The organism is Virgibacillus salexigens, from assembly GCF_014905415.1.
GTDB classification, from domain to species: Bacteria; Bacillota; Bacilli; order Bacillales; family Amphibacillaceae; genus Virgibacillus; species Virgibacillus salexigens.
Genome location: NZ_BNEO01000010.1, coordinates 1 through 57671, shown reverse-complemented (window position 1 = coordinate 57671; position 57671 = coordinate 1). Strand labels below are relative to the sequence as shown.

The window sequence follows — 57671 nt, the reverse complement described above, 5'->3', positions numbered from 1 at the left end:
TGAACCTAAATTATGAAATAGCTGTCCAAGTTCCAATCCGATATAGCCTGTACCAATAATAGTTAACCGTTTAGGCGCCTTTTTTAATTCGAGTAGTGTTGTACTTGTTAGATAATCCACTTCTTCAAGTCCAGAGATCGTTGGGATCGATGGCGAAGCACCTGTTGCAATTAAAAAGCGTCTTGCAGAAAGTTTCTCCCCATTTACTTCAACTGTATTTTCATCAACAAACTTAGTTTCACCCTTTATTAAATCAATGCCATATTCATCAATTAAATCTATATATTTTTGTTTTCGTAGATCGCTTACTAATTCATCCTTTTGATTCACCAAAGAGGCTAAATCGACTTCCCCAGCAGCTGTTTGTAAACCTGTAAACGGATTTGCTTTTGAGAAATGATTGATTTCCCCTGCTCTTAGAAGTGTTTTTGATGGAACACAGCCAATATTTACACAAGTACCTCCTACTGTTCCACGTTCAATTATTCCCACTCTTGCACCATGTTCAATTGATTTAATAGCAGCAGAAAAAGCTGCCCCTCCTGAACCAATTATGAGTAAATCATAATCATCTTTGTTGTCTAACTCGACATTTTTTAAGTCCTGTAGTGAAATTTCTTCTATTTCTTCTGGTTGATAATTCGCTTGCTGAATTTCCTGTCTTATATTTTCAGCATTAACATCGTCTGGTAATTCAAATACCGATTCACCAAATTGGAAACTGGATTCGATATTTTTAGCACCTATGCTAGTTAATGCAGCATCAATATGTTGTTCACATCCTGTACAGGTCATTCCATTGATTTTAACACGATATTTTTTCACTATTTTTCCTCCTTAATCTATATAATTTCTACAGTATCTTCAATCAAATATTAACGATTCAATAATAGGACATTGATTTATTGCTTTTTGATCTGGACATCGACTTTTTAAATCCTTTAACATTGACTCAGTACGCTTTAAGTCTGCAATTTTTTCTTGAATTTCTATTTCTTTTTTTGATACAAATTCAAATATATTTTTGCAACGAACTTCATCATTATCAACAACACCAAGTAATTTATAGATTTCACTCAATGAAAATCCCAGGTCTTGCAGTCTTTTGATAAATTTTACACGCTTAACATCATCATCTGAATATATCCTATAACCTGCATTGGTTCGGAAAGGTTCTTTTAATAATGCTTTTTGTTCGTAATATCTAATCGTCTCTTTATTTACACCACATTTTTCTGCAAATACACTAATTCGGTAACTCAAAGGATTCACCTCTATAATCATAATAAACCGTGTACCTTAGTACGCAGTCAAGTATAATATTAAATTTATCTTCTTCAAGTATTTTGCCCCAATAAATTAAGTGAACCTCTTCATAATCTTTCATTATCATTTCAATTATTTGTATAAATCCAGTTTATACTGAACTGCTTAATTAAGTTTTCGCAACTATTTTATAAACGTCGCAACTTTATTTTAAATCCACATTGCCCCGATTCTAGATTTTTTATTTAACATGAATAATTACTTTATTTGTTAAGATACTACTATTGTAAATTATAAAAGGGTGGTGAGCCGTGATGGGAGTACTTTCTAGTTCCCCAACACATATGGATCAATGTATCGAAGAATGCTTAAAATGTGCTCGTGCTTGTGAAGAGTGTGCTACAGCATGTTTACAGGAACCAGATGTGCAAGCACGTATTATGTGTATCCAACATTTAAATGATTGTTCAGACATGTGTTTTCAAGCTTCAGCATACATGGCAAGAAATAGTCTAAGCGCAGCAGAATTCTGCAAACTCTGTGCTACTCATTGTGAAGCGTGTGCAACAGAATGCGAAAAATTCAAAGATCCCCATTGTCAGGAATGTGCAGCTATTTGTCGTTCTTGTGCGAATGCATGCAGACAGATGGCTTCTTAAGAATCAAGCTCTGGCCAGTGGTCAGAGCTTTTTACAAATAAAGTCATACAAGATAAAATTTTCATGTGAACATACATAATTCGGATCATGCCAAAATATAAATTTAGTTCCACTAACTCGCCAAATCGCTTTTTCTCTTATCTTAAAACAAGTTAGTGCATTTTCAATTGAGTATAGTATTATATCTAAAATTTTGTGCAAATCTTTACAAGGGGGACAGAGAGAAGCACAACGGAAAGTCTATCTGACGGCTGATTGAAGCATATCAACAGGCAAGAGGCTAAAATTTGAATAGTGACTTTATATTATTCCTGAGAACTTTTCTCCATATTTTAATTTGAAAACCCTACATTTCCATTTCTTGTGCCCGTTCTTTAACATCCTTTTTCTCTTTTTTAAAACTCCATTCCTTCATATCAAAATCATTTAGTTCTTTATCCGTTAATTCTCTATTGTAAGCCACTATTCCATGTTTACCTTCATCATCATCAAATTCAACAAACCCTTTCGGCTGACATCCCAATGAAACTGGACGCTGACGCATTTCATACCAATACAAGCCGTCATCATAATTGTTTTGTACCTGCACTGGTTGCTTTCCTTTCATTAACTCATCAATTTCCTTTTTTTCTGTTTGAATAAGACGATCATGGTACGCATCATCTAAAACTTTTTGTTGCTCTTGCGTCATTTCTCCCACTTTCCGAATATGGTGATAAGGATGGACATATGCCCCGTCACCAATATCCAATTTGTCTGGTGTACTCAAGACACTTGGTTTTTTTGAATGTTCATTTGCCGGAAGAACCACATGGTATCTTGTTTTGCGATAGCCTGTTTCCTGCTGATACTTTTCTTCTAATGCTTCCATCTTTTCATTACCTTCTGCAAAATGATACATCATGTTATCCTTTAACTCCGGTGCTTCCGACCACTGTATCAATAACTGCGGTTCATTAATTTCTTTATTGATGACAGCATATTTACCTGAAAATGCTTCATTAAACCGTTTCAAATAATCTTCGTTTGTCAGGTTCTCAGATGCCAGTATTTTTTGAGGCACATCATCATCTATATTGTCTTTTGCAAATGACTTCATCTCATGTATGGAGATTTCCTTTATATCAATAACCTTATTCATACCGTATTGTAATAACATCATGTGCTTTTCTTTATTTTGTTCTTTATCACGTTCTTTAACCAAATCCGGTTCCATCTCATCTATAAATTCAACCGCCGTTTCACGGACATCTTCCAACAGCTTAGTTTTATCCTTCATCTCTTTACCCTGTGTCCAATTAGCCATATAACGAAGGGAGTAATCGCTAGTATCAATATCAAAATAAGATGCTACCGCATAAGCCGTCATTTCTGCCTGAAATTCCTTTTCCTCTGCTGACATAGCTTGATAATCTACGTTCTTCGGATTATGCAGTTTAGCATGTGACAACTCATGCAATAATGTTTTGACATTTTGCAGTTCACCATTCCGGGGATTCAAACCGATATGACCATTATTTTTGTCATGGACGCTATGATAAAATGCCCCTTTTGCTGTTCCCAGTTCATCAAATGGCTCACCAATTGTGACATTCAGCTTGTTACCTATTTTATGCATACTTTCCAGCATCGTTTGATAGTTGGCTATATCGCCTTCCATCCACTTATTCGGGAATATTTCCGGTAAATCACTTGCTTTGGCATCCGTCTGGCTTATATCAAAGACATTGCCAGCAGAAAAATACAATCGGCTTTTGCGTTGTTCCAGTGCCCCTTTACCAATCTGTTCCTTCTCCTGTTCCGTTGCATATTTCATGTTTTTCCACTTGCCCTCAGTCGTTTTAAATTTTGGTGCGGTTTTGTTTGGCACCAATACCCTAAGTGCTTTTTCACCTTTCTGGACTTGAAATCCTTTTTCTTTCCAAAAGTTATAACTGCCGACAACCTGTGCACCTTCAAATTGGTTACGAATCAACGCTGCATTCTTGGGAGAATACTGATAAAACTTAATCATAAACGACATTAATTCATTCATTTGCTCCAGCGACTCAAAATAATGATCAATGGAGTCATTCATTTTCGTTGTTAGTTCTTTGACTTCTTCCTTTTTTTGCTCCAATGTCTTCCGTTTTGCCACACTAAATCACCCTTTGTAAATAGATTTTGAATAAAAAAGGACTCCCTGAACGGAAGTCCTCTTGAAATAGCAACGGCTTATTTGGTTGGTTCACCATCTAAGATGACAGTTTTGGTTTCCAAGTCTAACGGAATCAAAGCGTCCTCATCTGCTTGAATAATGGTTTGAATCGCATCCAATGTTACAGTATCAACGCCCACTTCTGTTTCACCTTCTTTCACAATGAACACGATACTTGAATCTTTAACTTCTTTTACATAACCAATATCAACGGACTGAAACTCGCCATTTACATACAAATCCATACGGTCATCCTTTCTGAAATTGAAATATTAATTTTTGTTCTGTGTCATCATAACGCAAATACGCATCAAAGATATTCCCTTTTTTACTTTTAAATCCTTTTATGAGATTGGTCTTGTCCCCTTGCAGTAATTTTTGAGTGTTTGACTTACTAATTGTCTTTCCCAGGAAATTTTTAGGCAGTGTAAAAGTGCATCCATCCTTATATCTGGTACAGCCATAAAACTTGCCTTTATCCTCAATCCTTCCACCCTTTTCACCGCATACCAAGCATTTCCCAATTTCTATTGCCTCTTTCGCCTCCTGAAATTGTGGCTCAAGGGTTTTCATTTTTTCTGGTGCACGGTCGATTAATGATTCCAGCATTTCCTTTATTTTGACAATAAATTGTTCCTGTGAACCTTTCTGTTGTCCGATCTTGTGCAGGTACGTTTCCCACTTTGCGGTCATTTCTGGACTGGCTAAAATCGTACCTTCAACTGCCTGGCATAAAATTTCTCCTTTCTTGGTAACGGATACCTTATTCTTTCTAATTTCTATATATTGCTGCTTTTTCAATGTATCAATAATACTTGCTCTTGTGGCTTCAGTTCCGATGCCTTCATTTTGTTTTAGCGTCTGCTGCAATGCCTCATCATTGATTTCTTTTCCAGCATGTTTCATGACGTTAATTAATTGTCCTTGCGTATATGCCCTAGATGGTTTTGTTTTTCCCTCAGAAATATCAATGTCAACGTTACAAGATTCCCCTTCTTTCATGGATGGAAGAATCGTATTATCTTGCTCAGCTTCATTCTTTGTATCAGATGCTTTTTCCGCAAATAAAGCTTTCCAACCTTTTGCCTGCTTAACTTTGCCGGTTCTTTCAAAACACAAGCCTTTCACATCAACCTCGACCTTTGTTTCTTCATATTCATAATCTCCAGCGAACATCGCAAGTGTCCTTGCCACAACTTCCTGATAAATGTCCCATTCTTTATCTGTCAGATCCTGCTTATTCGGTACCTGTTTTGTTGGAATGATGGCATAGTGCTCCTGTACTTTGGTACCATCCACATAACTTTTTCGTGCTTCAGGATAGACGATATCCACGGTTACGTTTAAACAGGATTGATAGTTTGATAGATGGCTTTTTAAGTAACCAAACTCACTATCTGTAATATAATGACTATCCGTCCTTGGATAAGATAATAACTTTTTCTCATACAATGATTGTGCAATCTTTAGCACGTCTGACGGACTGTATTTCCAGTTTTTATTGGCTGTTGCTTGTAGTGTTGATAAAGAATGCAGTCTCGGCGCTTTCGTTTTCTTCTGTTCTTTTGTAACCTGTTGTATGGTTCCTTGATTTTCGCCAGATGATAGACTATGAGAATCCAAGATGTTTATGGCATCATCTTTCGTTTGATAACGTGTTTTCACTTTGGCATCAAATGAACCGTTCTTAACGCATACATTACTAATCAATTCGAAAAAAGGTTTGGAGACAAAGTTCTCGATTTCCCGCTGTCGCTTATATAATAGATAAAGTGTGGCGGTTTGAACTCTGCCAACACTAAAAGCCCCTTTCATGCCATTCTGTTGCAGGAGCAATGTATATAGGCGAGACGCATTCATGCCGACCAGCCAATCACTCAATTGTCGTGTTTGAGCTTCTTTATACAATGAAATATAATTGTTTCCATCTTTAAGTTGCTTAAATCCGTTTTGGATCTCATCCACTTCCAATGAGTTTATCCATAACCGCTTGGTTGGTTTATTGACAGCTCCGGCCATTTTTATAATGCTTCTGGCGATGTTTTCCCCTTCACGATCAGAATCAGTTGCGACAATGATTTCATCCGTTTCCTTCAATAATTGCTTCACAACGTTAAACTGTTTCTGCTTATCCTTACTCACTTGAAACTGAAATGTTTCCGGGAATATTGGTAAACTTTCTAAATTCCACTGCTTCCAAGAATCACTATAGGATTCTGGTGAAACCAGCTCCACTAAATGACCAAAGCCCCAGGTGATATATGTTTTCCCTTGAAAGAATCGATTATCGTTCACTTCCATATACCCATCTTTTTTACTGACATATTGAAAAGCTTCTGCATAGTCCTTAGCTTGACTTGGTTTCTCGGCTAATACCGTAACTGTCAATTCAATTCTCCCCTTTTTCGTGCAAATTGTTTTGGTTGTTGCGTTGGATTAATCGTTACAATAAACCTTTCTAATTCATACCGGTTTAATAATTTGACGCCGCATGCTTTGGCTAGTGTTTTAGCCTGCTTAGTGAAAAAGGAATTCGTAATCACCCACGCTTCATCTGCCTTATAAAAAAACATGGCTGCCAATACTTCACGTACGGCATCCATGCTGACATTGTGTTTATAACCATATCGTTTTGCCTGTATCACGATTTTATTTCTACCTTTAAGTACCACATCTGCCCCGTAGTCACCTGATTTTTGCGTAACAATTGGCCGATACCCCAGTTCCTTAAACAATACTTTTAGGTACTCTTTAAACTGATATCCCTGCATGCGGTCAATATCTTTTATGCCTGACTTTTTCATCAGGTTAAACCGTTTTTTCTTTTTGATATATTTAATAAGCTTCGGAAAAACAAACAGAACAATCAACATAAAACTAAATAAGAATAATAGATTATCCACTCACGCCACCACCTTTTTGTTTATTCATATCCATCCATTATACGGTCAAATTCTTGTAGGTTCCGGTCTTTTTGATAGTCTTGAAACGTTCGACGCATGGCTTTACTTAACTTCATCATGGAAGCATTAAACGAATAAGCAGTCTGATTTCGATAAGAAAATGACTGCTGAGGTGTCAATGATTGCCACCTATTCAATTGTTTTGGCTGAAACGGTAAATCGTTTTGCATTTTCGCATAATCACGCATCTCAGACAGAACCGCATTCCCCATTCGCTTTTTCAAATCATCCAGTTTCGTTTGTTTATACTTTTCATAATCACTCCCTTCGCCATACATCTCTTTCATCACGTTTACTTCTTCATCCAATTGCCGGTGCAACTGTTCCATGTTATCTCCATGAAATTGCTGCAAATAAATATTTGTGATTTCATCAATATACGGTTTTGCATCATTAATCGATTGGTAACCATATTTCCATTGTCTTTTATCCGATGGAAGATGTTCCATTCCCTCCAAAAACAATTCTTTTGTTTTACGGTAGGAGTACAACGAAACACCATTCTCTTTTTTATGATGGACCGTACCACGGACAAGCCCATCAATTTTATTACGTTCATGGGTTCTATCCAGTATCATGTTGGCCACTTTGGATTTCATTTTATCCAGTGTCTTTGGTTTACGTTTTGCACGATATTCTTCCTGCCATGTTTGCGTTTCCTTATCGAAAACGTTCATTTTCTCACGTGTTGGATAAGGTTCTGTTGAAGCAATATGGACATGAATGTTGTCGGTATTATAGTGCAAAGATGCTGTCCATACAGCCGATTTTTCCATGCCTTCTGACTTCAACACGGTATCCATTGTTTCACGAACAACCTTGCGCATGCTTGCTTCATCGACAGCATGTGTTGTTGGATGATAAAGACCTTGTTTCGCCAACCATTCATTATCAAAACTAATGACATCCTGCCACATGGGTGATTCATTTTGTTGTGCTTTTTGGAATTGTTCCTTCAATGTTTTCTTGTCATTTGGATTCAACTGATCTTTATCTTTGGTGAATAGTTCACCTTGTTTTGCTTCATCATCCATATAGTCCATGAAGTTATGAAAGACAAAAAAATCATCCGTTTCTTTGGATGACTGGTTCACATGAATATGACGTTTGGCATCTTCACGATCAATATAATTGATATAATCGTTAAATGTATTGGACCCAGGTGTGACAAATTTGCTTCGTAACACAACCGCAGGACTACTCATGCATTAAGCCTCGCTTTCCTGTTGCTTTTGTGCCTTTCGCTTTTCATAATCGAGTTTCTTTTGACGATGTTTATGGATACGTTTTTGAATTAAGTCTTCTGCTTGCTGCATTCCATTTGTCTTATATTTTTCAGTGGTAATCAAATCCTTGAATTCATTGATCAAGTAATAATGGTTCATAAACTCCAGAAGAATTTTTGTATCACGGTCAACCACATTGCCGGTGACTTGAATACGATGTAATTTGTCTTGTATGGCAGCAAGCTTTTCATCCATTAAATCCGAGATTATGTTTTTGAACACAACATATTTTTCATCACGGTGTGCATAATAGTGATCAATAGTTTCTGTTATGACATCAGCTTGTGATAGATGTTTTTCATCTGCAATTGTCTGTATCTTGTCTTTGGTTGCTGGACTTAACAAAAAGTATGAACCTTTCTTTGTTGTCTTTTTATCATTCATCGTCATCATCTCCTTATATATTTATCTTGAACATCTTCTCCAAATAATCATCTATTTCTCCAGGATCAACATCCAAGACAATGGCTAACAATAAATACATTTTCATGGATTGTTTTTCTAACTTGTCGAGCCGATTGTAGGTAATCTCTAATGCATCACCGACACGACTCATCGTTGAACCCAATTCTTTTTCAGCTCGTTTAATGCCATTAAACTGTGCTAAATCTTCAATGTGTCTTTTTAACAATTCATTACGTGACACGTTTTGTTTTCGTGCTTCATCATTTAAAACTTTGACGGCCCCGGTATCTATGTCACGCACTTTTATTTCCATCACTGCATCATTCCTTTCGTTAATTTGCTGCATGTTCACACCACAATATAATGTGAATGCCTTCCCTCTCTGTCAAATCCCTTCAATGCATGCGGCATGCTCATGAGAGCGCAAATAGTGTTGAACAGGATAAGGGGAAAATGTCCCCACATAAGGTGGGGAACTAGGCAGAGCCTAGTTTTCCGATGAACCCATTTTTTTGAGTGAATATATAGCTTTTATATAGGTTTTATATAGGTTTTATATAGGTTTTATCCGCTATTTCTAATCCTTTTTGGAGGCATCATTGTTCTTATCTTGTTTGTTTTTGTCCGCATCTTGTTGATCAGTTTTCGCATTTTCGGCATCCGTTTTCTCGTTCTTTTCTTGCTGATTTTCATCTTTATTTTGCGTCAACGCATTCAGTTCTTCTTCACGGTTTTGATATTTTTCCTTGAATTCCTCTACCTTCTTTTTCAATGTTTCAATTTCATCTTGGGCATTCTTAATAGCTTTTTCCTTTTGCTCAATCTCCCGTTCTGTGTCTGTTTGTTCTTCCTTTGTTTCAAATTCCATATCTTGTTTCAAGTCATCTTTTTCCTGTGTTAAGGTTGTAATTAGGTTTTCTTGGAAAGGTATGTCTTCCTCAATAATGGTTGTAATTTCCTGTTTATAACGCTTCATATCAGCAATAATATTTTCTTTTTTGTATCCTTTATCCGTCTTCGTTACCAATGATTGATTCAAATCAATCTTTCTGTAATCCCCAACCACAATCACTTCTTCCGGTTCAGGTAATGCCGTTTCCTTAATGTCCTGATCAGTAATAGTTACCTCATCACCTTTATTCTGCAACTGCTTTTTGTGCTCTTGTTTTAGGATGTTTTGATCACGATGTTCCGTCACAAATAAACCGATCACTTCAAAGGATTCAGGTACATCTTCAATCTGAACAACCATATTATTGTCTGATTGATAAACCAATTCTGCATTATATTTTTGACTAGCATTCTGTTCTTTCGCATAAAATGTGAAGGTTGGTTCGACAGCATCTGTTCCAGATTGAACACGTTCCAATGTCACTTCCATCAACTCGTTTGTCGGATTATATTCCCAATCTCGAAGTATTAATGTCGTCTGACTTAAGCCTCCAATGGATTCACCAAAAGGGGTTTGAGCAACCGCACTATCATCATACATCCATGTTTTGGACGTAAAAAAAACGCCAAACGCAAGTCCGGCGACAATCAATAAACTGATATATAATTTGTTTTCACGTCCACGATTCAATTTATTTTTCACGATACAATCACGCCTTTCTCGTTCACTGTTCACCCGTTAAAAACGGTTTAACGTATGGCATCGGATCAACTTTTTCCCCATTTATGATCACTTCAAAATGCAGATGTGCACCAGTTGACGCGCCGGTTGAACCCACTTTGCCAATCTCATCACCTGCTTTCACTTTGGATCCGACTGACTTACCTTTCTCCATCATATGCGCATACCTCGTTCGCATACCATTATCATGTTTGATTTCAACATACCAGCCATACCCTGTTCCCATGTTGTCGCTGCTTGAACGAAACGTTGTTCCATTCGATTTACTAATAGTGACTTCACCATCCGCAAAAGCTGTGATGGGTGTTCCTTCAATATCTCCAGAAGCTACATCAATTCCTTGATGAAAAGAAGAGCACCCTCCACAACTTCTATTTCCGAAACCTGATGTAATACTTTTGCTGTGTGAAGATATCCACGCATTATCGCCAATCAATTCCATATCCGGTTGTTCCGATGGTTCACAATTCATGGTTAAACCACCCAACTCTTGGGCAATATCTTGCGTCGTTGGCACCCAATGTTCGTTTAAATTATTCGGATCATTATCTGCGCCAACTGGTGCATAAACACTTCCCAATTGTTCTATAGTTACTAACCCATCGACTTTGATACGGTTATATAATGTTTGCGACATCGACTCTAACCCTTCCTTTAATGTTGAAAACTGAAATAATCCACTTCCGTCAGGATTCATCAACCCCCCGGGATTATTTTTTTGTTGAACGGCATTTGATTCCCCCCATGCGGTTTCATGTAACGCAATGGAAGCAAACAAAACAGGGTCAAGGCCTTTTTCTTCCGACAATTGAATAATGTCATCGCCATGCCCTTTTAGTACTCCCGAACGCTTTTCACTTTGAAAAACATCATCCCATTTTTCCTGATTAATCTCACCTGTTGCCGAACATACATATCCGGCAGATGGATTGTTTTGTTCCAATTGTTGTTCATCGACACTTCCACCTAATGCGCCAATAATGGCAAACATGATGGTCATTAAAATCAATCCAATCAGGATGGGAATGATATTAGCTGTTAGAAGACCCACAATCCATGCCATAACTTTTTTCTTTCCAATTGCTTTCACGACACCCCATATGTGCTTCACGAATCCTTCTCCCCTTCCATGCCTTCATCAGGGGTTACCATGTTATTAACGAGCCATTGATCGTCTTGTTGCACCATCGTCAGGTAAAAAAGTTGCGTTCGTTGATTGGTTACACGCCCGTTTGATGTCACATGCCACGAGGCAAATGCACCAAATACCATATGACCTTCCTTGGACGCATCGGAAGCAAATAATTCAATCGATTCAAGCCGTCGTTCCATGTTTGCTTCCTTCATGGTTGGAACATTCTGCTTGATCTTCTTCAAAAATGAAGCTGTCACAACACCTTGCCATTTATCCCAGTCTGAGATTTGCAATAAATAAAGAGCAAGCCCTTGTTTCGCTTGCTCTTTAGCATTGGTAACTGCCTCATCACCAAATTGATCCAGATATGCGGTTTCATGTTGATCTTCCGTCGTTTGTTGGTTATCGTTATCTTCTGCAGCATTTTGTGTTTCATCTTCCGTATTTAAATCACTTTTATCTTCTAATGCTTCATCAATCTTTTCTTCCTGAAGCGCTGGGGGTTGTTCTGTTTCGTGCTGTGATTCATCGAATAAATCCTCTTGATTTTGTGGTTTTTCTTCATCCGTTGTCCATTTCCATACATACATCACGATGATTAATAATGCAATGATGGTAAGGAATGTAAACTTATAAAGAATCCGTTTTTCCATTACAATCCCCCTTCAAACAAATGCAATTCTTCATCCGATGCTTCAATGGATAACATCAAATTGCCAACGCCACTGATACTTAACAAACATTCCCCTTGTTGTAATTGCGGTACATGTTCCAACTCACTATCTGTCAATTGCCCTTCAAAAATCGTGCGTAATGTATCCAATGAATTGGAATCCTGCTGCATCACAAATTTATATTGAGTGAGTTCAAATAACGTTCGTATTTTGGTAACCGTATCCGTATCGGAATGGTCTGGCACAAAATCACGAATGGATTGGCTGGCAAGGATGAGTCCTCCAAAATACTTCCGTGCTTCACGTGCAAAGTCCGTTAAAAACTTCACCGCCAGCATATTTTCGGAATTAACAAGTCGATGTGCTTCATCAATCATGACGAGAAAACGTGTCGATTCATCGACATCAAATGATTCATCTTCATACATAAGCTTCTTTTGCAACGAGCCTATTTGTATCAAATTATCCCAAATTAAGTTCAATGCGTTAAACATCTGCGCATTGAAAACACTCTTTTCTAACCCCGTCAGATTACGAATCGAAAAGAATATAACTTGTTCATTCGTAATATCAGGTACACTCGTATGCCCGTTAAACAAATAGGCAAAACTATTCACCAGATTATCAATCACCAATTCAATTTTCTCGAGTCGCTTAACTCTGGATGCCGATAATTCAGAACGAATGATGCGCTTGTCACCATCTTCATATAGTTGTTCTCGAAGGAACATTAATAAATCACTGAAAATGGGATATGCCTCATTATCCAGTGATGTAATGCCGGTTGTGTGTATTTTTTCAGAAAAGCCGAGTGAATCATAAAAAAGTCGCAACACCTTTTTGAATTCTTCAATTTCCTCGGAGGAAGGATTTCCTGCAAGGAAAGTGTAAAAAGTTGCGACTTTCGATATATGTTGCATAAAACTGATTTCCTCATTTTTCTCCTGATTGCTATTATCTTCTGTACGAAAGATTTGTAAAGGATTGATGACACCATCACTGCCATCAAGACTGATCGTGTGTCCATTCACTGCTTTAACAAGTGTCTCAAACTCCCCAGTAACATCAAACCCACGAATAAAATTTCCGCGCGATTCATTATCCATCAGTATTTTTTTAAGTGCCGTTGATTTACCGGCACCCATTTTGCCAACAACCACTGCATTATAAAACCGCCTTAATTTGTCGTGATGGAATAAATCAAACAATACATTGCCACCAGTAAACGATGTCCCTAAGTAACTGCCGGTTCGATCATTCAATTCTGAGAAGTGATAAGGCAGACCGGACGCAAGTGTCACGGCTGGCATTCCTTTTCCTTCCCGTTTATTTGGAAAGGCCAATTGTTGTTCATAGGGAAGGAATAAAGACTGCCATTCCCAATAGGTTTCATTCAAAAATAGTTGTCCTTTAAACCCAAATGACTGTAACTTGGATATAGTTCGATCGACTTTCTTTTCTAATTCCCAAACGGTTGGTGACGCAACAAATAAACGAATATGCAATAACTTAATAACCTCGCCCATTTCACTTATTTGTTGATATAACTGTTCCATTTCTTGATAACCCCGTTGGGCATCCATTCGTTCCGATTCATGTTTGGCACTGCGGAAGCGCACGTCCTGTTCCACCATGCTTTTATTAATCGCACTTACAGTCTCATCCTGATGCATGGTTGCCACATCCGTTATAACCGTTACATCATACATGGACATCATTTTATCCATCCACAACACATCAACACTGGATGGATATTCAAATACGTGAATGCACGCCTCATACCCGTCCCCTTTTTTGATATATTTGTCTTTAAAACGAATACCGCCTTGCGGTTGAATCGCTGTTAAAAAATCCCTATCCAGTTGAGGTGGTTTTGGTTTTCCTAGTTGTTTCGTCTGCATTGGCATTGTATTCATCCTTTCTATAATTTGGTATTTTGATTGTTTAATAGAAATAGAATTTGTTCCTTCTTCGTCTGTGTCAGCTCTTTCAATGGAAAAGCTTGTTGCATCCCTTGTATAGCATCATGTTTTCGATCAGCGAGCTCCTGCTTGTCATCGGCAAACACAAAAATAAAAAACTCCCGATTCGAGCGTTCACGCTCCAAAAAATCAAACTCATATAATTTTTGGTCAATATATTCTAAGCGTATAGGGTTTGTTGTCTGTTTTCGTTTTTTAAGCCAGTAAGTACGTTGTGCTTCTGTATTGGCCGGAAAGTTCAAGATCACTTCTTTATACGACCGGAAATAGCTCCGTAAAAAACGGGTTCGGTTCATCAACAAGTAATTTAAGTCGGCCTCATTCAACGCATGAATATTTTTCGTTTGAATTTGAAGTATATCCATAACACCGTTTTTCATGAGAATATAATCATCATGAATTTGAACAAACGGGAGTATTTCCGGTGTTTGTCTCAATATTTTTTCTTTCTTTTTGTCTGGCTTTGCCTTGTCACCATGTTTCGTTTGAAAAAGTCCCTTCAGTGTTGATAGGGGGTGGCTTAGCCACTTCACGTGTTGCTTCTTTCGAACGTTTGAATCCTTCTGAATAGCTTTTTCATCCTGATTCACTTTGATTGACGACCTCCTTCCGCCCGCCTTTCTTGGCGCAATCTGATGTTTTCCTGCTTGTGTCGATCCATAGCATGGTAGACGCTCTTTTTATGGCGAAAAAACAAGATGGACGACTCATAGTGCCTTTTTTGCGGATTGTGACCGGATGGCATGAACAAATAGATCATGAAGCCGATCACCGCCACAAAATACGGAATCATGAAAACACTATGAACCAAGTCACGTAAAATCGTTAAGACTAAAAGAGAGCTAATCAACAAAATGACTAGCTCTCGCATTTCTAAACCTAAGATTTTCGGTTTTGCTTTAATCTCTTTCGGAATCTCGTATTTCATGGTCTCTCAACCCCTTTTGCATATCTTTTGGTTTTTGAATATCCTTTTTATCCACTCGTTGTCCGATACTTCCACGAACCTGATTCATTTTTTGACCGGCATCATAACCTGTGTTATGTGCCCGTGTCATGAAATGATTGGCTCGCTGTACCGTCCGGTTACCACCAAATAACGTATGCTTTGGTTTTGGATGGATATGCCCATCTGAACGGCCTGAATTTGGCTGATTCGTCATCTTTGGTGAAGTTGGTACGTTCATAGGACCAGCTGGCTCTTGTGTCTTTCCTTCATAAACAGGTGATGTCGTACCACCAGAATGATCGGAACGAACGCTAGCCGATTGACCTTGTTGCTGCGTTGGTTTGATAGATGACGATTGAGCTTCGTGTGCCGGTTGTCCTTTCCCAACGGTATTTTCCCCATTGTTTTCATAACGTGGAATCGTATTACCTTTAATGGTGTTGGTTGGGAATTGTCCTTCCTGACGCGGTGATGATTCAGCATTTCGATGGGGGGGCATTGGTTTGACATGGCTATTGTTTTTCATTGCTTTTGTCATGCCGACACCACCAGCAACCGCTCCGCCGCCAATTTTGCCACCTGTTTTAAGTGCTTGACCGCCAGCTTGAGCTGTCATTTTACCACCGGCACCAATCATCCGACCAGCGGCGTAACCGCCCATCATGGCTTGCCAACCAGAACGCAGTCCGGCATCAATGCCCAGCAACCGTTGCACAATATCAGGTGCATCAATTAACGCCCAGGCACCAGCAATGAGTAATAGTATAGTGCCAATAATGCCAATTTGTTGTTCCATGTCATTCGCCCATTGCGCATAGATGATGAACATCCTTAATAGAACCATCATCACAAAAATGACAGCGAATGTACTGGCAATTTCAACAAGCACTTTCTTAAGACGTTGTCCGCCCGTTAAGTCAGTTGCTGCCGTAAACATTGCAAATAATTGGTGAAATGCCAGGTCAAACATGGCACGCCCGATTTTGATGGTTGTGATGACTAATGCAAAAGCTGTCACAGCTAATGTGGCTATTGTAATGCCCCAATTCACGTGATAGCGGTAATAACTTTGTTGCCCCAGGTTGGTAGCTGGTACGGTATTTTCGTTCAAATCAACAATTCTTGTTCCTCCATCCCCTGTTGAAATAAGTCGTTGTGTTAAAAAATCATAACCACGCCCTCCATCGTTGGCTTTTTCTTCTAATTCCTGAACCCATGGTTCTGTTGTCCAGCTAAACCAGCCTTCATCTTTTTGAACATCCAGTTTTTCATTCACTTCGATTGATTCAGGATTTTCAAGTTGATTCCCGTAGGTATAATCCGTTGTCCCGATATCCTTTGTATTGGGATGTGGTGGATGCGGAAGTAAATTTTCATTGCCAGCGATAGTCTCTTCATTACGTCCATTTGCATAATTAAAATCACTATCAACATAATACATCACATCAGCAATATTCCGTTTCAGAACATTATCTGAAAGCGTCCCGGGATCATCTAATGCCGATACACCTTCATTTAACATATCATCCATCATGTCCATCAACGTTGGAAGAATGACAATAACACTAACGGCAATCAAAACATTCATCAAGACTTCATTGCGTTTTTCAATCTTATTCAGCATAAATTGAAATCCGACAACAATAAGTGTCGCCACAAATAACCCAAATACATAAGGTTGTAGTGTTTCCACAAAGCCTTGCATTGCCGGGTTATCATACACGCCGCCAAGCGTGACAACAGTGGTTGCGACCCCTTCTATCCAATCGTTAACCCAAACCAATATTTGAATAATCCCCCATCCAATATTACGGATGAGATCATCATAAAGCCATCCACTGCTCACATCTAAAATGGCGGATAAATCTTCATAAAGCTTTTTCAATTCATCCATTAATGCATTTGTCCCTCCTTTTTGGTACAAAAAAGAACCCACCCCAAACGCAGGTAGGTTCCTTCACAATAATTATGATATTGATTAATATGTTAAATCTATCTCTTGTTCGTTAATATAATCAATATTATATTGAATTTCCTGTTTTACATCATTGTATAAATCGTCATCCAGAAATGTATTGTTTTCTGTATTAGTTTCACCTATTATTGTATTTAAATTCCATGCTGTTCCCTGATACGCATAAGCTGAATTAATCTGTCCGTCATGGACAACAGCCATTCCTCCGTCTTCAAAAGGGTTATGACCTGACGTCCGAGTACTATATTCTTCACTTAAAGTGTCGACCGTTTGCTTATTTTCATTGTCAAGGCCATTGATATTTATATGATATGCTTTCATATCCCCATCTTTCAGGGCTTTATCATAGGCTTCAAGCAATTTAGTATTGTTCACATAATCTTCCTGGGTATCATAAATCAGCACATAAAAAGCTTCTTTATTATCCTTTTTCGTAATCACATCATCTAACGCCGTTTCAGCCAATCCCACTTCCGGTTTATCAGTCGTTTCATCGCTATTATCTTGATCCTCTGCAGCACTATCATTTCCACCACAAGCACTCAAAACAAGCAAAACAGACGTTATAATCAGAGTGAATAACAGTCCTTTTCGCATAAAGTTACCATCATCTCCCATCATCCTTTTAGCAACAGTATAACAGGCCTTTTTGGCACTTGAAAATGATTATTTTTTCCTATCCAATATGCGGTATTTTCGTATCCATAATCTCCTTTAGCTTATTTAATTCTTCAGCTGTAAATGTAAAACCTTTTCCTAACCTTGTTTTATCAGGATTCCACCACCTCACATCATATTTCGGTTCATCTCCATTCCAGCTAATGATGTTTAGTTCTTTCTTCCAACCTGCCTGACTTTCATGCAATACGGCTATTTCTTCAATAACATCCCAATCCACACGATATTTTGAATCTTTCACGATTGCTCACTCCCTTCTTTTTAAGATAGTGCCTGTTCACGTAATTTTTCAGCTTCTTGATCTTCATTGGACTGTTCATCTGATGGATGTTCTTCGGTTGTCTGACTGGCTTTCTCATTTTGATTAACTTGCTCTTCCATTCGTTTAGTCGCTTTCTCTTGCCACGTTTGCATCACATCATCATCTAAATAATCCTGCAATGCTGCCAACACCTTTAAGTGTATGCGTGAAAAATGGGGGTGATGGACAATAAAACTCATATAATGGAGAAATGACCAATTGTCAACTTCCTGAAGCAATGCTTTGATTCTTTCTTCATCCATGTCACCCTGACTTTGTTCGATCTGTAATAGTTGCCGTTTAAATCGTTCAAATTCCTTATCTGTCATGACATCAGCCATTCGTAAAAATAAGTCATCGTTTGACTTGGCGGAATAGACCATGCTGTTTAAGTCCATATCATAATACGTTTCGGACATAATCGGAAGCATCATAATGGAATTGTCTGTATCAAAGTCATCTGCCAAGTATTGATAACGGAATTTATGACTGGTTACGTCTTTATTAAAGATAGGTTTTGGTTCTATCTTCCTCCGTTTTTTATCCTGACGTTTATTCACGCGTATCAGCACGGACTGTCCTTCTTTTAACCGCATCAATTCATCTGACGTTAAAAGCGAACGCTCTTTTGTAGACTCGCTGTGCGACTTATCGAAAGAATGATAATCGCCACTGCGACTGACGTCGGTAATTGTTTTTGCCCCCAGCATACTGGAATAGTGTTCTGCCGTACTCTTATCTTCAGTTAAAATATATAGCTGATTGGAACAGTTTCCAATAATCGTATCCGATTCTTCACCATAAGCCGATTTCACTTGAGAGTAAGCTTGAACAATTAAGTGATATCTAAAGCCACGTCCGGCACCAACTGTTACCATACTTGCCATGCCATCGATTGCTGGCATGTTTCCGAACTCATCAAGGATAAATTGTACATTCCGTTTCATTTTGCCATTCTTGCTTTTGGTTGCCTTTTCCGAGTTGACACGGTACAACTGACTGACAAAGATACTTGCCAGCACATCGTTTGATTTATCCGAATCAGGGGTTGCTAAAAAGACGGCCACGGGTTTGTCGCCAAACCCGATTTCTGTTAAATCCAAACTGTTATGCCCGGTCACTTTAGCATTTGGCTCAAGGGTAAAGATTTGCAGTTTGTCCATCGCAACACTGAAGATACTCCCTCTTGTATTACCGGTTGAAAAGTTACTGGTGGCATACATCAAACGTGCCGGGTTATTCTCATCCCGTGCCTGGAAAAATTCATCCAATGAATTTTTCCCGTCCTCATCTGTTTCACTGCCCTTGCTGGAAAGGAAGTTGGCAACAGAGTACATCGTTACCCGTTCTTCCTTGCCGATTTTCACCATATCTTCGGTTAATGCCAAAATAATGGCCGTCACAAGAGACTTCGCACTGTTTGACCAGAACGGGTCTTTGGCGTTTGGATTGTGATAAAAACTGAATGCCACACTGTTAGCGTATTTTTGAGCATCACTTACCCTACCTTTTTTCCATGAATCAATCACTAACTGCAGAGGATTGAACCCCATGCTCATCGCATGTTGGATTAAATTAAACACATAGACAGCATAGCCACGTGCCTTTAAGGTTTCATAGGAAGCACCGGCAAGCTCCCCTTTTGGGTCATTTATCACCATGGAGGGCTTTTTTTTAGCCCTGCTTTGGACATCGATCATCGGAACAACAAACGTCTCACCTTTCCCGGAACGAGTAATCCCAATAACCATCGTATGAACAGGAGCATCATCAAGCAGAAGCCGATAAGGTTTTCCTGTTTCCTGCAATCCCCCAATAATCGTACCGCCTTTTCCTTCGTACTCTGTTTTGAAAGCCGGAATAATTTGATACTGTTTCTTCATGTTATTGACTGTTTCAAACTCATTGGTACCATGTTGCCCACGATTAATGGATTGGTAATTCATTTTGATATTGTATAATAGTTTCAAGAGACTAATACCAATGACAATATAGAAACCCACATAAAATGCTATCCATTCTTTTTGGAAAATAAAGAAGTAATGCCAATCCACAGAAAATGTTTTTAAATTGACTTGTTCAGGATTGTTGGCAAATCCCTCAATCAAATGCAGCACTTGTTGAAAGAAGTGTAATAGAAAGTTTGCAAGAAAGAATCCTATGATGACAATAAATAATAGGAAAGGCAATACAAACTTCCAGTTGCTTAATCGCTCGGTCAATGGCTTATGGTTCGTATTCAAGGTTCATCCCCCTTTCTTTTCCCTTTGTATGCGCTGAGATCTGATTATAGATTTTTGCGAATTCCTTGCGGTTCTGTCTTAAGTTTTCGTTCGCATCTTTCGTTCCTGAAGCATAATCAAAGGCTACCCAATCTTCACCAATTCTGGCCTCTTCAATTGTGTTCACGATGTCCCTGGTTGCCTTCCATCCAGCCTGATCATCATCCATAGCGACTAAAAGGTGTTTGTCTGCAAATTGCTCCTTATGTTCTGCCATATATTCTTTGACCTGTCTTGTTTTTGTTGCGCCTGTTAGAGCGATGATACCAACGTTCTCATCTACCTCACGAAAAGACAAAGCATCCAAAATAGATTCACTCACCACCACATTTTCGGCGTCCCGTGGAATGTCCATAAAAAAATCCCTCGTTTCCTTGGAGGGATTGAAAATAAGCTGTATTTCTTTGGGATCGAGATTTTCATCGATGCTGGAACGAAGCAAAACTCTATCCAACGTGTTATCTTCTCCGTATAACGGAAAGATTAAATTTCGCTTGTACATCCAGCTATTGTTGGAATAATCCTTGCCTAGCAATGGTTCGGCTTTTTGAAAGACATGCTGAACGATATCCTCATGTTGTAAGTCAGCTACAAAACGACGTGTTACCTGTTTTGACAGTCCACGGTAACCGTTATCTAATGGCTCACTTTTAAAGTAGTTTTTTGCATACGAAAACACACGGTTTGACCAGTCCAAGGACAGCTGTTGTTCTGTCGTCAGGTTGGAATATTGCTTTTCAATATTTTGTTCGTAAGCTGACATGTCTCCTTTTTCATGAAATTCAAGCATCATCCGTGACCCACAGTGATTTTCCCGGTTGCACTGGATAAAATGCTTATTATTCTTATACATGAACGCTTCGTGCCTGCTGCATTCCGGACAATTGCAGATATAATAACGTCCTTTATCTTCAGCATTTAAATCACTTAAAGCATTTTCGATATTTTGAAAAACAAGTTTCTTATAGGGGGTCAGTTTGCTCATGCTCATCACCCTCTTGGGCATCCATTTTATCCTTAAATTGTTCTAATACTGGCTCAAGGACCTGTTCCTCAATATCTTGATCTGATTTCAGGGCTGACCCCTTAGCTAGTAAGTAATCAAAAGTCGTATAGAATGCTTTCATCAATTCGTTATGAAGATGATAAGCCTTACTGAATCCATATTGTTGTATGAAGGGCCCGTTAAATAACTGACATTCCAGACGCTGATACCCTTTATGCTTGAACGTCAATATATCAATCCTCAGTTTTGGGAGAGATTGATAATTCGTGACGACATGTGTCACAAACCGATTGAGCGATTTTTCATGATTCATATAGCTTTGAATAACGTCATTCTTGAATGTTTCACCCTTATTTTGATATGCTTCCGTATCAGGATGATTCGGTTGTTTATGCAGCGCAAATGACTTCTTATAACCACCCAATGTTTGAACTGTGGGGCGCTTGTTTGATTGGTCTTTCCCAGATGATTTCACCGTCTCTTCTGTTACCCATCCAACAACAGCTTGATAGGCATTTCGTATAGCCTCCAGGACATCTTCCATTTCCGCATAAATGCTCGTTTCAATATACGGTGAAACACCATCATAAATTTGTCTTAATTGTTCATCCGTCATATCAAGTTTATCGCCCATAACGGTGTGAAATCTTTTTTTGAATGCCTCAAACGACTTATCCGCCGGCTTAACAGCTTTTACATTTAAAAGCAGTTTATCTTTCATTCTCATTTATTTCACCTCCAAAAAAAGGACTCCCTGAACGGAAGCCCTACATTTCCATCTCTTGTTCATGCACCTTGCTTTGTTTCTTCCCAAGTTTCATCTCCTTTTCCTTTTCCAAATCCTTATCAATCTGGTTTAACTTCTCCTTTTGTACCGGTGTTAAGTCCATTTCGCTTATTTCATCTAACACCTCTCTTTTGAGCTCATATACCTTTTCATAACCGTGTTTTTCTTCAAACGTCTTCATCTCTCGTTCTCTTTTTTGAACTTCTTCAGGGGACTCTTCCTTTTCATCCGGTTGTTTATCTAAGGATGCCAGCACTTGTTGCTTATAAGCATTCTTATAATTGATTTCTTCCTTTGTAGGCTGTAGCTTTTCCAGTACATTTTGTTTATAAGCCTGCTTAAACTGTTCTGATTCATTCACTCGATCATCATGTTCTTTTTGCACCTCATTTTCGATGGTTTGGAGCTTTTCCTTCGGATACTTCGATTTCAGAACCGTGTCTTGATACAGGGTTTCCAACTTTTGTCGTTTCCATTGATAGCCTACATTATCAGGGTTCAGCATTTCCTTTTCTTTCGCTGATAGAAGGTGAGCGTACTTATTTGCCAATTCCTTTTCAAAATCATGTGTAGCCGGCATATTCATCCTCCTCAAAATTCAATTAAAAAGGCTTCCATACGTTGGAAAGCCAATTTGATTAATTGTTCAACTGTATAAAGTTTTGGATGGTGACAGAATCTCCCAGATTAAATTCATCACTAATTGCCTTTTCAATGCCACGAATATCATCAATCGACTGGATGGGTTCCTCCAATGTTATATCGACATTGCCGCCGCCATCTTCATAAAGATAACTAATAAAATATTTGTGTTCTTCAGTCAACAATCATCACCTCCTTAAAATCCAACAACACGACCACCTAACCAGCTAACAAGGCTTGCTGCCAGGTAGACAATGCCAAAGCCGATTGCAACGTTTACCATCCATCCCGTGTACATTTCCTTCTTCTGTGGGTCTTTAGCAAATGTCCACAACAATCCAATCACAACTAGCACCAGCCCAGCTAAGACTGGCGCTATTGGCTTAATCCCGTCTGTGATATTCTGAATGGTTTGAATAGCGTCTTGCACTTATCTCACTCTCCTTTCTTCGCTACGTCCGTAATTTGTTTCTGGTTCGATACGTTAAAGTTCAAGATGATCCCCTGATGTTTCTCATGAAGCCACTCATAATATGAAGCCCCGTCAGCTTCGATAATTTCTTTTGCCAGTGCTTCAAATTCCTTGAACCCATCAGGCTTAATTGGTTTGCGCCTTTTCTTGGACGATGGTTTTTTCTTTTGCGCTGTAAAAGAATCGTTAATGGCTGCCTTATCTTCCTTCTTAACATCTTTGTTCTGATTTTCTCCCATTGCTTTTCCAAATCCATTATTAGACACGGTTTGCACCTCCTTATCTGACCAAAATAAAAACCCTTTTTCATGAAAGAAAAGAGTTAATCGGGAAGTTATAAACTTCCTGATACTAATAATTTAACAGCTTTTTCAGGCGATTTTGTTCGTTGATTGTCCGCCTTTTTGTTCGTTTTTCGTTCGCATTTTATTCGCATCTCTTCGTTACCTATTGACATTTGAAACTCGATGTAGCATTACAATTAAAAATGCCTTGCTAATCCGTATTTTATGATAGATAAAAGGAATCCATATTAATTAATATGGATTCTTTTCCAACAGATTTCAATTTATTTTTATAATAGAGTTTTCTATTTATGTTAATCCACATAAGCATTCCGATTGTAAATCCAAAGGTAAGAAGATTAAATCATTGTACAATTTTTTTAGCAATCCTATTAGCATCATCACTCACACCATAAATTAATGCTGAACTTCTTTTACTTTGCCAGCTCAAACCAATAAAATAGAGTCCTTTTTTGTTTGTGATTCCATAACGATGAATTGGGTTTCCATATTCATTGGTGACTCCATCAATATCAATCCATGAATAATCATTACGATAACCAGTTGCCCAAATGATTGATGACACTTCTTTGGAGACGAACCCTGAAAGTATGCTTGACCATCATTTACACTCTTAACACGTCCCAAAATCTCAACATGCTTTTTAACAATCTCATAATCATTCCCTATAATTGGATCTCTCTTTTGAAGGAACTTCCCTAGCATTGAATCAGGATTTTCTTTAGACAGCCTCAAAAAATCAAACCACCAAAATAAACTTCTACCTGCAATACTTTGAGGTAATCTTTTTATCGGTTTACTTTTAGCAAGCAAAACAGAGTGAGTTCGGGTTAGTTCTGCAGCAATTTGAATACCTGTGTTTCCAGCACCGACAATTAAAACCTCTCCTTCAGGAATTTGTGAAGGGTTTTTATAATCAGAAGCATGAATCATAAAAGGAATCGAACTATCATGTATCTTTGGAACAAAAGGATGATAAAAAGCTCCAGTTGCAACCACAACATGCCTTGCTTTATATCTATGATTTTGAGTACTCACAAGGAACTTTTCGTCTTCCTCTTGTGAGAGTTCCATAACTTTTTGATTGTAAATCACAGGCAAACCATTGTCTTCTTTAAATCGTTTCAAATATGCTACAACTTCATTTTTATGTGGAAATCCAGCAGGGTCTCCATTAAATAAGAATCCATGTAATTGACTGTAATTCCTTGGTGTAAACAACTGCAAAGAATCATAGCGTTGCCGCCAAGACTCACCTGCCGATTCGTTTTCATCAAGAATTGTAAAACGCTTATTTTTCTTTTTTAATGCGTAGCCCATTGCTAACCCTGCTTGCCCTCCGCCAACTATAATGACATCGTATTCCATGGAAACCTCCAATTAAGGATTCATACTTTATAAAAGGGAAAATAGCGTGTTGATCGTACCATTCTCATACATAATATATAACCCTAGCCCTATAAAAACAATCGGAACAATCCAACGTTCATATTTCTCAATTTTTTCCGACACTAAATCTATGGAAGCTAAGCGATAGCTGACATAGCATAAAACTCCAACCATAATGAAAAAAACAATAATAGCAACAATGATTTCAATCATATTTAACGCCGTAAAGTACGGTATATAAATGGAAAAGTCATCCGCACTAGATGCTAATACAATGAAAGTTACCGTCAAAAATAATTGATTAAATTTGCCTGAGGAAAATAAGGATAAAATGCTACTTTCATCTTCATCCTCTTCCCCTTTAATCCATATTTTTACACCTAAGTAAAGTGGTAAAAGTCCAAGTAGTCCTATAACCCATTGTTGAGGAATTAAATTTGCAACCCCCAGAGCAACTAAAAGACTTGCTCCTATAATAATTGCAGTCCCTATATATTGTCCTATCCAAATATGTTTTACCTGACCTTTTTTTATTTGCGAAAACAATAGAATTAATATAACGAGATAATCAATTCCTGTCGCTACATAAACCGCAGCAGCTGTAAGTATTGTTGTAATCATTTTTACATCTCCAATATTTGGGATAAGGACTTTTCTTCAAATTGAAAAGTCCTTAAATTGACACGCTTATATAGATATACTAAAAAATGTTGGCAGAAGTGATTATTTTATTCTTCTGTTTTAAATCTCTTAAACCTATTCATCTTCATCCACGCGCATAAGCCTTAAACCATTTAACGCTACTAAAAGAGTTGCACCCATATCCGAGAGAATGGCAATCCAAAGCGTTAACCAGCCTGGAATGACTAGCAGTAAGGCAAAAAATTTAATAGCAATGGCAAAAGTTATGTTCCCTTTGATAATATTTAACGTTTTTCGGCTAAGTTTAACAGTAAAAGGAAGTTTCCTTAAATCATCACCCATTAAAGCAACATCTGCCGTTTCAAGTGCTGTATCCGTACCAGCCCCACCCATGGCTATCCCAACTGTAGAAGCTGCTAAGGCAGGAGCATCATTGACACCATCCCCCACCATAGCAACATGGTAATGCTCAGATTTTAATTGTTTAATTACATCCAATTTTTCCTGTGGTAATAACTCTGATTGAACATCCGTTACGCCGACATGCTTACCTATAGCATTCGCAGTGCTATGGTTGTCACCTGTAAGCATAACCGTTTTTTTAATTCCTGCCTGATGTAACTTTTGAATAACTTCCTTGCTTGATTCCCGCACTTCATCTGCAACAGCAATAATGGCCTCAATCTTATCTTCTGTCCCTGTGACCATAACTGTTTTTCCTTGCTTCTGAAGTGTTGCAACATCCTGTTCTATTGCCTTACTAAAATTAGATACCGATAACTCTTTAAATAATTTCGGGTTTCCAATATAATACATCTTCCCATTTATCTTACCCCTTATCCCTTTGCCCGTAATTGAAGAAAAGTCTTCTACGAGTATGTCAGAATAAGAAATATTATCACTGTCAGCTTTTCTCATAATCGCTGAGGCTAATGGGTGCTGGGAACGATATTCTAACGCAGTTATGATTGACAGCAATCCTTGTTCATCTATTTGATCTTCGATTACTTTATAATCTGTTACAACAGGAACTCCTTTGGTTAGGGTACCTGTCTTATCAAAGGCGATAGCCTTCAATCCACCGATTTCTTCTAGGTAAACGCCACCTTTTACAAGGATACCTTTTTTCGCAGCATTTCCAATTGCAGAGACAATCGATATTGGAGTAGAAATAACTAACGCACAAGGGCAACCCACGACAAGAACAGCTAAACCTTGATACACCCATGTTCCCCAACCTGCACCAAAGAATAATGGAGGAACAACAGCAACTAATGCTGCAATAACCATAATGATAGGAGTATAATATTTTGCAAATTTATCAACAAAAGCTTGAGCTGGCGCACGCTCTCCTTGCGCTTCCTCAACAAGATGAATAATTTTGGAAATTGTTGTATCTTCAACCAATTTTGTGATTTTTACTTCAAGCAATCCTTCTTCATTAAGCGTACCTGCAAAGACTTCATCTTCGACAGTTTTTTCAACAGGAACCGACTCACCTGTTATTGCTGCTTGGTTAATAGCAGAGTAGCCATTAACAATAACGCCATCCATCGCAATCTTTTGCCCCGGCTTAACAAGCATAATATCGCCAATCTCGATATCATTGACATGAACCTTTATTTCCTGTCCATTTCGTCTAACAAGTGCCTCTTTGGGGGCAATATCCATCAATGAACGAATTGATTGTCTTGCTCGATCCATCGAGAACCGTTCTAAGGCTTCACTAATGGCAAAGAGAATGACAACAATCGCAACTTCTGCCCATTCCCCTATAATAACCCCGCCGATAACGGCAATTGCCATAAGGGTCCGCATATCAAACTCTAACCGAACTAAATTTTGCAATCCTGTTTTAAAGAGTGATAGCCCACCAACAATCATTGATGTAATAAATAGCAGTGCTGTAACAATATTATCATTCCCATTAACGGACATGGAAAGAAAACCGAAAGCTATAAATAATACCGAATAAAGCAGCGTACTGTGCTTTTTATAAAATGGCACTTTGTCTTCCTGTTCCTTTTTTTCCCCACCCGGTTCTTCTGAAGATTTCTCAGGTACCACTTTAAGATTTTCAAATGCACCTGCTCTTTCTAATTCCTCTACAGTCGTTTCACCATAAACGGAAATTTTAGATGCTCCAAAATTGACTTTCGCATCTTGGACTTCCGGTATCTGCTTAACATTTTTCTCAAACTTTCCTGCACAGTTCGCGCATGAGAACCCTTCAACAAAATACACATTTTTATCTTTTTTAACCTCTAGCGGAGCTTGCCGCCTGGTTTTTTCTGGAGCTACTTTAAGATTCTCAAAAGCACCTGCTTTTTCTAATTCCTCTACAGTCGTTTCACCATAAACAGAAATTTTGGAAGCACCAAAATTGACTTTTGCATCCTCTACTCCCGGAATTTCCTTAACATTTCTTTCAAATTTACCTGCACAATTTGCACATGAAAATCCCTGGACCCGATAGACATTCATTTCTTCTTCAATTGGTTCTATCTTTTGTTCAGACATTGACCATCACTTCTTTCTTATGTGTTAAGGCGATCATCATTATCTGCTTGATATGTTCATCATCTAACGAATAGAAAGCGAGTTTTCCTTCTTTTCTTAAGTTGACAACCCCTTGCTTATAAAGCGTTCGTAAGTGATGAGAAGCATTTGCTACGGTAACGCCTAAGATATTTGCTATATCACAGACACATAACTCTTCATCCTGACACAAAGCATAAGTGATTTTTGCTCTGTTTTCATCAGCAATAGCCTTTAACATTTGGGTAACACCAGAAATATCAACTGTTTCTAAATCCCCTTGTATTCGATTAACCTTTTCTTCGTCATAACAAAAGATTTCACACGTATCTTTCTTACTCATATTATCACTCCCAGTATCATTCAAATTTTTACTTGAATATAGTATAACTATTTTAAATTTATTAATCAAGTAAATATTTGAATGAAAAATAAAAAGAAGAATCGGGGCACGTATCCCCAGTTCTTCTTCGTTATTCTACATGAATCTGTAAAAGATTTCCTCAACAGTATGGCCCAATAATGTGAAATAAAAGCAATAATTAATGCAATGTACTATGATTGTTATGTAGCAAAGTTAATCACTCACAATCACCTTTTTAAGAGAAAAGAGATTTATTATGGGAACATTAGACAAGCTACAAACCTTTATCATATTATTTGCTGTTGGTTTAGGTCTTTTATTAGGACAAGCAGACATAATTGAAAACTATGCGGAGACTTTCGTTATTCCGTTTCTATTCTTGATGCTATATGGGTTGTTTTTAACGATTCCATTGCGACAATTAAAGAAGGCTTTTTTAAATACTAAATTCCTTGGATCTAGCACTATCATTAATTTTATATGGACACCAGTATTAGCTTGGGGTTTAGGAGCCGTTTTCTTATCTGATTATCCAGCTTTATGGATTGGCTTTATTATGCTTATGGTGACACCTTGCACAGATTGGTATCTAGCATTTACTGGCATAGCAAAAGGAAATGTATCTCTTTCAACATCGGTTTTACCGATTAATTTAATACTACAAGTCGTACTTTTGCCAGTATATTTGCTACTATTTTCTGGAACCATTGAAACGATACCCATATCAACGCTTATAGAGAGTATATTGATTGTATTGGTTATTCCTTTTGGACTTGCTCATCTTACGCGATTTTTATTAAGAAGAAGAGAATCTGTTTTAAATAACAAGATTATCCCCTTTTTCACCAATGCTCAGATTTTCTTTTTATCATTGGCCATTATGGCAATGTTTGCTTCCCAAGGTTCTTATTTACTTGAAAACCTGGAAGTCATTTACATTTTAATTATACCAATTTTGATATTTTTTGTTATTAACTATGTGGTAGGACGGTTGGTTGGAAGGTTCTTAAAATTTTCCTATGAAGATTCGGTTAGCTTAAGTATGACGGTTATTGCTAGGAATTCACCAGTTTCTTTAGCTATAGCTGTGACAGCATTCCCTGATCAACCTCTCATTGCTTTAGCTTTAGTTATTGGACCTTTGATTGAATTACCAGTGCTTGCCATTGTCTCCCAAATACTGCTTTTCACAAGAAAAAAGAGTGAGAATTGAAGGTTATCCTAGTCAAAATAGCCTTTGTTTTATTCCGCAAACCGGCCCAGTGATCAAGTAAGTGCGCAAGTCTTATTCATTTCTCGTGTTCGGTTGCGGCATAGTCAAATCTAGGTATCTAACACCCATTATAAATGGCACGTCTTCACATTAAATATATAACGAATACATAACATTTAAGATTTGCACCCGATTGATTGAATAAAAAAGCAGGAAGTGCTGTATGACTTCCTACTTCTTCTTACACTATGATATTTTTCAATTTTATTCTTTTCCTTTATTAAAGCTCTGATAGTTCTTATTTCCACCAGATAAGTTATACACTTCTTTAAAGCCCATATTTCTTAGAACATTCTGTGCTGCATTACCAGTTACTCCACTATTGCAATAAGTAACTGTTGGTATTTCCGGATCAAGTTCGTTAACTTCTGTTCGTAAACTGGCCAGTGGAATATTAATTGCTCCATTTACATTGGAGGATTCAAATTGCTTGGCAGCTCTTGTATCGATGACTTGTATTTTTTCTCCACTTTCTATACGATCTTGTAATTCCTGTGGAGTAATAAGTCTGTTTTTCTTATCAATTGCATTCTGTAAAGCCATGCCAGTATACATAACCGGATCCTTCGTCGTACTAAAAGGCGGTGCATATGCAAGATCCAGATGGAATAAATCTTCTGCTTTTGCTTTAAAGGAAATAGCTGTAGCAAATACATCTATTCTTTTATCAACGCCGTTTATACCAACAATTTGCGCGCCTAAAATCCTCCCGGTTTCTCTATCTGCCAGAGCCTTAATGACCAATTCTTTTCCTCCAAGATAATCCGCACTTGCAGGTTTAATATTATGAAGCACTTCAACATCATAACCAGATTCCCGGGCCTCTTTTTCACTTAAACCGGTATGACCAACAGCTAAGTCAAATACCCTTAAGATGCCAGTACCCAATATTCCACGATGCTCTAATGTACCTCCGGTAATAACATCTCCAGCAATACGACCCATTTTATTTGCTGTAGAACCTAATGGACGATAAATAGGCTTTTCTGTAATAAGAGAGAAGCTTTCTGCACAATCTCCTACAGCGTAAACGTCAGTAAGATCTGTTTGCATTTTACTGTTGACTGCTATGGCACCAGTAGTCCCTAGTTTTACACCAATTTCTTTTGCTAATTTTGTGTTTGGCCGAACCCCGACTGCCAAAATTACCATATCTGATTCAATAACTCTTCCTGATTTCGTTTCGACACTATTGTTCGAAATGGCCGTAGCTTCCTCATTCAACAGTAAGTTAACACCTTTTTGTTTCAGGTGTTCTTCCACCCTATACGCCATATCTTTATCAAAATGCGGCATCACTTGATTACTACGTTGTACAATCGTTACTTCCAATCCCTTTTGGATGAGTTGTTCAGCCATCTCAAGGCCGATAAATCCAGCTCCTACAATTGTAACTTTCTTAGGCGAGTTATCTCTCATATACGTATCAACTGCAGCAGTATTTTGGATGGTACGTATTTGGAAGACATGATCTTTCTCGACCCCTGGAATACTTGGTGCTATTGGTGTTGCTCCTGTTGCGAATACTAACGTATCATAATTATCTTCTATTACTTCATCGGTATCCAGATTTTTAACTTTAACCTTCTGTTGTTCTGGATCTATCTCTGTTACCTCATGACGTGTATGGATATCAACATTGTAGCGCTTTTTAAACCATGGAGCACTTCTAGGTGTTAAAGCCCCTAACGTATCTACCTCTCCTCCTAAGAAGTAGGGAATCCCACATATAGAATAAGATATATCGTAATCGGCGTTATACAAAGTTATATCTGCCTGTTCATCGTTTCTCCGTGCTTTTGCAGCAACAGAAGTACCAGCAGCAACGGAACCTATTATGATGATTTTCATGTTATACCTCCACGGTGTTAAATAGGATTAGTTTTCTTGATTTTTCAATTAAACATACTATACCTTTGAGAAAATATAATACGCGTTTTTAGCATTGATCCATTCCCAGTAAAACAAATCGTGATCCCTCTGGGGTTTCATCGTTGTCTAGGGTTAATTCCGCTACAGAATCTTTTATATCGTGATCAAGAGCTACCCTAACCCCATTAATTTCCTGGACAATGTCTGTATCCTTTGGTTCATCTAAGGATAATCCAACCTGAGGCCCACAGCATCCGGCTCCATTTGAATAAAAACGTATGCCTTTCAATCCTTTTTCTTGGAAAATCACTTCTAATTTTTGTTTCGCTCCATCTGTAACATTCATTCTCATTTCCTCCTTAATTTTTAATAAAAAATTGAAAAGACCTTTTATAGTCTGGGTTACGCGTTGATCATTTCTTTTAGATTGTTATAGCCGATTTTTTCCTCATGCATCCAAGGAATCAATGCACATTGGTGTGATAGCTTTTCGTTAACTTTGCGGATCCATTGTTTTTCAGAAACGGCACGGCCTTTTAGAACCGGATCGGTTGTGCCAGTTGCATACAAACTTTGATTGATTACCCACCATGTTGGAACGATTTGAGCACGACCGAGATCTTCTTGAAGTCGTGATGCTTCCAGTACTGGTGTTGCCTCAGCAAGTGTTACGATGACTACGCCTGTTTCTTTTGGGTTACGAAGTCGAGGCAATAATTTTTTAACACTTGTTGGAACTTCACCCGTGGAACGGCTCATTTCCTTGTGGTAAGCTTCAGTTGAATCAAGTAACAGCAAGGTATGACCTGTTGGTGCCGTATCGATAACTACAATCTCGTCATCTGACCTTTCAACAACTTCTGCAAATGCTTGAAACATCGCAATTTCTTCTGTACAAGGGGATTCCAGATCCTCTTTTAAATAGGCAAGGCCTTCCTCATCCTGTTCTTTTCCCACTGTTGAGAGTACTTCCTGTTTGTATTTTTCAACTTCTTCCGTTGGATCAATACTACTGATAGATAAATTTTCTTTCATCGTACCCTCATCATGAAACATATATGCCAGATTTGCTGCCGGATCTGTCGTGGTCAAATGAACCTTATGACCTTTTTCCGAAAGACCAACTGCAATGGAGGATGCAATGGATGTTTTACCAACCCCGCCTTTTCCCATCGTGAAAATAACACGTGTGCCTTTTGACGAGAAATCGTCTATAATACTGTTTAATTTCGGCAACTGGATCTTTTCGGTATCGATACTACTTTCATTTAATGCAGATTCAAGTAATGGATCATCACTAACCCATTGCCTGAGGTTCCCAATCCCTGTTAACGAATAAGATACGTATGGCAGCATAAATGTTTCGACTTCTTTTAGTTCATCCGGCATTACCTTTAATGCGTTTCGCTGACGCATATAAAATGCTGTAGAAACTTCATCATCTGGTTGATACGTTTGGAGCAAACCATTTACAATCAGCATCTGATTTTGAATACCAATATCTCTCAGTTCTGATGAAGCACGGTTTGCCTCTATTAATGAAGATTGATCAGGCCGGGAAACCAAAACTAAAGTCGTTTTCTCTTGGTCTGAGAGCGACTGAACAGCCTCTGCATAAGCTCTTTTTTTATCTCCAAGGCCAGACAACGGGCCTAAACAGGATGCACCATGCGTACTTTCTTCTAGAAATCCATTCCATGCTGTTGGTAACTCCAACAAACGAAGCGTGTGTCCTGTTGGTGCCGTATCAAATACAACATGGTCATAGGTATTCAGTATACTCTCATCAGAAAGCAAATGAGAGAATTCATCGAACGCCGCTATTTCAACTGTACATGCACCTGAAAGCTGTTCTTCCATGGTGGCAACCACAGAATCAGGTAGTTTCCCTCGATAAGGTCCAACTGTTTTTTCACGATAAATTCTTGCCGATTCTTCAGGGTCAATATTTAATGCAAATAGGTTATCGACACTTGGAACGGAGACAGGATCATTTGTCAATTCCATTTCAAAAACATCTTGTAAGTTAGATGCTGGATCAGTGCTAACTAATAGTACCTTTTTTCCTTGATCCGCTAGAGAAACAGCTGTTGCACATGCTACCGATGTTTTGCCAACGCCGCCTTTACCAGTAAAAAATAAAAACGGTGTTTCTACATTTATTTTTGGATTGAATGATTGATACACAAGAAATCCCCCTACTTAATTAAAATCAATTGGAACAGCAACGCGTGGCTTTTGTTGAAGTTCATCTGCTTTTACATCTAGCCATTTTGCTAGTTCATCATTCGTTGGATAATTGCCCACTTTCACGACTTCATTATTTAACAGTGTAATTGGTAGTGCATCGGCACCTTTTTCATGAAGCACTTGATTTACTTCCTTGTTATCTGTAAAAGCTGCAGGGTCATTAGCTAAGTTATAACGTGTAACATCAAAATTCTTTTGTTCCAGGGAATAAACAGCAGATGCTACTCGTGTTAAATCAGGGTCAACACTCGGTCCGCAAACGCCTGTTGAACAGCACATTGCCGGATCAAAGATTTCTACTTTTTTCATATAAAATTCCTCCTTCGACATCATTATATAACTATATACTTATATAGTGAAGATTGGAAAAGCCTTGAGATCATCTCACGGCCCTTTAATCACTTATTCACCAGTTTCCGCAAAGCGTTTAATTCTTTCCTCAATTTCATCTCTAACTCGTTGGAAAACTTCCCATTTTTCTTCATCTGTTCCTTCTGCTTTTGCAGGATCATCAAAACCCCAGTGTTCTCGCTTCACATGAGGTGGTGTCGTTGGACACCTATCTGCTGCATCCCCACAAAGCGTAACAGCCATCGTTGCCTGATTTAAAACTTCCGTATCAATCATTTCTGATTTTTGATCAGAAATATCAATACCTATTTCATTCATTGCTTTAACTGCATTAGGATTTAAGCCATGCGCTTCAATTCCTGCACTTTTAACTTCCCAATCTTCCCCAAGATAGTATGTTGCCCAACCTTCGGCCATTTGACTTCGGCAGGAATTGCCGGTACATAAGAAATAAATTATTTTCTTAGACATCTTAATGCTCCTTTCTAATTTGTTCTTCTTTTTTCCCCAATAATCTTGAAATATGCCCTGCTAGCAGGAAAAATAATATCCCTACGACAATCCCAAGTATTGGTACATAAGTGTTTATATTTCTTAGCCCTACACCTGCAGAGATAAAAAACACACCCACTAAAATTAATAATCTAGGAACTACGAATGAGCCTCTCATCTTACCATGTCCTTCCCAATGACATAGTCTTTAAATGAAAACGTTTCTTTATAAAACCGATAACGTCAAATATAGTCCTAATAAGGTAATGAACAAGATTGGAATCGTTAAAATGATTCCTGTTTTAAAATAGGTTCCCCATGAAATCTTCACTCCTTTTTGCGACAACACATGAAGCCATACTAACGTTGCTAGGGATCCAATCGGTGTAATTTTTGGACCTAAGTCAGCCCCAACTACGTTCGCATAAATCAGTGCTTCCCGGATCGCACCGGAAGTATTTGTTTCAGCGATAGCCATAGCATCGATCATCACGGTTGGCATATTGTTCATGATGGATGACAAGAAAGCAGCGATAAAGCCCATAGCTATCGTAGCAACGAATAAACCTTGTTCTGCTGCAGCTTGAATAACGGTAGCTAATGCATCAGTAAGCCCAGCATTTCCTAACCCATATACCACTACATACATGCCAATAGAAAAAAATACGATATTCCATGGCGCACCTTTAATAACAGCTTTTGTATCCACTGCGCTACTGTTTCGTGCCATAATCAAGAAGAAGATGGCTATAATACCAGCAACAATGGAAACAGGAAGGTTGATGAACTCACTTGCAAAGTAGCCGATAACTAGCAGCCCAAGTACATACCATGATAGACGAAACATCCTCATATCCTTAATGGCATCTGCAGGTTTGCTTAATTTGGATACATCATAGGATCTCGGGATACTTTTCCTGAAATAGATCAACAATACGGTGATAGTTGCTATCAGTGCAAATAAGTTTGGAATCATCATTCTGGAAGCATATTCCACAAATCCGATACCAAAGAAGTCTGCGGATACGATGTTCACCAGATTACTGACCACGAACGGTAGGGAAGTGGTATCTGCAATAAACCCACTTGCCATGATGAACGGAAAGATCATTTTTTCGGTGAAATTCAAGTTCCGAACCATTGCCAGCACAATTGGTGTCAATATCAAAGCTGCACCGTCGTTTGCGAAGAAGGCAGCTACAATTGCACCTAAAATACTGATATAGACAAACATCTTGATCCCGTTGCCTTTTGCAATTCTGGCCATATGTAGTGCCGCCCACTCAAAGAGCCCTATTTCATCTAATATTAATGAGATCAGAATAATCGCAACAAAAGCCAGGGTCGCATTCCATACGATTTCTGTTACTTCTATGACGTCGCTAAATCCAACTACCCCAACTAATAAGGCAATAATGGCACCACCGATTGCGGACCATCCAATTGACAGCCCCTTTGGCTGCCAGATAACTAAAACAAGCGTTACTACAAAAATTAAAATTGCTAGTATAAGCATTGATGACAAAACCTTAACCCCCAATTAACAACAAGTAATTCGTCCGCCACTTTCTTCCAATTGCTCTAATTTATCATCCTGGTCAGGCAACGGCTCAAGTATCTGTTGAACAAATGGATAATATTCATGCGCTTTATTAATCGAATAAAATATCCACTGTCCCCTTCTTTCTTCCTTCACCAGCCCAACATCCCTCAGTTTTCGCAGGTGCTGACTGATCGACGGCTGGCTTGCTTTGAATATCTCCACAAACTCACAAACACAGCAATCATGTGCATCAAGTATTTTTACCATGGTTAAACGCGTTTTATCACCCAACAATTTGAAAATCATCGCAGCTTTATCCATTTCAATTGCAGTTTTAAGCATATATATACACCACCTTTCTTATTCGTTTATTAGTATATAATCACTTGCTTATATATGCAAATTATATGATCTAAAAAATAAATTGTGATTGATTACTATTTGTACAGTATCAAAAAAGGACTTCTCAATGAAGCCCTTTTTACAATGTTCTAGGTCCTAATTTCCCTTATTACGCCTCTTTCTGCTGCTTTTCAGTGTTCTCCGTTGTGGATCCGCAGCAACTATCTTCAGTCGATTTTACTTCTTCAATTTCAACGCTGCAGCAAGCTTGATTAGGTTTAGAGAACAACTTTTTAAGACCAGACTTTTTTTCTGCCATGAATATCACCTCCTTAAAAGGGTAATTTTATAATGCAAGCGTAAAACTATTTTCTTTTTAAACCTAAAAGATTGAACTAACTATAAGGCCAGTGCCTATAGCCACAATTAAAATAGCTGAAATAAATGCCACTAAAAATTTCTTTTTAAATAGTTTAGACAACATAATTACTTCTGGAATACTTGCACCTGCACCACCAATAACTAAAGCAATCACAGTACCCATAGACATACCTTTTGATACAAGGGCTTCTGCAATAGGGAGCATTGTTTCAGGACGAATATACATTGGAATACCAATAACTGAAGCAATCATTACGGAAAATATTCCATCACCACTGGCGTATTTTGTAATGAAATCTGCTGGAACAAATCCGTAAATAAATGCACCAATAAAGACCCCTATGAATAAGTAAGGAAGCATTGGGTAAAGAAATGCCCATGCATCATTTAAAGCTTGCTTAACTCTGGACCCTTGTTTATTACTGAAAAATCCATCTCCTTTAACAGTTACACCTTTATATGACTCTGCTAATTTAAGCTTTGAAAAAATTAACCCTGTTAAAATACTAAAAATACTTAGTACGATAAAATATACAAGTGCAGTTTTCCAACCTAAAAGTACCCAAAGCATGAAAATCATAACCGGATTCATTAATGGTGAAGCAATTAAAAAACTCATTGAAGGTCCAAATGGTACTTTGGCATTTAATAATCCCGCTAGTACAGGTATAGTTGAACAGGAACAAAATGGTGTAATTGCCCCAAAGAATGTACCTAGTAAATAATTAACAGCTTTGTTTGGGCGATTTAAAAATTTTTTAATTTTTTCTTCTGATATTACTTGTTGAATGAAACTCACAATAAAACTTACAACAATAAATAAAGCAAGTAATTCAACAAATAGTATTAAAAAGGTTCTTATGAACTCCAAAATTGAGTCTGTCATTATCATAACTCCTTAACCTCTTAATCATCAACTTTTTTTGATTCATACATCAATATTTATTGATGTATATGGTAAAAAAACTAAGATACCTATTAGAAAATTTTACAACAAGTATCTTCAGATAAAACAACCTCTATTTGTTCCTCATTAATTTTATAATAGTTCCATGTACCATGTTTTTCTGGAATCAAAATATTAGCATTTACTAATTTCTTTAAGTGATAAGATAGTTTTGATTGCTTTAACTCTAACTTTTCTTCCAAGTCACACACACACAAATATTTATTTGGACTTTTACTGATTTCATTTATAATTTTTAACCTTATTTTATCAGCTAAAGCATTGAACATATTTTCATAAAAATTAAGTACCTCGTCTTCGCCTAATTCATTTATACTTTTAATTAACTCCATTATTTCACCTCCAAGTAACATATCAACTTTTTTTGATTTATTAATAGTATATTATCCATAAAATGATATTGCAACCTTAATGATCAATAAAAATTGATTTATTTACACAATAAATCAATACATCTTAAGCACTTTAAACTAAACGCTCATTGCCAATAACTATTATACAATATGGCTGTCACTCAACAGTTTCTTAATCCATATCTCAATTCATATGTTCTTTTCTTTCACTATAAAAACTCCCCTTTAGATAATCATATCCAAAGGGGGAAAACAGTTCAATTTTTTTATAACGGTACAACCACTTTATTTCAAATCCACATTTGACACTTAATACACTATAACTTCATACAAGTAATAAGGAAAATAATGATAAATGGGACTCCTAGCAGCCATAACCAAAAATCTGCAGAATTAACCATGTTCAAATAGAAGTCTGTATGCATAAACCACTGAAAAACTGCCAAAAAAACAATACCACAGAAAGTTGAAAAAGCAATAAACAAAATGGAAAACAACATTATAAGCAATGTATTTTTGACTGTCTGAACAACGGAAATCATCAAGAAAATCCCCTTTCAGCAAAGACACCATATAGATTTCGTCCGAGTATTTCCAATGCTTCTTTCTTTATTTCATAATATCTTGTTTTCCCGACATATAGTTGCGGATAAATGACCTCATCACTATAAAGAGAACCCCCATTCCGTCTACGCATATACTTTAATTCAATCAATTCTTGTTCAATTGGACTTAATGCTTGAAGTGCTGAATACAATATTTCCAGCCACTCTGATGCTTGTATGGTTTTTAAAGCATACATTTCCGTTTTGCTCTTTTTGAAATTACTGGAACCATGAGGCATATCCGATATGGAAGAAACAATGCTCGGCACTTGCGTTTCATTTGCCACTGCTTTAATTTTGAAATACCGGTCTAACCATTTTCTTTCCGCATACTCTATATAAAATTGCTGTTCATCTTTGAGTATTTCCTCGATTTCATCTTGTGTGAACATATTCTCAACTTCTGAACTAAATTGCATTACCGATTCACCCTTTCTTGCATATTTGATATTGATCTAAATAATAATTCCCTTCGATCAGCAAAATGGTATTTATTCAATGAACGCAATGCCCATGCTATCCTTTGAATGATAGCTTGTAAGGCATTGGCCAGATTCATATCATAGTGAACAATTTGAGACACAATTACTTCCCCCTTAATAAGCTATAATTTAAAATCTCACTGACACAATCATATAACTCTTCTTTATTGGAATAGCATTCATGGATTGACTTAGACACTATTTCGTACAGCCCATGCTGATTTTTTGTGAGAGTCATTTTTAATTCTGGTATATATTGAGAATAACCTTGTTGCATATTGCAAATTGCAGTAAACAAAGGGTCATCTTCTTTCCCCAGATATTCATAAACGTGTAATTGCTGGATTGTGTGTTCACTCATCGTGCTCTTCCTTCCATTTGCGAATTCTCGTATTTGCAAACTCGCGTCCAGTCCAGGAATTTAGTTCCTCTAAATAAAATGGCTCATTACACCGTGGGCACTCCGGAATCATCTTTTTTCCTCGATACTGTTTCTCTAAATAGCGAATGGCCTTTAACCATGGCTTATAATTAATGATTTGTTTTCGTTGTTCAAGCATATAGTCCAGTTGTTCATTCATTTGCTCCCAACGTAATGCCATATCATACATGGCATCATAAGGGTCAATGATTGCTCCACAGCTCGAACACATGACTCTCCTATTTCGTGTATCAAGCATGTATTTTCTTTTTTTGCACTTACATACCTTTTCCATTCCCCGGTTTATTCGAATTTGATCGATACGAATGATCTTATTAGGCAGTTGGTTAGTCAATTTTAATTCACTCCTGTTCATGAGAGTCTTATATTAAAAAATTGCTTTCAGTTTAACGAATGATTAATTGATGTGCTCATTGATTTTTCATTTCAGTAATTGCCTTTTCGACTTCCGGGTTCATAATCTTATACATCAACTCACCTACAATTTTTTCTTCCTCGCTATTCTTTCCATTCACTGTTTCCATCCGCAGTCTGTACAAAGATAACGCCTCACGAATAAGATGTGCTTCTGAATAACTGCCATGAATAACCAATTTCTTTTGGTCACTTTTATTAATTGCTCGCATAATATCCCTCCAGAAATAATCAAATTGTTAAAACCCCTCTGTGTGTTACCAATATTGAATTCGATCTATTGAATCACCTTAATTGGCGATTTCACATATAAACGAAATAATGCTATAATGAAATGCAACTTAGCTAGGAAAATCAGAAAGTATGATATTAGGCCTATCGTTGCTTCCTGTTTTCCGGTTCATTAAGATATTTTCTTGTTTCAGCTACCGTTGGTACATACTTGTCACCAACGGAGCTTTTTTGTTCCATCCACTCCCGCCACTTCCTATCAGTCTCCTTTTGATTATCCTTTGGATCAAACACCATGACACTTTTCATTCCTTGCCACATATTAAAAAGCCCTCCTTCTATAATCAGAACCATTCATAACGATAACGTTTGTATTTTCCATCATTCTTGAGAAGTTCCGTTCACTCACCCGTTCTTTGAGTTCATCACTACTTAAATTGGTGGTATATACAGTTGCTTTACCTGAACGATCATCCAGTATTTCGAAAAGTTTAGACGTAGACCATTCTGTTTGTTGTTCTGCCCCAATATCATCTAGCACTAATAAGTCCACACGCTGAATAACGCTTAGTAATTCATCTTCTGTGACGCCTTCTGTGTTATAGGTTCGCTTGATTTTAGTTAGCAATTTCGGAAGGGAGAGAAACAAGCATTCATAACCTCTTTTCATTAGCTTTTTAGTTATAGAAACAGAAAGATGACTTTTCCCTGTTCCATACTCCCCTGTTAAAAGGAGATTCTGTTCTCCCTCAAATGCATTAATATACTCTGCCACTGATTGTTTTGCCTTTATTAAGTCATTGTTGGTAGGATCATAATTTTCTAATGTTGCCTCTTTTAATGACCTATTGGTTAATGAATAATAATTAAAACTATCCATCAGCTTACTTTGCTTGAGTTGATTGTGTTTTTGCTTTGCTGCTTCTGCCAGCTTAATATCATCGCAAATACAACCGTAATTAGCTATGATTCGTTCACCCGCACGTGGTCCAAAAGGAATCATCAATTCTGTTTGCGATACGTGCTGATGGCAACCATCACAATCAAACGTTTCAAGTAATTTTTGTTCTAGACTTGTTATATGTTGTTTGATACTTTCCATCAGGAAATCCTCCTAAAATCCGTAATTATAGCCATCATTCGCAATTGTTTGTTTCTTATGTTTCTTTTTGCTGTTTTTAATATCTTCAAGCGTCAATAACGATTCATTTTCCCAATTTCGAAGAATACCCTCAATATAATTCAACTGTCTTTTATTATTAGCACATGCTATCTCCATAGCCTTGAGTATGATTTTTTCAGGGGGGTTAAATGATGAATCGTCCAACCATGACAACAACTGATTTTTTCCCTGAATGTTATTTAATCCGAATCCGTTTTCATCCCAAAATTGAATTATTTCTGAGGTGTGTTGTTGTTCTTTGTCTTCCTTCTTCTTTCTTCTCTCTTCTTCTTGTTCTTCTTCTGGTGCGTGACTGTCACGTGACATCACATTTTCCGATTTTTGCTCAATTTGTTTAGCCTTCTCACGTTCCCTTTGCTTTTGTTTTCTTAATTTATTTTGCTGCCTTATCCTTTCCATCCCTTCTACATTCTGGTGTTTTTCCCAATTTGAAATGTGTATAAAGGAATCTTCGTCTATGTGAATCATTCCGAATTCACGTAAAGCCTTTAATGCTAGCCGAACAGTATTAACTGGTCTACCAAATATCGTGGCGAGCATTTCATCCGTATATGGAATATTTTCATTTAGATAGATATATCCATTTGCATTAGTTTTCCCTGCTTGCGCCAGTAACTTTACCCAAATAATGAGAACAGTATCTGCTTCTGGCATCTGTTCGATTAATTTAATCTTTTCATCTTCGAACATGGAAATATCTAATTTAATCCATTTCAGATCTCGCATTATTTATCCACTCCCTGAAAATTCAAATTGCGTTATATGGGTATTTCATATTCACCTCCTGATAATTCTGCGTAGATTCATATAGCCAATCAAAAAACAATTTAGTAGGCACTTTTGGATGACCTAATTCTCTCGTGACGGGGAAGTCAAACCGGTTGAATAACTCGTTACACTTTGTCGGGCCAACCCCTGTAAGCTCCATGAATTCCTTCCTTGTCAGCAATGGTGGTAATTCTGATTCCTTTAGTTCCTCAATGAGAGTCGGCATCAATTGTTTTTTAATTTCATTTGCGAATGTCTGGATTTCTTCTTGACTAAATGTTGTGTTTGGCATTTGCATAACCATCCTTATCAGTTGTATTTTCTCTGTTTTGGGACACAATTTCTTTCGTGTCATTAAATGACACAACATGATTAAAAAAAATATCACCAATTGGTAAATCAAAAAAATTTGCTATTTTACTGATGATACGTATACTAGGATTATAGTGCATGTTCTCAATCTTAGAGAGTGAAGTTCGCTCGATTTTCAAATAACTTGCTAATTCTTGTTGGCTGATGTGGTGACCCTTTCTTAGTTGTTTAATTTTATTATAAATAACTGACATATCGTACCTCCTTCCGCCACACATGCCTGTGTTGTGTTGTGTCGTGTCCTGACACTGTAATAATAATATCAAACGTGTTAATTGTCAACACATTTTATTAAATTATTTTAATTTGTGTTGCTATACGATACAATGAAATGTATAGAGAGTTTGGTGAATTGAATGAATGAAAAAAGGAACAAAATTGGAAGATTTATTAAAAAATATCGTGAAGAAAAAGAAATGTCTTTGCGTGCTTTATCAGAAATAACCGGGATTAGTTTCTCACACGTAAGTAAAATTGAGCGTGGAGAACATACTCCCTCAAAAGAAACTATTTCAATCTTTGCTAATAAACTGGATTTAGATGAAAATGAATTACTTATTATGTCTGGTTACACACCGAATAATGGCATAGATGAATTATATACTTCTGCTAATTATGGAGATGAGGGAACTAAGGAACTAAAAGAGCTACTAAACGATCCGCAAACTGAATTAATGTTCAACAACTGGAGAAACATGTCTGATGACGAGAGAAGAGAAGTGCTTGACACAATTGAATATCTCCATTTTAAAAGGAAAAAGGAAAAGAAATAATTCTACTGCCAAATAAGGAGACACTAGTATTAGAAAGACAAGCGAATTTAGGGAGATCAAAAGAATTTAGGGAGATCAAAATTAACAAGGTGTACATATAATTGTATGCCATTATTTTTAAATCTATTCGAACATACATTCTTATGGAGGGTTGTTATATTAATACTCATCTTGAAGATTATATACAGGATTTGTACAAATATCTCCGTATCAATAGACCGAATCAATTAACAATTGATAGTATTGCTAAGAAGCTTGATTTGAATATTTATTATGGCAAATTCAGTCTCCGTTTTGGGCATGATTTAGTAATTCAAAAATCCACCAAACAGCAAGAGTGGCAAGTATTTGGTCATGAATTAGGGCACTATTTAAGACATTGCGGAAATCATTATACAATGAATCGTTTGTTTATAGACCTGCAAGAATATCATGCAAATCATTTTGCTTATCATTTCTGCGTGCCAACTTTCATGTTGCAGAAAACAGACGAACTTTCAATTTCCGCTATTATGAATTTATTTAACGTGGAATATGATTTCGCTGTTAAACGGTTAGAAATGTATCAAAACAAACTATATAAGGAGGAACTAAACCATGTATTGTAAGAAGATTAAAACAAAATCTGGACAAGTTAAATGGGAGTGTGTTGTTGATGGTCCCAGAGACCCTGCTACTGGTAGGCGTAAACAAATAACACGGCGTGCTAAGACACAACGAGAAGCCAAAAAGCGTGCACAAGACGCCGTCCGATCAATTGATGAAGATAAAATCGACGAAAACTCTGGAAAGCGCATCACATTCGACCAAGTTGCATCTGGTTGGATGAATGTATATAAACAGACAGGTGTCAAAAGAAGCACTGTCCGAATCCGGGAAAAAGAGGTTGCGATCCTGAATCGGTATATGGCCAAAACCCCTATTGCGAACATCACATACTCCATGTATCAAAAATTCATCAATGACATTTCGCCCGATTATGCTCGGACAACTGTTCAAGGCGTGAATACATCAGCCGGCATGATATTTCAACATGCCGTGAAAGATAAGCTTATCAAAGAAAGTCCAAATCGAGAGGTTGTCATACCAAGGAAGCGAAAAACAGTTGAGGAAATCGAATTAGAACCGATTGAACAGAAGTTTTTAACAAACGATGAATTAAATGAGTTTTTAAATGCTGTTTTACAACATGGGCAGGAATTGGATATCGAACGTTTCTACCTTTTAGCTTTTTCCGGTATGCGCTCAGGAGAGTTGTGTGCTTTAAAATGGTCTGACATTGACTTTGAGACTAACACTATCCGCATTACGAAAACATTATATAATGAAGATAACAATATGCGCAAATATGAGTTGACACCGCCAAAGACAAATGGATCTATACGTTCATTTGAGATGGACAAAAAAATTATGCAACTCATTAAATCACATTACAGGCGGCAGAAAAAGATCAGGATGAAATATCGCAGTGAACTAGAGCATGATGGCAACTTTGTTTTTTGCCGGGCGAATGGATATCCATATATACAAAAAAACATTGTGACCCGAATGGCCAGACTGTTGGAATACACAAATATTGAAAAGAAAGCGACACCACACATCTTTCGGCATACTCATATAAGCATGCTTGCTGAAGCTGGTGTTGACCTTGCAACAGTTATGGAACGGGTAGGACACGACGACCCACAAACGACATTGAAGATCTACACTCATGTAACCAAAAAAATGAAAAAGGACGCTTCCGCAAAAGTTAGTAACTTTTACGAAAACACCCTTTCAAACATAAATTTATAAAAATGTGAGGCTAATGTGAGGTTTTAAGGATTTAAGTTCCCTTATACCCCTCGAAATCATTGATTTGGCAGGATTTATTGAGAGACTATTACATCATGCCGCCCATGCCGCCCATGCCGCCCATGTCTGGCATTCCGCCGCCACCTGCAGCGCCGCCATCTTCTTCAGGCTTGTCAGCAACTACTGCTTCAGTAGTTAGGAACATAGCCGCTACAGAGGCAGCGTTTTGTAGTGCGGAACGAGTAACTTTAGTTGGGTCAACGATACCTGCGTCAACCATATCTACCCAATCGCCAGTTGCAGCGTTGAAGCCAACGCCTACTTTTTCGCCTTTTAGACGTTCTACAATGATAGATCCTTCTAGACCAGCATTGTGAGCGATTTGACGAACTGGTTCTTCCATTGCACGACGGACAATATTTGCACCAGTAGCTTCGTCACCTTCAAGTGATAATTCACTTACTTTGTTGTAAACATTGACAAATGCTGTACCACCACCGGCTACAATACCTTCTTGTACTGCTGCACGTGTAGAGTTCAATGCATCCTCAATACGTAGTTTACGTTCTTTTAGTTCTGTTTCTGTTGCAGCACCTACTTTGATAACTGCTACACCACCTGCTAGTTTAGCAAGGCGTTCTTGTAATTTTTCTTTATCGAAATCAGAAGTAGTTTCTTCTGCTTGTGCACGGATTTGAGAAACACGAGCAGAGATAGCTTCTGGGTTTCCAGCGCCCTCCACAATAGTTGTGTTTTCTTTCGTTACAACAACTTTAGAAGCACGACCTAATTGATCGATGGTAGCACTCTTAAGATCTAGCCCAAGATCTTCTGTGATAACCTCTGCACCAGTTAGTGTAGCGATGTCTTCTAGCATTGCTTTACGACGGTCACCGAAGCCAGGTGCTTTAACAGCTACTGCATTGAATGTTCCGCGAAGTTTGTTTACTACTAATGTAGCAAGTGCTTCGCCTTCAACATCCTCAGCAATCATTAGAAGTGGTTTGCTTTGTTGTACCACTTGCTCTAGTACAGGTAATACTTCTTGGATATTACCAATCTTCTTATCTGTAATTAAGATATAAGGATCTTCAAGTGTAGCTTCCATTTTATCTTGATCTGTAACCATGTATGGAGAAGCATAACCGCGATCGAATTGCATACCTTCTACTACTTCAAGCTCTGTATTAAAGCCTTTAGACTCTTCGATTGTGATAACACCATCGTTACCAACGCGTTCCATCGCTTCAGAAATCAAGTTACCTACTTCTTTATCTCCAGAGGATACCGCAGCAACTTGAGCAATGGATTCTTTGCTTTCAATTGGGTTAGAGATTGATTTTAATTCATTAACAGCTACTTCAACAGCTTTTTCAATCCCACGACGTACGCCTACTGGGTTAGCACCAGAAGCTACGTTTTTAAGTCCTTCGCGAATCATTGATTGTGCGAGTACCGTTGCAGTTGTTGTACCATCACCTGCGACATCATTTGTTTTTGATGCAACTTCAGATACAAGCTGTGCCCCCATATTTTCGAAGTGATCTTCTAATTCAATTTCTTTTGCAATGGTAACACCATCATTTGTAATTAATGGGGAACCGAATTTTTTATCTAATACAACGTTACGACCTTTTGGTCCTAATGTAACTTTTACCGCATCTGCTAATGTATCTACACCACGAAGCATTGCGCGACGTGCGTCTTCACTGAATTTAATTTCTTTAGCCATGAATAAAGCCCTCCTTAAATTCTTAAGTTAAGTATCTGTATATCTAAGATTAGCTAATAACCGCTAAGATGTCATTTTCACGAAGAATTAAGTACTCTTTGCCTTCGTATTTAACTTCTGTTCCAGCAAACTTTGAAAAGATAATACGGTCACCTTCAGAAACTTCTAGGGCAACTTTTTCTCCATTTTCCGTTACGCGGCCAGAACCGACTGCAACAATATTTCCTTCTTGTGGTTTTTCTTTTGCAGAGTCTGGAAGTACGATACCGCTTGCAGTTTTTTCTTCTTGCTCGACAAGCTCGATAACAACGCGATCTCCTAGTGGTTTAATCATGAAGAAAGCCTCCTTAATTCTATATCATTTTTAGTTATTAGCACTCTACATCATTGAGTGCTAATTCCAATTAATATGATAAATAATTCCGGTTAAAAATGCAAGTATCAAAATCATATTTTTTCAAATTTCTTCTCATTTGTTCCAACAAATCATTCTATTATAAGCAAGGGCTTATTTATGATAAAATAAATAATGTATATATCCATCTTATCGCTAATAGATTTGTAAGTTCAAACATAAACTATAGTATACTTTCTCAACTTAAGAAAAAGGAGTCGTTGTATTTTGCCAAAACGATACTGGTGGGTCATTATCACGTATATCATTATGCAGTTTCTTGGAGTAATATTTGCCCCACTACTGTATAGTGCCTTTCCTATTAACGAAGCTGAAGCTACTGTTTATTCCATGGTGCTTAGTTTCATTCTAGGTGTCCTTGTTGTCCTGTGGTTAATGCGACCAGATATGAAACAGGGTGTGAATGAACGAGAAGCTTCACCGACAAGTGAGATTATACTCTGGTCCATACTTGGTGTCTTTATGGCTTTCTTTGCCCAGGCAATTGCAGGTATGATCCAGACGGAATTTCTTGGTATTCAACAGAATTCGGAAAATACGGAAATGATTATGGATATAACCAGGGCTACCCCATTATTCATGATTGTTCCAATGTTTGCTGCTCCAATACTAGAAGAAATTATTTTCAGAAAGATTATATTTGGCAGACTATATACACGGACAAACTTTCTGATTGCTGCATTACTATCAGCTTTCATATTCGCGATTATCCACGGTGAACCGCAGCATATATTGGTTTATGGTTCCATGGGGCTCGTTTTCGCTTATTTATATGTAAAAACAAAACGGATACTCGTCCCTATTTTCGTGCACATGGCCATGAATTCAATTGTCGTTATCGCGCAATATAATATTGATCCAGCTGAATTAGAAAGGCAACTGAAGGAATTACAAACCATTTTAACATTATAATTTCGGGGGATCTCCCCCGATCCGCCTTATGGTGGGCTTGATATTTAACGGGGGCTTTACAAATGAAGATTTCACCAAAAACCATGGCAATCATTTATTTTATCATGGGAGTATTTTTTACCTATATTGCAATCTTAAGTGTAGATGAAACGATATGGAATGTAACAACAATGGTGTTAGCTGTTTTTGCTACACTCGAGATTGGTGTCAGCATTCGCTTAATATCTCTTCATTTTCGCTTAAAACACAAAAAGAAGGAATAGCAGTTAGCCTGCTATTCCTTCTTTTTATTCTTTTGGTCAGATGATGGATCATCACCCAAATGAATAACTTCCATCTGTTCCATTAAATCTTTTGTTGTGTCATATGCCGGTGATTCGCTATCAATTGTATTTATATATTCTGTTACATCATAACTCATTATATTTAGTTGTTCCCGATTTCCATCTTCCATTTCATTCCAGCTCATTGCCTCCTGCGCATTGACCTTTTGCCCTTTTATTTCTTCATTTCCACCCACAGCCAATGTAATCATCAACATACCGATGAGAAGTAAAAAAATAATACTGCGTTTTCTTACCACTGTGATTCCTCCATTATAACTTTTATCGATGCCATCAAGTAAGTATGCCTTAACATAAGAGATGCTTCGATCTATGTACATCATAGTTAGCCAGTTCAAGTTATCTAGACCTTCTATTGTATGCTATACCCCACTTACTGAAAAAAGAAACCCTATTCGGCTTCTTTTTTAATCCAGCTGCTTCGTCTCTTCTAGCGGATAATGCTTTAAAAAATATACCAACGCTTGTAATTCAACAGCAAGATCAATATGATGTACACGAATATACTCGGGAACAGTAATTCGAGCAGGCGTAAAATTGAGAATCCCAGTAATTCCCTCTGCAACAAGTCTATCAGTAATCCCGTCCGCTTCACTCGCAGGTATCGTCAAGATAGCAACATTCACACCATCTAATTTTTTTTCTAAATCTGCAATATGATAAACAGGAACATCGCCGATCGTCGTACCTACTTTTTCCGGATCACTATCAAATGCCATTTTAATAAGGATATTATTATTTTTCATGAAATTATAATGTAAAAATGCTGTACCCAAATTACCTACCCCTATTAAAGCAACATCTGTTGTTTCGTCCTGATCTAGGGTTTTACGAAAAAAACCAAGTAAATATTCAACATTATAGCCATATCCTTTTTTACCTAGTGCTCCAAAATAGGAAAAATCTCTTCGAATTGTAGCTGAATCAACTTTGACAGCATCGCTCAATTCTTTTGAAGATACTCGCTTTTTTCCTTGATGATTTAAGTTATTAATAAATCGATAATACAATGGTAGCCGCTTCGCAGTTGCTTGAGGTATTTTATTATGATCCATTGCTATTCCTTCTTTCTTACGATAATAATCCCCATTGTTCTACCAGATGCATCGCTTAATGGTAGACACCCTTTTATTGACCGCTTACATGTTACATCGCAGCAAATAGTTCTTGTAGAAATTGTGACAGTTATTGAGCTCCACCTCTATTTTAGCAGAAAAATGGAAATAAGTCGTGACCGATTTCACAATTATATTGCTTGGCTTCCCGCAATTAAGATACACTAGTATAGATGAGGTGAAACGTATGATACTAATGCAAATAAATGGACTTTCAAAGGCGTTTGGTGCTGATGAAATTCTATCCAATATTAAATTAGAAGTAAAAGAAAATGATCGTATAGCAATTGTTGGCAGAAATGGTTCAGGTAAATCAACGTTATTAAAAATAATGGCTGGTGAACTTACTTATGATGAAGGTGAATTGTTTAAACCAAAAGATTTAACCCTTGGTTATTTATCACAGCATACCGTACTGGAGTCAACTAAAACCATTTGGGAGGAAATGCTGGAAGTTTTTGTTCATCTACGTAATCAAGAAGAAGAGCTTCGTTTACTCGAAAAGCAAATGGAAAAAGCCCATGAACATTCCGAAGCGGATTACCAAAAATTACTTACGAATTACGATAAACTACAGCATGCCTTTCAACAAAATGGCGGCTACACCTATGAAGCCGAAATAAAATCAGTACTAACCGGACTTGATTTTCAAGACTTTGATTACCAAACACCAATCCAAACATTAAGTGGCGGTCAAAAGACACGACTATCATTAGGAAAACTTTTACTAAAGAAACCGCAATTACTCATTTTAGATGAACCAACAAACCACTTGGATATTGGTACATTAAACTGGTTAGAAAATTATCTGTTAAATTATCCAGGAGCAGTAGTCATTGTGTCACATGATCGCTATTTTCTCGATAAAACCGTATCAGTCGTTTATGAAATAGCACGGCATAATACGAAAAAATATCATGGAACGTATAGTAAATTCCTTGAGCAAAAAGCTGCCAATTATGAAAAAGAATGGAAAGAATACGAAAAACAGCAGTCGGAAATTAAGAAAATGGAAGACTTCATTCAGAAGAATATTGCTCGTGCATCGACAACCAAACGAGCCCAAAGCAGAAGAAAACAATTAGAAAAGATGGACAAGCTCGATCAACCGCTTGGTGATGAAGCATCAGCTGCTTTTTCTTTTGGTATTCAGAAACGAAGTGGAAATGATGTATTGAAAGTAAATGATCTGTCCTTTCATTATGAAGATACCCATGAAAACCTATTCCAGCACCTTAATCTGCATATTAACCGAGGAGAAAGCATTGCTTTAGTTGGACCAAATGGAGTCGGGAAAACGACGTTCTTAAAAATTTTACTGGGAAAGCTGCAGGCTACAAATGGAAGTATTCAACTTGGAACAAATGTTCAAATTGGCTATTATGATCAAGAACAGGCTGATCTGAACTCATCAAAAACAGTATTAATGGAATTATGGGATGATTATCCGACGATTAATGAAAAAGATATTCGAACGGTTCTAGGTAACTTTTTATTTTCTGGTGATGATGTCTTAAAAGCCGTCAATACGTTAAGTGGTGGCGAAAAAGCACGATTAGCCTTATCAAAATTAATGATGCAGAAAGCGAATTTATTAATTTTAGATGAACCGACCAACCATTTGGATATCGATAGTAAGGAAGTACTTGAAGCTGCTTTAATGAACTTTCCAGGCACCATCCTATTTGTTTCGCACGATCGTTATTTTATCAATAAGATTGCCGATCAAGTAGTAGAAATGCAGCGAGCTAATACGACCATTTATTTGGGTGATTATGATTATTATTTAGAAAAAAAAGAGGAGGAAGCTGAGCTAAAGCGATTAAAGCTAGGTGAACAGCCTTCAGCTCCATCCACTACCAAAGAAAAAAAGAGAAATTATCAACAGGAAAAACAATTACAGCGTGAACAGAGAAAAAAAGAACGGCGGATTACCGAGTTAGAAAGCAATATCGAACGATTAGAAGCAGAAATTCAAAAGCTTGAGGAAAAAATGACAGATCCTACTGTTTATCAAGATCATCAAAAATCACTAGAATTAACAAAGGAAGCAACTAAACAAAAACAGCATATGGAAGATTTAATGGAAGAATGGGCAGCATTACAAGAAGAATAAAAAATAGCCACATGACATCATCGAATGTCATGTGGCTTATTTATTGGTTATCCACAGAAATTATTTGAATAAATAATCATTTTGAATGGAGTTTTCCACAGCTATCCGATATATGACGCCAAACCCTAGCATTGTGGATAACACAGAACTTCCCCCATAACTTATCAACAGCAACGGAATACCCGTAACAGGCATAATCCCTAGAGCCATGCCGATATTTTGAAAGACATGAATAAGCATTAAACTAAGGTATCCAAAGCAAATATACGCCGCAAAGGGAGAATGTTTGTAAATGGATAGACCAATCATTACTAACTTATACAAAAGCATAAAGTATAGGAAAATTACAAAGGCACTCCCTACAAATCCAAAACTTTCGCCTATAATCGAAAAGATAAAATCGGTTTGCGCTTCTGGGAAATTAACTTGTGGTGTCCCAATCCCCTTGCCAAATAGTTGTCCAGATCCCAAAGCCATATAAGCTTGATTAAAGTGCCAATTGGCATCACTTGTTGATTGTGTAGGATCAAACCAAGTCATAATCCGATCAATTTGATAGGCTTGATCTTCCCCAACAACGGTTTTAGCTAATTCAGGGAATTGAACAATAAATCCCAATACAGCACCTATAAACGCTGTAATGCTGACTATTAAGGTCGTAATAATTTTCCAATCAATTCCGGATAAAATAATAATCATACCCGTTATAAATAGATAGACCATTGCTGTACCGAAGTCAGGCTGCTGCATAATTAATAATACGGGAACAGCAACTACTGCGAGAATTTTTAATAACATGAGAATATCTGACTTCACTGTTGGCTTTTCAAACTTTTGCTTATGTCTGTGGATAACTGCTGCCATATAAATAATAGTTGTTATCTTTGTAAATTCAGCAGGTTGCAAGGATACTCCAAAAAGCTGGAACCAGCTTTTCGCTCCATTTACAGGCTTGGCTATTGCCTCGGGACTAATCAATAGTACGGCGAGGACAAATACACCAAATCCGTAAATAAGGACACTTGCCCGCTGTATTTGATCAATATCTAAGTATTGAATAGCGGCCACAATTCCTACCCCAATGGTAAACCATAAAATCTGTTGAAGCACAAAGTTCGAGCCATATTGATCTAACTGCTGCGCATTATAAATGGATAGCAAACTCACACAAACAAACATAATAAATAGCATAATTAAATCGTTCTGTATATAAAAGGATTGCTTTTTAGACATTTCCATTTCACCAAATTTCTAAATTACTATATCAACAATTTATCCACATTAGAAAATATATTTTTATGTGTATTCACGCTTTTTCACAAAGTTATACACAATATCCACAAACACTCTTTGAGTTATGCACATTTTCCATACACAATAAAGATCCTTCCACTTCAGCTTTTATTAAACTTATACACATACCTGTGAATAACTGTGGATTATTGCGATTATTTCAATGGTAACGACGCTCGGGCATTTAAAGATAGCTCTGAGCGTTTTCCTTGTTCAAACGCAATCGTTCCTGCAGCAGCAATCATGGCCGCATTATCTGTACATAATTTGAATGGCGGAATAAGTAAAGGAATATTTAATTCTGCAAAGCTTGTTTCTAATGCATTCCTTAACCCTTTATTAGCTGCCACACCGCCAGCTACAATTACCTGTTTTACATTAAAATCTTTTGCAGCACGTACTGTTTTCGTCGTTAGAACATCAATAACGCTCGCTTGAAAGCTTGCTGCGATATCTTCTTTTTTCAATTCCTCTCCTCTTTGCTTGGCATTGTGAATGGTATTAATCACCGATGACTTTAATCCACTAAAGCTAAAGTCATAGCTATCTTGCTCTAGCCAAGCGCGAGGAAAGGTAATTGTCTCTTGACCCAATTCAGCTAAACGATCGATTTGTGGACCACCGGGATATGGCAGGTTCAACATGCGGGCAACTTTATCATAAGCCTCTCCAGCTGCATCATCTCTCGTTTCACCAATTAATTCATATTCTCCATGTTCCTGCATTAGAACTAATTCCGTATGGCCACCGGAAACAATTAAAGCTAGCAATGGAAACTCAAATTCCTTCTCTAAGCGATTTGCATATATATGCCCTGCTATATGATGTACACCGACCAGTGGTTTTTGCTTTGCAAATGCTAATGCTTTTGCAGCATTTACACCAACTAATAATGCACCTACAAGACCCGGTCCTTCCGTTACAGCTATTCCATCAATCTTTTCCCAGGTTGTATTACTTTGATTGAAGGCTTCTTCTAATACGTACGTGATTTGCTCTACATGATGGCGAGATGCTATCTCAGGTACGACTCCGCCAAACCGTTTATGACTTTCAATTTGAGATGAAACGACATTTGCGAGAATTTCTCTTCCATTTCTCACAACGGCTACTGCTGTTTCATCACAACTCGTTTCTATTCCTAATATAATTGTATCTTTTTTCATGATAGATTCACCCACATAACAATTGCGTCTTCTTGATTATCTGTATAATAATTCTTTCGTAGCCCGCCAGGGACAAGGCCAAACTTTTGATATAAATTCTGTGCAATCGTGTTTGATTCTCGTACTTCCAATGACAATCGGCTGACCCCTCTTATTATGGCATATTGCATCGTATAGTGGAATAGCTTTTCACCAAGACTCTTACCTCGATAAATAGGTTGGATAGCTAAATTCGTAATCTGAGCATCGTCTAACACAATCCATGTACCAATATAGCCAATAATTTTCTTATCCAACTCCATGACAAAGTAATGAGCATAAGGATTATCCGATATTTCTTGATAAAAGATATCCTTTGTCCAAGAAGTAGAAAATGAAGTCCGTTCTACTTCGATTACAGCATCGATATCCATTATCTCCATTCTTCTTATAACTGGCTCAATCATTCGTTATTGACCCTTTTTTGATGTTCTAACCACTTTGCCTCTGCTTCTGCAAGTCTTAGGTAATTTGGTGTTAACGTATGCGTTTCATCTACGCTTCTCTCTTTAGCCGCCATTATTAAATGAGACGCTCTTGGGAGCTGAAAAGTTGCATCGGGAATAACTGCAAGGTTACCTAATTTTTCTTGTATACGTTCTTGATGCACAGAAATATCTGGACTTAAGAAAAGAACAGGATGCTGATATGATTTCAATTTGTCGAGAAATTCATCCATTAACATATTTGCCTCTGGCTCTATCATAACCATGTTATTATCTTCCCACTTAAAACAACTAGAATAAACCAATCCACGCCTTGCATCAAAAAAAGGACAAATAAGACCATTAAAAAATCGTCCTTGATATGCAAGGACCTCTAAACTAGATATACCAATGATAGGTATATTCAACGCCCATGCCATTGACTTAGCGGTTGACAGTCCAATACGAACACCTGTATAAGACCCAGGTCCCTTTGCAACAATGATTTGATCGAGGGCTTCCGGTTTTAAAGATACTTCCTTCATTAGTTTTTCTATGGCTGGCATCAATCGGACAGAATGATTTTTAGACACATTGGTAACTATCTCTCCAGTAATATGTCCTTGTTGTTGAATTGCAACACCCAATACTTGATTCGATGTATCGATGGCAAGTATGTTCATCTATATAGCTCCTCGTCTTGATTTTAATTACTTTGTAATTCATCTAGTACCCATTCAAAGTGTGAACCCCTAGCTTGCAGCTGAATTTGTCGAGATTGATCATTAACATAGGAAATATGGATATCGAGCCTTTCTTCTGGCAAAAAATCCATTATGAACTGAGGCCATTCTACAATCGAAATCCCTTCCCCATTAAAATACTCATCAAACCCTATATCTTCATCGGAATTCTCTAAACGGTATACATCCATATGGTATAAAGGTAGTTCACCTTCATATTCTTTTATGATTGTAAATGTAGGACTAGTTACGTTGCGTTTCACACCAAGTCCAGTAGCTATCCCCTTCGTAAATGTTGTTTTACCAGCACCTAGATCCCCTTCAAGGGTTACCACATCCCCTGGTTTTAATAAAATCGCCAATTTTTGAGCTAGATGCATCGTTTCCTCTTCAGTTGTTGTTGTCATTTTATAAGAATCCATGTTGTCACCCACTACTTTAAATGTGTATATCCTTTCTTAGGTAAAAGGTATTTTCTGCCGTTCTTTTTTAGATATACATTATGTTGGTTGTCTTCTGTGAAGACTCTGCCAATCCTTGTCAGTCTTATATGTATAGAATCTGCTACTTTTTTTAATTTTGGCCAATCGTTCGCAGAAATCGTGCCTAACAGTTGAAAATCTTCCCCACCAAAATACTTCCATTTATATTGCAATTCCGGTAAGAATTGATGATAGTTATCCGATATTGGAATTTGTTCATCCTCCAAAATCATGCTAACGTTTGATTCAGCGCAAATTTCAGCAGCTTCATTACCAATTCCATCACTAATATCATTGATAGCAACTCTGCTAAAATGATGGAAATAGGAAGCAAAATTCACTTGAGGCTCAGGCATCTGATGGCTCCTAATATAATAATCAGCATCCATATAATCGCCAGGATTTGTTAATATATAATAGCCTGCTTGTGAGTCACCCAATGTACCAGTAGCAAACACAATGTCTCCATCCCTAGCATTGTGCCGATAACAAATAGAACCCTTCCTCGCGTAACCAATAACTGTAATGGAGATTGTTAACTCACTTCCTGAAACAGTGTCTCCTCCAATAAGATCCATTTTGTAGTTAGACGCTAGGGTATGCATTCCTCTAAAAACGTCATCAATTTCTGCATCACACCATGTTGTTGGAATGACAATTGATACTAAATAAAAGGCTGGCGTTGCCCCCATAGCAGCAATATCACTTATATTAGCAGTTAATGCTCGGTAGCCAACATGAAATGGTTTCATTGTATCTTTTCGAAAGTGTATATTCTCTACAAATGTATCAACCGAAGTGACAATATCGGAAAAAGGTTGTCGAAAGACTGCTGCATCATCACCTATTCCTTTAACTAAGGTCGATTGTCTATAAAATTGCTGTTTAATTGATTTAATAAAAGAAAATTCATCCATCACTTTTCACCAGTTTCTATACTAACTATAACAATGATAGCAAAAAAAGTTGGAAATTGAAAAAGGAAATAGTAGTTGAGAAAGAATTCAAGTTGAAAAGAGAGGGAGTATAACATGACATATAAATCGAAATGCACTTTTCAAGCATATAAAAAACACACGATTTCACGAAATCCTGTGTATAATAAGTCTATATTAGTGGCGGTCCGGACGGGACTCGAACCCGCGACCTCCTGCGTGACAGGCAGGCATTCTAACCAACTGAACTACCGGACCATTATAATATTCAACCTTTCTTATCTCCAGATTCAGTTGAATTAATTGGTTGCGGGAGCAGGATTTGAACCTGCGACCTTTGGGTTATGAGCCCAACGAGCTACCAGACTGCTCCATCCCGCGATATGATAAATATAATATGCCTGGCGGCGTCCTACTCTTGCAGGGGCAAAGCCCCAACTACCATCGGCGCTGGAGAGCTTAACTACTGTGTTCGGCATGGGAACAGGTGTGACCTCTCCGCTATTGCTACCAGACATTCCTTAAAAATAAGGACA

At 37.6% G+C, this 57671-nt stretch carries 70 protein-coding genes, 2 tRNA genes and 1 rRNA gene (1 of these 73 running past the window's edge); 8 read left to right on the top strand and 65 right to left on the bottom strand.

All coding sequences use genetic code 11. The features are described from left to right. Both merA and merR read right to left on the bottom strand, forming a co-directional pair. A protein-coding gene (gene merA / locus JKP73_RS21360; protein ID WP_498370535.1) for a mercury(II) reductase crosses the window boundary here: on the bottom strand, positions 1 to 795 show its 5' end (the start). The gene continues 822 nt to the left of window position 1, outside the view; the window shows 795 of its 1617 coding nt (coding positions 1-795); it begins with the start codon at positions 793 to 795; its stop codon lies off the left edge, out of view. A gap of 69 nt (positions 796 to 864) precedes the next feature. Continuing rightward, positions 865 to 1263, bottom strand: coding sequence for a mercury resistance transcriptional regulator MerR (gene merR, locus JKP73_RS21355; RefSeq protein ID WP_200411867.1), 399 nt, complete (start codon positions 1261 to 1263; stop codon positions 865 to 867). A 317-nt stretch (positions 1264 to 1580) separates the two neighbouring features. Here merR and JKP73_RS21350 point away from each other — a divergent pair, with 317 nt between their 5' ends. After that, on the top strand, positions 1581 to 1925 hold the full coding sequence (locus JKP73_RS21350) for a four-helix bundle copper-binding protein (RefSeq protein WP_200411874.1): 345 nt from the start codon (positions 1581 to 1583) through the stop codon (positions 1923 to 1925). 346 nt (positions 1926 to 2271) lie between these two features. Here JKP73_RS21350 and JKP73_RS21345 read toward each other — a convergent pair whose 3' ends face one another. From JKP73_RS21345 to JKP73_RS21215, 28 genes are all read right to left on the bottom strand, one after another. Continuing rightward, positions 2272 to 4062, bottom strand: a complete 1791-nt coding sequence (locus tag JKP73_RS21345; protein ID WP_200411866.1) for an LPD25 domain-containing protein — start codon at positions 4060 to 4062, stop codon at positions 2272 to 2274. A 77-nt stretch (positions 4063 to 4139) separates the two neighbouring features. Next, entirely contained in the window at positions 4140 to 4367 is a 228-nt protein-coding gene (locus JKP73_RS21340; protein WP_200411865.1) for a hypothetical protein, read from the bottom strand. A 4-nt stretch (positions 4368 to 4371) separates the two neighbouring features. Continuing rightward, positions 4372 to 6510 (bottom strand): type IA DNA topoisomerase, encoded by a 2139-nt coding sequence (locus JKP73_RS21335; RefSeq protein WP_200411864.1) that lies wholly within the window; start codon positions 6508 to 6510, stop codon positions 4372 to 4374. Beyond that, positions 6507 to 7025, bottom strand: a complete 519-nt coding sequence (locus tag JKP73_RS21330; protein WP_200411863.1) for a restriction endonuclease — start codon at positions 7023 to 7025, stop codon at positions 6507 to 6509. Before JKP73_RS21330 ends, JKP73_RS21335 begins: the two co-directional genes overlap by 4 nt. A 20-nt stretch (positions 7026 to 7045) precedes the next feature. Continuing rightward, the gene (mobP2, locus tag JKP73_RS21325) at positions 7046 to 8290 is read right to left on the bottom strand and encodes a MobP2 family relaxase (RefSeq protein WP_200411862.1); all 1245 of its coding nucleotides are present in this window, start codon (positions 8288 to 8290) and stop codon (positions 7046 to 7048) included. A 3-nt stretch (positions 8291 to 8293) separates the two neighbouring features. After that, positions 8294 to 8755 (bottom strand): hypothetical protein, encoded by a 462-nt coding sequence (locus JKP73_RS21320; RefSeq protein ID WP_200411861.1) that lies wholly within the window; start codon positions 8753 to 8755, stop codon positions 8294 to 8296. A gap of 13 nt (positions 8756 to 8768) precedes the next feature. Then, positions 8769 to 9122 carry a hypothetical protein gene (locus tag JKP73_RS21315; protein WP_234447163.1) on the bottom strand — a complete coding sequence of 118 codons (354 nt, stop codon included), beginning with the start codon at positions 9120 to 9122 and terminating at the stop codon, positions 8769 to 8771. A gap of 231 nt (positions 9123 to 9353) precedes the next feature. Beyond that, on the bottom strand, positions 9354 to 10370 hold the full coding sequence (locus tag JKP73_RS21310; protein WP_200411860.1) for a hypothetical protein: 1017 nt from the start codon (positions 10368 to 10370) through the stop codon (positions 9354 to 9356). A gap of 22 nt (positions 10371 to 10392) precedes the next feature. Next, on the bottom strand, positions 10393 to 11520 hold the full coding sequence (locus JKP73_RS21305) for a peptidoglycan DD-metalloendopeptidase family protein (RefSeq protein ID WP_200411859.1): 1128 nt from the start codon (positions 11518 to 11520) through the stop codon (positions 10393 to 10395). Then, positions 11517 to 12197, bottom strand: a complete 681-nt coding sequence (locus JKP73_RS21300; protein WP_200411858.1) for a hypothetical protein — start codon at positions 12195 to 12197, stop codon at positions 11517 to 11519. The genes JKP73_RS21305 and JKP73_RS21300 overlap by 4 nt, the downstream gene beginning before the upstream one ends. Further along, on the bottom strand, positions 12197 to 14125 hold the full coding sequence (locus JKP73_RS21295; RefSeq protein WP_200411857.1) for a VirB4 family type IV secretion system protein: 1929 nt from the start codon (positions 14123 to 14125) through the stop codon (positions 12197 to 12199). Before JKP73_RS21295 ends, JKP73_RS21300 begins: the two co-directional genes overlap by 1 nt. A gap of 14 nt (positions 14126 to 14139) precedes the next feature. Then, positions 14140 to 14790 (bottom strand): TraC-like domain-containing protein, encoded by a 651-nt coding sequence (locus JKP73_RS21290; RefSeq protein ID WP_234447162.1) that lies wholly within the window; start codon positions 14788 to 14790, stop codon positions 14140 to 14142. Beyond that, positions 14787 to 15128, bottom strand: coding sequence for a DUF5592 family protein (locus JKP73_RS21285; RefSeq protein ID WP_200411856.1), 342 nt, complete (start codon positions 15126 to 15128; stop codon positions 14787 to 14789). Before JKP73_RS21285 ends, JKP73_RS21290 begins: the two co-directional genes overlap by 4 nt. Continuing rightward, on the bottom strand, positions 15100 to 17073 hold the full coding sequence (locus JKP73_RS21280) for a pLS20_p028 family conjugation system transmembrane protein (protein ID WP_234447161.1): 1974 nt from the start codon (positions 17071 to 17073) through the stop codon (positions 15100 to 15102). The genes JKP73_RS21285 and JKP73_RS21280 overlap by 29 nt, the downstream gene beginning before the upstream one ends. Positions 17074 to 17127: 54 nt before the next feature. After that, positions 17128 to 17745: a hypothetical protein gene (locus JKP73_RS21275; protein ID WP_234447160.1), complete on the bottom strand. Its 618-nt coding sequence runs from the start codon at positions 17743 to 17745 to the stop codon at positions 17128 to 17130. Positions 17746 to 17800: 55 nt separating this feature from the next. Then, positions 17801 to 18043: a YdbC family protein gene (locus tag JKP73_RS21270; protein ID WP_200411855.1), complete on the bottom strand. Its 243-nt coding sequence runs from the start codon at positions 18041 to 18043 to the stop codon at positions 17801 to 17803. Positions 18044 to 18063: 20 nt separating this feature from the next. Then, on the bottom strand, positions 18064 to 20346 hold the full coding sequence (locus JKP73_RS21265; protein WP_200411854.1) for a VirD4-like conjugal transfer protein, CD1115 family: 2283 nt from the start codon (positions 20344 to 20346) through the stop codon (positions 18064 to 18066). Next, on the bottom strand, positions 20330 to 21370 hold the full coding sequence (locus JKP73_RS21260) for a toprim domain-containing protein (RefSeq protein ID WP_200411853.1): 1041 nt from the start codon (positions 21368 to 21370) through the stop codon (positions 20330 to 20332). Before JKP73_RS21260 ends, JKP73_RS21265 begins: the two co-directional genes overlap by 17 nt. After that, positions 21348 to 22118 (bottom strand): hypothetical protein, encoded by a 771-nt coding sequence (locus JKP73_RS21255; protein WP_200411852.1) that lies wholly within the window; start codon positions 22116 to 22118, stop codon positions 21348 to 21350. The genes JKP73_RS21260 and JKP73_RS21255 overlap by 23 nt, the downstream gene beginning before the upstream one ends. Before the next feature lie 40 nt (positions 22119 to 22158). Then, entirely contained in the window at positions 22159 to 22758 is a 600-nt protein-coding gene (locus tag JKP73_RS21250; protein WP_200411851.1) for a hypothetical protein, read from the bottom strand. A 58-nt stretch (positions 22759 to 22816) separates the two neighbouring features. Beyond that, entirely contained in the window at positions 22817 to 23002 is a 186-nt protein-coding gene (locus tag JKP73_RS21245; protein WP_200411850.1) for a hypothetical protein, read from the bottom strand. A gap of 14 nt (positions 23003 to 23016) precedes the next feature. Further along, positions 23017 to 23250 carry a pilin gene (locus tag JKP73_RS21240; RefSeq protein WP_010529064.1) on the bottom strand — a complete coding sequence of 78 codons (234 nt, stop codon included), beginning with the start codon at positions 23248 to 23250 and terminating at the stop codon, positions 23017 to 23019. A gap of 5 nt (positions 23251 to 23255) precedes the next feature. Further along, the gene (locus tag JKP73_RS21235; RefSeq protein WP_200411849.1) at positions 23256 to 23558 is read right to left on the bottom strand and encodes a hypothetical protein; all 303 of its coding nucleotides are present in this window, start codon (positions 23556 to 23558) and stop codon (positions 23256 to 23258) included. A 68-nt stretch (positions 23559 to 23626) separates the two neighbouring features. After that, positions 23627 to 23749, bottom strand: a complete 123-nt coding sequence (locus JKP73_RS23440; protein ID WP_267903278.1) for a hypothetical protein — start codon at positions 23747 to 23749, stop codon at positions 23627 to 23629. Positions 23750 to 24023: 274 nt separating this feature from the next. Beyond that, positions 24024 to 24965: a flavin-containing monooxygenase gene (locus JKP73_RS21230; RefSeq protein WP_200411848.1), complete on the bottom strand. Its 942-nt coding sequence runs from the start codon at positions 24963 to 24965 to the stop codon at positions 24024 to 24026. Positions 24966 to 24992: 27 nt separating this feature from the next. Then, the gene (locus JKP73_RS21225; RefSeq protein WP_200411847.1) at positions 24993 to 25607 is read right to left on the bottom strand and encodes a CadD family cadmium resistance transporter; all 615 of its coding nucleotides are present in this window, start codon (positions 25605 to 25607) and stop codon (positions 24993 to 24995) included. A 135-nt stretch (positions 25608 to 25742) separates the two neighbouring features. Beyond that, entirely contained in the window at positions 25743 to 28148 is a 2406-nt protein-coding gene (locus tag JKP73_RS21220) for a heavy metal translocating P-type ATPase (RefSeq protein ID WP_200411846.1), read from the bottom strand. Next, positions 28141 to 28509, bottom strand: coding sequence for an ArsR/SmtB family transcription factor (locus JKP73_RS21215; protein ID WP_200411845.1), 369 nt, complete (start codon positions 28507 to 28509; stop codon positions 28141 to 28143). The genes JKP73_RS21220 and JKP73_RS21215 overlap by 8 nt, the downstream gene beginning before the upstream one ends. 277 nt (positions 28510 to 28786) lie before the next feature. Between JKP73_RS21215 and JKP73_RS21210 the strand changes: the two genes are divergently transcribed. Then, complete coding sequence (locus JKP73_RS21210; RefSeq protein WP_200411844.1) at positions 28787 to 29743, top strand: arsenic resistance protein; 957 nt, start codon at positions 28787 to 28789, stop codon at positions 29741 to 29743. 264 nt (positions 29744 to 30007) lie between these two features. Here JKP73_RS21210 and JKP73_RS21205 read toward each other — a convergent pair whose 3' ends face one another. The 22 genes from JKP73_RS21205 to JKP73_RS21100 form a co-directional block, all read right to left on the bottom strand. Then, a complete protein-coding gene (locus JKP73_RS21205) occupies positions 30008 to 31654 on the bottom strand; it encodes an FAD-dependent oxidoreductase (protein ID WP_200411843.1) in 1647 nt (548 codons plus the stop codon). 88 nt (positions 31655 to 31742) lie between these two features. Further along, a complete protein-coding gene (locus JKP73_RS21200) occupies positions 31743 to 32021 on the bottom strand; it encodes an adhesin (RefSeq protein WP_200411842.1) in 279 nt (92 codons plus the stop codon). Positions 32022 to 32077: 56 nt separating this feature from the next. Then, positions 32078 to 33862 carry an arsenical pump-driving ATPase gene (gene arsA / locus JKP73_RS21195; RefSeq protein ID WP_200411841.1) on the bottom strand — a complete coding sequence of 595 codons (1785 nt, stop codon included), beginning with the start codon at positions 33860 to 33862 and terminating at the stop codon, positions 32078 to 32080. Positions 33863 to 33877: 15 nt separating this feature from the next. Continuing rightward, complete coding sequence (arsD, locus tag JKP73_RS21190; protein WP_200411840.1) at positions 33878 to 34234, bottom strand: arsenite efflux transporter metallochaperone ArsD; 357 nt, start codon at positions 34232 to 34234, stop codon at positions 33878 to 33880. Between the two features lie 93 nt (positions 34235 to 34327). After that, positions 34328 to 34747, bottom strand: coding sequence for an arsenate reductase (thioredoxin) (gene arsC / locus JKP73_RS21185; protein WP_200411839.1), 420 nt, complete (start codon positions 34745 to 34747; stop codon positions 34328 to 34330). Between the two features lies 1 nt (position 34748). Continuing rightward, a complete protein-coding gene (locus JKP73_RS21180) occupies positions 34749 to 34946 on the bottom strand; it encodes a hypothetical protein (protein ID WP_200411838.1) in 198 nt (65 codons plus the stop codon). A gap of 48 nt (positions 34947 to 34994) precedes the next feature. After that, positions 34995 to 36284 carry an arsenic transporter gene (locus tag JKP73_RS21175; protein WP_200411870.1) on the bottom strand — a complete coding sequence of 430 codons (1290 nt, stop codon included), beginning with the start codon at positions 36282 to 36284 and terminating at the stop codon, positions 34995 to 34997. 24 nt (positions 36285 to 36308) lie between these two features. Further along, on the bottom strand, positions 36309 to 36653 hold the full coding sequence (locus JKP73_RS21170; RefSeq protein WP_200411837.1) for an ArsR/SmtB family transcription factor: 345 nt from the start codon (positions 36651 to 36653) through the stop codon (positions 36309 to 36311). Positions 36654 to 36822: 169 nt separating this feature from the next. Further along, complete coding sequence (locus tag JKP73_RS21165) at positions 36823 to 36972, bottom strand: hypothetical protein (RefSeq protein WP_200411836.1); 150 nt, start codon at positions 36970 to 36972, stop codon at positions 36823 to 36825. 63 nt (positions 36973 to 37035) lie between these two features. Continuing rightward, positions 37036 to 37920: a permease gene (locus JKP73_RS21160; RefSeq protein WP_200411835.1), complete on the bottom strand. Its 885-nt coding sequence runs from the start codon at positions 37918 to 37920 to the stop codon at positions 37036 to 37038. Between the two features lie 92 nt (positions 37921 to 38012). Continuing rightward, positions 38013 to 38333: an ArsR/SmtB family transcription factor gene (locus tag JKP73_RS21155; RefSeq protein WP_200411834.1), complete on the bottom strand. Its 321-nt coding sequence runs from the start codon at positions 38331 to 38333 to the stop codon at positions 38013 to 38015. Between the two features lie 338 nt (positions 38334 to 38671). Continuing rightward, positions 38672 to 38896, bottom strand: coding sequence for a hypothetical protein (locus JKP73_RS21150; protein ID WP_200411833.1), 225 nt, complete (start codon positions 38894 to 38896; stop codon positions 38672 to 38674). Then, positions 38896 to 39378, bottom strand: a complete 483-nt coding sequence (locus JKP73_RS21145; protein ID WP_200411832.1) for an ArpU family phage packaging/lysis transcriptional regulator — start codon at positions 39376 to 39378, stop codon at positions 38896 to 38898. Before JKP73_RS21145 ends, JKP73_RS21150 begins: the two co-directional genes overlap by 1 nt. Beyond that, positions 39378 to 39542, bottom strand: coding sequence for a hypothetical protein (locus JKP73_RS21140; RefSeq protein ID WP_200411831.1), 165 nt, complete (start codon positions 39540 to 39542; stop codon positions 39378 to 39380). Before JKP73_RS21140 ends, JKP73_RS21145 begins: the two co-directional genes overlap by 1 nt. A gap of 2 nt (positions 39543 to 39544) precedes the next feature. Further along, the gene (locus JKP73_RS21135; RefSeq protein ID WP_200411830.1) at positions 39545 to 39802 is read right to left on the bottom strand and encodes a hypothetical protein; all 258 of its coding nucleotides are present in this window, start codon (positions 39800 to 39802) and stop codon (positions 39545 to 39547) included. Beyond that, positions 39795 to 40217 (bottom strand): hypothetical protein, encoded by a 423-nt coding sequence (locus JKP73_RS21130; RefSeq protein ID WP_200411829.1) that lies wholly within the window; start codon positions 40215 to 40217, stop codon positions 39795 to 39797. Before JKP73_RS21130 ends, JKP73_RS21135 begins: the two co-directional genes overlap by 8 nt. A gap of 76 nt (positions 40218 to 40293) precedes the next feature. Continuing rightward, positions 40294 to 40509 carry a hypothetical protein gene (locus JKP73_RS21125; protein WP_200411828.1) on the bottom strand — a complete coding sequence of 72 codons (216 nt, stop codon included), beginning with the start codon at positions 40507 to 40509 and terminating at the stop codon, positions 40294 to 40296. A gap of 163 nt (positions 40510 to 40672) precedes the next feature. Further along, positions 40673 to 40849, bottom strand: a complete 177-nt coding sequence (locus tag JKP73_RS21120; RefSeq protein WP_200411827.1) for a hypothetical protein — start codon at positions 40847 to 40849, stop codon at positions 40673 to 40675. A 1-nt stretch (position 40850) separates the two neighbouring features. Continuing rightward, positions 40851 to 41630: an ATP-binding protein gene (locus JKP73_RS21115; RefSeq protein ID WP_200411826.1), complete on the bottom strand. Its 780-nt coding sequence runs from the start codon at positions 41628 to 41630 to the stop codon at positions 40851 to 40853. Between the two features lie 12 nt (positions 41631 to 41642). Beyond that, positions 41643 to 42437: a phage replisome organizer N-terminal domain-containing protein gene (locus tag JKP73_RS21110; protein ID WP_200411825.1), complete on the bottom strand. Its 795-nt coding sequence runs from the start codon at positions 42435 to 42437 to the stop codon at positions 41643 to 41645. 22 nt (positions 42438 to 42459) lie between these two features. After that, a complete protein-coding gene (locus JKP73_RS21105; protein WP_200411824.1) occupies positions 42460 to 42771 on the bottom strand; it encodes a DNA-binding protein in 312 nt (103 codons plus the stop codon). Beyond that, positions 42752 to 43045, bottom strand: a complete 294-nt coding sequence (locus JKP73_RS21100) for a helix-turn-helix transcriptional regulator (RefSeq protein ID WP_200411823.1) — start codon at positions 43043 to 43045, stop codon at positions 42752 to 42754. The genes JKP73_RS21105 and JKP73_RS21100 overlap by 20 nt, the downstream gene beginning before the upstream one ends. A 162-nt stretch (positions 43046 to 43207) precedes the next feature. On the opposite strand from JKP73_RS21100, the gene JKP73_RS21095 reads away from it, so the two are divergent. The 3 genes from JKP73_RS21095 to JKP73_RS21085 all read left to right on the top strand — a co-directional run bounded on the left by JKP73_RS21095 (position 43208) and on the right by JKP73_RS21085 (position 45418). Continuing rightward, positions 43208 to 43624, top strand: coding sequence for a helix-turn-helix domain-containing protein (locus JKP73_RS21095; protein ID WP_200411822.1), 417 nt, complete (start codon positions 43208 to 43210; stop codon positions 43622 to 43624). Positions 43625 to 43767: 143 nt separating this feature from the next. Next, positions 43768 to 44232, top strand: coding sequence for an ImmA/IrrE family metallo-endopeptidase (locus JKP73_RS21090; RefSeq protein ID WP_200411821.1), 465 nt, complete (start codon positions 43768 to 43770; stop codon positions 44230 to 44232). Then, a complete protein-coding gene (locus JKP73_RS21085; RefSeq protein ID WP_200411820.1) occupies positions 44222 to 45418 on the top strand; it encodes a site-specific integrase in 1197 nt (398 codons plus the stop codon). Before JKP73_RS21090 ends, JKP73_RS21085 begins: the two co-directional genes overlap by 11 nt. Positions 45419 to 45506: 88 nt before the next feature. On the opposite strand, the gene groL is transcribed toward JKP73_RS21085, so the two are convergent. Continuing rightward, positions 45507 to 47150 carry a chaperonin GroEL gene (gene groL, locus JKP73_RS21080; RefSeq protein ID WP_021292628.1) on the bottom strand — a complete coding sequence of 548 codons (1644 nt, stop codon included), beginning with the start codon at positions 47148 to 47150 and terminating at the stop codon, positions 45507 to 45509. Positions 47151 to 47199: 49 nt separating this feature from the next. Continuing rightward, positions 47200 to 47484 (bottom strand): co-chaperone GroES, encoded by a 285-nt coding sequence (gene groES / locus JKP73_RS21075; protein ID WP_021292629.1) that lies wholly within the window; start codon positions 47482 to 47484, stop codon positions 47200 to 47202. A 288-nt stretch (positions 47485 to 47772) separates the two neighbouring features. Between groES and JKP73_RS21070 the strand changes: the two genes are divergently transcribed. Together JKP73_RS21070 and JKP73_RS21065 are read left to right on the top strand one after the other, a co-directional pair. Next, the gene (locus JKP73_RS21070) at positions 47773 to 48477 is read left to right on the top strand and encodes a CPBP family intramembrane glutamic endopeptidase (protein ID WP_021292630.1); all 705 of its coding nucleotides are present in this window, start codon (positions 47773 to 47775) and stop codon (positions 48475 to 48477) included. A 62-nt stretch (positions 48478 to 48539) separates the two neighbouring features. Continuing rightward, on the top strand, positions 48540 to 48740 hold the full coding sequence (locus JKP73_RS21065) for a YdiK family protein (RefSeq protein ID WP_021292631.1): 201 nt from the start codon (positions 48540 to 48542) through the stop codon (positions 48738 to 48740). A gap of 11 nt (positions 48741 to 48751) precedes the next feature. On the opposite strand, the gene JKP73_RS21060 is transcribed toward JKP73_RS21065, so the two are convergent. Both JKP73_RS21060 and JKP73_RS21055 read right to left on the bottom strand, forming a co-directional pair. After that, a complete protein-coding gene (locus JKP73_RS21060; RefSeq protein WP_021292632.1) occupies positions 48752 to 49159 on the bottom strand; it encodes a hypothetical protein in 408 nt (135 codons plus the stop codon). A gap of 69 nt (positions 49160 to 49228) precedes the next feature. Then, a complete protein-coding gene (locus JKP73_RS21055; RefSeq protein WP_021292633.1) occupies positions 49229 to 49876 on the bottom strand; it encodes a redox-sensing transcriptional repressor Rex in 648 nt (215 codons plus the stop codon). 247 nt (positions 49877 to 50123) lie between these two features. Here JKP73_RS21055 and JKP73_RS21050 point away from each other — a divergent pair, with 247 nt between their 5' ends. Further along, positions 50124 to 52052, top strand: coding sequence for an ABC-F family ATP-binding cassette domain-containing protein (locus JKP73_RS21050; RefSeq protein WP_160807598.1), 1929 nt, complete (start codon positions 50124 to 50126; stop codon positions 52050 to 52052). A gap of 60 nt (positions 52053 to 52112) precedes the next feature. Here JKP73_RS21050 and JKP73_RS21045 read toward each other — a convergent pair whose 3' ends face one another. The 9 genes from JKP73_RS21045 to rrf form a co-directional block, all read right to left on the bottom strand. Beyond that, entirely contained in the window at positions 52113 to 53291 is a 1179-nt protein-coding gene (locus JKP73_RS21045; protein WP_234447159.1) for an FtsW/RodA/SpoVE family cell cycle protein, read from the bottom strand. 209 nt (positions 53292 to 53500) lie between these two features. Continuing rightward, a complete protein-coding gene (tsaD, locus tag JKP73_RS21040; RefSeq protein WP_038246203.1) occupies positions 53501 to 54511 on the bottom strand; it encodes a tRNA (adenosine(37)-N6)-threonylcarbamoyltransferase complex transferase subunit TsaD in 1011 nt (336 codons plus the stop codon). Next, positions 54508 to 54957 carry a ribosomal protein S18-alanine N-acetyltransferase gene (rimI, locus tag JKP73_RS21035; RefSeq protein ID WP_038246201.1) on the bottom strand — a complete coding sequence of 150 codons (450 nt, stop codon included), beginning with the start codon at positions 54955 to 54957 and terminating at the stop codon, positions 54508 to 54510. The genes tsaD and rimI overlap by 4 nt, the downstream gene beginning before the upstream one ends. Continuing rightward, a complete protein-coding gene (gene tsaB, locus JKP73_RS21030; protein ID WP_038246199.1) occupies positions 54954 to 55658 on the bottom strand; it encodes a tRNA (adenosine(37)-N6)-threonylcarbamoyltransferase complex dimerization subunit type 1 TsaB in 705 nt (234 codons plus the stop codon). The genes rimI and tsaB overlap by 4 nt, the downstream gene beginning before the upstream one ends. Before the next feature lie 23 nt (positions 55659 to 55681). Next, positions 55682 to 56140: a tRNA (adenosine(37)-N6)-threonylcarbamoyltransferase complex ATPase subunit type 1 TsaE gene (tsaE, locus tag JKP73_RS21025; RefSeq protein WP_038246197.1), complete on the bottom strand. Its 459-nt coding sequence runs from the start codon at positions 56138 to 56140 to the stop codon at positions 55682 to 55684. Positions 56141 to 56151: 11 nt separating this feature from the next. Next, on the bottom strand, positions 56152 to 57117 hold the full coding sequence (gene thiL / locus JKP73_RS21020; protein WP_021292640.1) for a thiamine-phosphate kinase: 966 nt from the start codon (positions 57115 to 57117) through the stop codon (positions 56152 to 56154). Between the two features lie 199 nt (positions 57118 to 57316). Further along, a tRNA-Asp gene (locus JKP73_RS21015) sits at positions 57317 to 57393 on the bottom strand. A 46-nt stretch (positions 57394 to 57439) separates the two neighbouring features. Next, positions 57440 to 57516: transfer RNA gene (locus JKP73_RS21010), tRNA-Met, on the bottom strand. An 18-nt stretch (positions 57517 to 57534) separates the two neighbouring features. Continuing rightward, positions 57535 to 57650, bottom strand: a 5S ribosomal RNA gene (gene rrf / locus JKP73_RS21005). Positions 57651 to 57671: the final 21 nt, after the last annotated feature.

Bases quoted from the DNA above. Each gene is read 5' to 3' on its own strand.
- JKP73_RS21165 (WP_200411836.1), bottom strand. From the start codon at position 36,972: ATGGCAGAAAAAAAGTCTGGTCTTAAAAAGTTGTTCTCTAAACCTAAT.
- JKP73_RS21340 (WP_200411865.1), bottom strand. From the start codon at position 4,367: ATGGATTTGTATGTAAATGGCGAGTTTCAGTCCGTTGATATTGGTTAT.
- tsaB (WP_038246199.1), bottom strand. From the start codon at position 55,658: ATGAACATACTTGCCATCGATACATCGAATCAAGTATTGGGTGTTGCA.
- JKP73_RS21260 (WP_200411853.1), bottom strand. From the start codon at position 21,370: ATGAGCAAACTGACCCCCTATAAGAAACTTGTTTTTCAAAATATCGAA.
- JKP73_RS23440 (WP_267903278.1), bottom strand. From the start codon at position 23,749: ATGTCAATAGGTAACGAAGAGATGCGAATAAAATGCGAACGAAAAACG.
- rimI (WP_038246201.1), bottom strand. From the start codon at position 54,957: ATGATTGAGCCAGTTATAAGAAGAATGGAGATAATGGATATCGATGCT.
- JKP73_RS21135 (WP_200411830.1), bottom strand. From the start codon at position 39,802: ATGAGTGAACACACAATCCAGCAATTACACGTTTATGAATATCTGGGG.
- JKP73_RS21050 (WP_160807598.1), top strand. From the start codon at position 50,124: ATGATACTAATGCAAATAAATGGACTTTCAAAGGCGTTTGGTGCTGAT.
- JKP73_RS21200 (WP_200411842.1), bottom strand. From the start codon at position 32,021: ATGAATGTTACAGATGGAGCGAAACAAAAATTAGAAGTGATTTTCCAA.
- JKP73_RS21205 (WP_200411843.1), bottom strand. From the start codon at position 31,654: ATGAAAATCATCATAATAGGTTCCGTTGCTGCTGGTACTTCTGTTGCT.
- JKP73_RS21100 (WP_200411823.1), bottom strand. From the start codon at position 43,045: ATGTCAGTTATTTATAATAAAATTAAACAACTAAGAAAGGGTCACCAC.
- JKP73_RS21225 (WP_200411847.1), bottom strand. From the start codon at position 25,607: ATGATTACAACAATACTTACAGCTGCTGCGGTTTATGTAGCGACAGGA.
- arsC (WP_200411839.1), bottom strand. From the start codon at position 34,747: ATGTCTAAGAAAATAATTTATTTCTTATGTACCGGCAATTCCTGCCGA.
- JKP73_RS21055 (WP_021292633.1), bottom strand. From the start codon at position 49,876: ATGGATCATAATAAAATACCTCAAGCAACTGCGAAGCGGCTACCATTG.
- JKP73_RS21180 (WP_200411838.1), bottom strand. From the start codon at position 34,946: ATGAGAGGCTCATTCGTAGTTCCTAGATTATTAATTTTAGTGGGTGTG.
- JKP73_RS21175 (WP_200411870.1), bottom strand. From the start codon at position 36,284: ATGCTTATACTAGCAATTTTAATTTTTGTAGTAACGCTTGTTTTAGTT.
- JKP73_RS21315 (WP_234447163.1), bottom strand. From the start codon at position 9,122: ATGCAGCAAATTAACGAAAGGAATGATGCAGTGATGGAAATAAAAGTG.
- JKP73_RS21295 (WP_200411857.1), bottom strand. From the start codon at position 14,125: ATGCCAATGCAGACGAAACAACTAGGAAAACCAAAACCACCTCAACTG.
- JKP73_RS21275 (WP_234447160.1), bottom strand. From the start codon at position 17,745: ATGATGGGAGATGATGGTAACTTTATGCGAAAAGGACTGTTATTCACT.
- JKP73_RS21105 (WP_200411824.1), bottom strand. From the start codon at position 42,771: ATGCCAAACACAACATTTAGTCAAGAAGAAATCCAGACATTCGCAAAT.
- JKP73_RS21250 (WP_200411851.1), bottom strand. From the start codon at position 22,758: ATGCCGGCTACACATGATTTTGAAAAGGAATTGGCAAATAAGTACGCT.
- arsD (WP_200411840.1), bottom strand. From the start codon at position 34,234: ATGAAAAAAGTAGAAATCTTTGATCCGGCAATGTGCTGTTCAACAGGC.
- JKP73_RS21285 (WP_200411856.1), bottom strand. From the start codon at position 15,128: ATGAAATACGAGATTCCGAAAGAGATTAAAGCAAAACCGAAAATCTTA.
- thiL (WP_021292640.1), bottom strand. From the start codon at position 57,117: ATGGATGAATTTTCTTTTATTAAATCAATTAAACAGCAATTTTATAGA.
- JKP73_RS21090 (WP_200411821.1), top strand. From the start codon at position 43,768: ATGGAGGGTTGTTATATTAATACTCATCTTGAAGATTATATACAGGAT.
- JKP73_RS21085 (WP_200411820.1), top strand. From the start codon at position 44,222: ATGTATTGTAAGAAGATTAAAACAAAATCTGGACAAGTTAAATGGGAG.
- JKP73_RS21150 (WP_200411833.1), bottom strand. From the start codon at position 38,896: ATGATTTCCGTTGTTCAGACAGTCAAAAATACATTGCTTATAATGTTG.
- JKP73_RS21320 (WP_200411861.1), bottom strand. From the start codon at position 8,755: ATGAATGATAAAAAGACAACAAAGAAAGGTTCATACTTTTTGTTAAGT.
- JKP73_RS21125 (WP_200411828.1), bottom strand. From the start codon at position 40,509: ATGCGAGCAATTAATAAAAGTGACCAAAAGAAATTGGTTATTCATGGC.
- JKP73_RS21145 (WP_200411832.1), bottom strand. From the start codon at position 39,378: ATGCAATTTAGTTCAGAAGTTGAGAATATGTTCACACAAGATGAAATC.
- JKP73_RS21220 (WP_200411846.1), bottom strand. From the start codon at position 28,148: ATGTCTGAACAAAAGATAGAACCAATTGAAGAAGAAATGAATGTCTAT.
- JKP73_RS21065 (WP_021292631.1), top strand. From the start codon at position 48,540: ATGAAGATTTCACCAAAAACCATGGCAATCATTTATTTTATCATGGGA.
- tsaD (WP_038246203.1), bottom strand. From the start codon at position 54,511: ATGAAAAAAGATACAATTATATTAGGAATAGAAACGAGTTGTGATGAA.
- tsaE (WP_038246197.1), bottom strand. From the start codon at position 56,140: ATGGATTCTTATAAAATGACAACAACAACTGAAGAGGAAACGATGCAT.
- JKP73_RS21115 (WP_200411826.1), bottom strand. From the start codon at position 41,630: ATGGAAAGTATCAAACAACATATAACAAGTCTAGAACAAAAATTACTT.
- JKP73_RS21210 (WP_200411844.1), top strand. From the start codon at position 28,787: ATGGGAACATTAGACAAGCTACAAACCTTTATCATATTATTTGCTGTT.
- JKP73_RS21155 (WP_200411834.1), bottom strand. From the start codon at position 38,333: ATGGAGTTAATTAAAAGTATAAATGAATTAGGCGAAGACGAGGTACTT.
- JKP73_RS21230 (WP_200411848.1), bottom strand. From the start codon at position 24,965: ATGGAATACGATGTCATTATAGTTGGCGGAGGGCAAGCAGGGTTAGCA.
- JKP73_RS21160 (WP_200411835.1), bottom strand. From the start codon at position 37,920: ATGACAGACTCAATTTTGGAGTTCATAAGAACCTTTTTAATACTATTT.
- mobP2 (WP_200411862.1), bottom strand. From the start codon at position 8,290: ATGAGTAGTCCTGCGGTTGTGTTACGAAGCAAATTTGTCACACCTGGG.
- JKP73_RS21170 (WP_200411837.1), bottom strand. From the start codon at position 36,653: ATGCTTAAAACTGCAATTGAAATGGATAAAGCTGCGATGATTTTCAAA.
- JKP73_RS21215 (WP_200411845.1), bottom strand. From the start codon at position 28,509: ATGAGTAAGAAAGATACGTGTGAAATCTTTTGTTATGACGAAGAAAAG.
- groES (WP_021292629.1), bottom strand. From the start codon at position 47,484: ATGATTAAACCACTAGGAGATCGCGTTGTTATCGAGCTTGTCGAGCAA.
- JKP73_RS21300 (WP_200411858.1), bottom strand. From the start codon at position 12,197: ATGGAAAAACGGATTCTTTATAAGTTTACATTCCTTACCATCATTGCA.
- JKP73_RS21110 (WP_200411825.1), bottom strand. From the start codon at position 42,437: ATGCGAGATCTGAAATGGATTAAATTAGATATTTCCATGTTCGAAGAT.
- JKP73_RS21120 (WP_200411827.1), bottom strand. From the start codon at position 40,849: ATGTGGCAAGGAATGAAAAGTGTCATGGTGTTTGATCCAAAGGATAAT.
- JKP73_RS21255 (WP_200411852.1), bottom strand. From the start codon at position 22,118: ATGAGAATGAAAGATAAACTGCTTTTAAATGTAAAAGCTGTTAAGCCG.
- JKP73_RS21095 (WP_200411822.1), top strand. From the start codon at position 43,208: ATGAATGAAAAAAGGAACAAAATTGGAAGATTTATTAAAAAATATCGT.
- JKP73_RS21350 (WP_200411874.1), top strand. From the start codon at position 1,581: ATGGGAGTACTTTCTAGTTCCCCAACACATATGGATCAATGTATCGAA.
- groL (WP_021292628.1), bottom strand. From the start codon at position 47,150: ATGGCTAAAGAAATTAAATTCAGTGAAGACGCACGTCGCGCAATGCTT.
- JKP73_RS21045 (WP_234447159.1), bottom strand. From the start codon at position 53,291: ATGGAAATGTCTAAAAAGCAATCCTTTTATATACAGAACGATTTAATT.